This window comes from Sphingomonas faeni (genome assembly GCF_003053745.1).
Classification (GTDB): Bacteria; Pseudomonadota; Alphaproteobacteria; order Sphingomonadales; family Sphingomonadaceae; genus Sphingomonas; species Sphingomonas faeni.
Genome location: NZ_QAYE01000008.1, coordinates 1 through 57,671 on the forward strand (window position 1 = coordinate 1; position 57,671 = coordinate 57,671).

The following is a 57,671-nucleotide window of genomic DNA, read 5'->3' on the forward strand; positions in this document are numbered from 1 at the left end:
ACCGTAGCAACCAGACCGTAAGGCCGTTCGCTGCGGTGACACCCCTCTAGGGCCACCTCACCACACCGTCAAACGCTTTTTACAGTTTCAGGTCACTTTCTGGAAAATCGACCTCGAAGCGCTCAGCGACGCTTGGCGGCGTCGTTTGCGTTAGCGAACGTGCAGCCGGGCAAGCGCTATGCCGGCGAGGTTCTGAGCCCGACCGATATGACGTATGCGCAGTCGGTCGAAAGCTCCCGCAAGCTCCAGGAACCTGATGCGGTGCGCGTCCAGGGTTGCCGACCGGCACCGCGCCGTCCCGCTCGCTTGCGAGACGACCAGCGTGGAATCGCCGAGGAGCGTGATATCGCGGTCACCATTGCGTGCCGCGATCTCCAGCGCATCGATGGCCGCGAGCCATTCGGCGTCGCTGTTGGTCCCGTTGCCCTGATCGTGTCGGTAGTGAGCAACGCCCTTCCGGACGACCGCGCATTCGATCGGTCCGGGGTTTGGCCGACATCCGCCGTCGAAGAACAGCTTGATCGACTGCGCATAGGCCATCAGCCCTTCGCCTGCGGATCCGTCGTCACCTTGGCGGATCCGATATGTTTCCGGTGGGCCAGCGCTGCGCCGATCGCAATCATCCCCAGACCCGCAACCGGCGAACCGCGACGGATCGACCGCAGTCCGCCGAGCGCCAGCAACGACGCGGGTAGACCTGCATGCACGCCGCTGAGGCGCGCGACGGTCAACACCCCTACTCCGTCCAGCTCTGCACGCCGGGCGACGGGCCGTGGCTCGACTTCGGACGCGACCGTGTCCGCGACGGTCGCGCCCCGCGTCCCCATCGGCGTAGCCTCACCGGTCGTGGTGTCGCTCGTCGTCTGGTGCTCCAGTTCCGAATTCAACTCCGCGCCAAGCAGGAACACGTACGCCGACAGCCATAGCCACGTGAGCAGCACGATGACCGCGCTAAGCGACCCGTAGGTTGCGCCGTAATTGCCGAAGCGCGAGACATAGACGCCGAACCCTATCGTCGCCCCTAGCCAGACCAGCGTCGCAGCCAGCGATCCGGGCGTCAGCCAAGCCCATTTCGCCTTGTGACGATTGGGGCCGAAGCGGTACAGGCATGCCGCCGCCGTGACACCCAAAGAGGCAAGCACGCCGTAGCTGACGAGGCGGATCGCCAGCAGCAGGATGTCCGGCGCACCGGGGATCAGGCTGTCGAGAAGCGCGAATGCCGCCGTTGACAGTGCGGCAACCAAGGCCAGCAGTACGGCGCCACCGGTGATCGCGAAGGCAATCAGGTTGAGGGCGATGAACCCCCGCGTTTCCTTCTCCTCATAGGCGATGTTGAGCGCGGTGACGATCGACGATGCGCCCTTCGTCCCGCCGTACAGCGCGATGCCGAGCGCGATGACGAGGCCGAATCCCTTCTTGCCTTCGGACGTGTTGACGACCGTCGCGAGCTGGTCGCCGATCACGCGGGCGGCGTCGTCGGGAAGGACGTTGAACAAACCGCGGATATTCGCGACCACCGTCGCGGTGTCGGCGACCAGACCGTAGATCAGCACGACCGACGCCAGCAAAGGGACGATCGCGGCGAACCCGTAAAAGGCGGTACCGGCCGCGATCAGGCCGATATTGTCGTCATTCCCCTCGGTCCAGATGCGCTTCAGGACCGTCCACCATTCGCGCGCCGACATCGACCACGGGCTGGCGGCCTGATGCTCGGATCGTATTTCGTTCGTGCTCAGCGTCTTGCCCCTTAGTCCCGGTATATTCCGGCCCAACGCCGCGCAGACGCAAACGTGCCCTCAAAGTTGGCGCAACGCCTGCGACGGCCGCGCGCCGAGAATGGGCCATGCGCCGATCAACCCGATCGCCATCGTCAATCCGGCACCGCCCAGCAACGTCGCCAATACCGTCCCGTAATCCGGCCCCCATTCGAAACTGAAGAGCTGCGTCACGACATACCACGCGCCACCCAGCCCGAGCAGCAACGCGAGCGCCGACAGCACGATGCTGAGGAACGCGTATTCGAGCGCCTGCACCGCGAGCACCTGACCCCGTGTTGCGCCGAGCGTACGGAGGATCACGCCGTCATAGGTGCGTGCCTCTCGGGCCGCGGCGATCGCGCCGATCAGCACGGCGATCCCGGCAAGGATCGCCACCGAAGCGGCCGCAGTGATTGCGGTCGCCATCTGCGAGACGATATCGCGGACCTGGCCGAGCACGCCGCGAACCTCGATCACCGATACGGATGGGAAGCGTGGCAGCAACGCTCGCATGACGGGCGCTTCCTGCCCCGGTGCGAGCTCGATCGTCGCCGCGAGATTATGCGGTGCGTCCTCGATCGCATTGGGCGAGAACACCATCACGAAGTTGAAGCCGAGCGTATCCCAGCTGATCCGGCGGAACGATGCGATATGCGCGGTCCGCTCAACGCCTAGCAACGTGTAGGTCAGCGGATCGCCGATCTTGAGCGCGAGCACCTTGGCCAGTCGCTCGTCGATCGAGACGAGCGGCGGACCGCTATAGTCACGTGGCCACCACCGACCGGCGGTCAGTTCGCTCCCCTCGGGCAAGGCCGCGGCATAGGTGAGCCCGCGCTCGCCGCGCAACGCCCATGCGCCGTCGGGCAGCGTCTTGAGATCGGCGACGCGTGTCGTGCCGTAGCCAGTGATCGTGCCACGCATCGCGGGGACCGTGCGGATCACCGGCCGACTCGTCACGCCTTCGATCGTCCGCCGGAACTCCGCCTCGCGGTCGGGCGGAACGTCCAGCGCGAACAGCGCCGGCGCACGCTTGGGTACGGTCAATGCGATGTTCGCGTCGATGCTCGTGCGAATACCGGCGAGTAGCACGAACAGAGTCAGGCCGAGACCGAGCGCAACGACGAGCGTGCCGGTTCGCGCGCCCGGCCGGTGGAGTCCGGCGATGGCGAGGCGGAGCAACGGTTTGCGCGAGCGGGGAAGCGCTGCGGCGATCCGGCGGACGGCCCAGCCGAACGCTGCCAATACCAGCAACACCCCGGCTACTGCCGCAAGGAAGCCGGCGCTGAGACCGGGTTGGTCCGCAGTCGACAGCGCGAGTGCGACGATCGCGGCGCCGGCGCCAAGGACCCATGGCAACGTCCGGCGCAACGGCACGGACCGATTGCCGAAGACACCGCGCAGCAAGCCCGCCGCGGGAATGCTTCCCGCCTCGATCAGGGGTGGCGCGGTGAAAGCCAGCGCGATCAGCATGCCGTAGGCGGCGGCGAGCGCGAGCGGCGCGTATTGGAGGGAGAACTGCGGCGCGACGGGAAGCACATCGCCCGCGAGCCAGACGATCAGCGGCACCGTCGCCGCACCCGCGACCAGCCCGAGGCCAATCCCCATCGCCGCGACGACCGCAACTTCGAGGAGGTAGATCTTCGCGATCAGGCCGGATGTCGCGCCGAGAACCTTCAATGCCGCGATGCTGCTGCGCCGGGCGGCAAGATAGGAGGAGACACCGTTGCCGACGCCGATCCCGGCGATGACGAGCGCGGACAGCCCGACCAGCAACAGGAACTGGCCCATGCGATCGACGAAGCGTTCGGCACCGGGGGCGGCACGGTCGCGCGTCTTGGTTTCCCAACCGCCGGCCGGGAACGCCGCCTTGAACCGATCGACCGCGGTAGTGGGCGACGCGTTCGGCGACAGGCGAACGCGGTACTTGCTTTCGTACAGGCTGCCGGGCTGGACCAGGCCGGTCCGCGCTATACCCGCCATCGACACGATCGCGACGGGGCCGAGCGTGAAGCCTTCGCCGAGCCGATCGGGTTCGTTCGCGATCACGCCGGCGATGGTAAAGTCGGCGATCCCGAGCCGAACGCGCGCGCCGCGGCCGACCCCGAGCCTCTGCGCCAAGGCCGGGACGATCCAGATCGCCTTGGGATCGTCGACCTTCGCGGCCGATCCGCCCTGTACGGCCAGCGTGCCGTAGAGCGGATAGACCGCATCGACGCCTTTCAGCTGGACCGGTACGCTGTTGGTCCCGCGGATCGCGGTCGCCTGCATCCGGACGGTCTCGGACACCGTGCCGAGCCGCGCCATCGCGGCGCGCTCGTCTGGGGCTGCTGCGCGCTGCGACGTGCCGAACTCGACGTCGCCGCCGAGGATCGCGCCGCCGCGTGCCGCAAGCTCACCGTCGATCGACTGCGTCAGGCTGCCGATCGCGGCCAAGGCGCCGACGCCCAGGAACAGGCACGCGAGCAACAGCCGCAGCCCGCGAAAACGAAGATCGAGTTCGCGACGGGCAAGGCGCCACGCCAGCCGCCATTCGCTCACCGCAAGCGGTCCGCGGCGATGCGGCCATCGGCGAGTTCGACGATGCGATCGCAGCGGGCGGCGAGTACCGGATCGTGGGTGATGATGATCAGTGTGGCGCCGGTCGCGGCGCGGCGGTCGAAGAGGAGGTCCATGACCGAGGCCCCGGTCGCCGCGTCGAGGTTGCCGGTCGGTTCGTCGCCGAAGACGAGCGCGGGCCGCGGGCCAAGTGCGCGGGCGATCGCCACGCGCTGTTGCTCGCCGCCGGAAAGCTGCGTGGGGTAATGGCCAATCCGGTGCGACAGGCCGACTGCCGCGAGCTCCACTTCCGCGCGCTCAAACGCGTCGGGCATTCCGGCCAGCTCCATCGGTACCGCAACATTCTCGAGCGCGGTCATCGTCGGGAGCAGGTGGAAGGCCTGAAGGACGATCCCGATGCGTCCACGCCGCGCACGCGCAAGGGCGTCTTCGTCGAGCTTGCCGAAATCGAGGCCCGCCACCTGCACCCGGCCGCTGCTCGCACGCTCAAGTCCGGAGAGCACCGCCATCAGCGACGACTTTCCCGACCCCGATGGCCCGAGCAGCGCGACGCTGGTGCCCTGCGCGATGTCGAGATCGATGCCCTTGAGGATCGTCGTCGCGGCCGTCGAGGCGCCGAGTGTCAGCGTGACATCGCGCGCCGAGATCACCATATCGGCGGAAGCAGGTTCGAACATGGAGACCAATATCTTGGAGAAACAGATGCGACGCTGGCCTCTTTATGGGGGCGGACTGGCGCTTCTCCAAGCGGGGTTGCTGGCCGGCTGCGATCGGACACCCGAAGTTCCTGCCCCGCCGCCTGCGACGAACGTGGTCGCACCGGTTGTTGCGACCCCAGCCCCGCAGGGTCCCGAGCGCCTCATCCTCGCCTTCGGGGACAGCCTGTATGCCGGCTACGGCCTCGACCGCGGTCAAAGCCTGCCCGATGTCTTGCAGAACCGGTTGCGCAAGGACGGGATCAACGCAACGATCGTCAATGCCGGCGTCTCCGGCGATACCAGTGCAGCGGGACGGCAGCGGTTCGCGTTCGCGCTCGACAACATGAAGCGCAAACCCGACCTGATCCTTCTGGGGCTCGGCGGCAACGATGTTCTTCGCCAGATTTCACCGGCCGAGACGCGCGCCAACATGACGGCGATGATGGACGAGGCGAAGCGTCGCGGCATCCCGGTGATGCTGACCGGGATGATGGCGCCGCCCAATCTGGGTCCGGAGTATTCATCGCAATTCAATGGCATATGGACCGACTTGGCCAAGACCTATCAAGCGACGCTGTACCCGTTCATCCTGGATGGCGTCATCGGTAACGCCGCACTGATGCAGGCGGATCACGTTCATCCCAACCGGACCGGAGTCGACCGGATCACCGCCCGCGTTGCGCCACTGGTGGAAAGCGCGTTAGGACGGTCGCAATGACGGCACTACATCGTCGTCGATAGACTTACGGAGGATCGCGCGATCCACGACGCGCGGTACGATTAATTGGCGGCGGGACGGCAATAGCCGCGCGCAAGGAAAAGGGTAAAGCATGCAATTGAGCGGTTTGATCGCACGACTGGGGCGGCATCTCGATCTCACGGACGCCGAACGCGAGGCGATCCTGCACGCCGAACGCGGCGAGCGGCGCTTGCGTGCGGGTGACGTGCTGGTCGCGGAAGGTGGCGAAAGCCATGCGCTGTATGTCGTGCGACAGGGTTGGCTGCACTCGTCGACCAAGCTGGTCACCGGCGGGCGCCAGATCCTGCGCTTCCACTATGCGGGCGACCTGATCGGCACGTCGAGCATGGCGTGGTCGCAGGCGGCGGCGACGCTGACCGCGATCTCGGACTGCATCGTGATCGATTTGCCGAAGACCGAACTCGGGCTGCTCTTCCGCGCGCAACCCCGGATCGCCGGGCTGCTCTATGCGATCGCCGCGGCGGAGAACGTCGCGATGAGCGACCGGCTGACGACGATCGGACGGATGGGGGCGAGCGAACGGCTTTCCACGCTGTTGCTCGACATCATGGCGCGGCTGCGCGTGACGGCGGGCGGGATCGTCGATTCCTTCGACCTGCCGCTGACGCAGACCGATATCGGAGACGCACTCGGGCTGACCAAGGTGCATGTGAATCGGACCATCCGGGCGCTGGAAAAGGCGGGCGTGATCGAGCGGAACGGGCGGCGGGTCCGGATCGTCGACGAAGCGGCGCTGGTCGAGGCGACCGGGTTTACCGACCGCTACGGCGAGATCGAAACCGCGTGGTTGCCGCCCGCGGTTTGAGGGCTATCTGATCCTCCCCCGCCAGGGGCAGGTGGCTGGCTGTTGCCAGACGGAGGGGGAGGTAAGCGAAACGCCTGTTGCGCTTACCTCCCCCTCCGTCACCTTCGGCGACACCTCCCCCTGGCGGGGGAGGATTTTAGGGTCAGCTACGATCTACGACGAACAGCGTGACGCGGTCATACTTGATGTCGCCAGGGTTGAAGATCGCGTCGGGTACGAACGGACGATCGGTCACCGCGATATCCTTCAGCCCGGCGAGCTTGAACGTCCCGAGCTTGATCTCCTTGGGCGGCTGGCCATCGCGCTCGAGCGTCACCGCATCGACGAACACATCGTCATGCTTGGTGTACAGGATGTGCGGCGCAAGCGTGCAAACCATCCGGTTGTAGGTCGCGGTGATGCACTTGCGCAGCGCGATCGCCTGGAGGAGCAGCGCGTTCGCGTTGTTCGGCGCGGAGGTGTCTGGGGTCGAAGTCATGTTGTGCATCGCAGCATAAGTTTGAGGATCGGTGCCGTTAGGCCGAACGCGACCTTACCCACAAGGGTTAAGTTTTCGCAGCCGCCGCTTTGTCTGATCGTTTACCCGCCCGGCTGGTCGTCGGCAAAGACTTCGTCGGTATGCACGTCGAACCTCACCAACTGCGCCCGACCGAACGTCGTCGTCAGCGCGGTGTCGGTCGCATCGCGCCCTCGCGCCATCAGGATGCGGCCGATCCGCGGCCGGTTGTGGCGTGCGTCGAAGGTGTGCCACGTCCCGCCCAGATACACGTCGAACCATGCCGAGAAATCCATCGGCGCGTCGACCGGCGGGATGCCGATATCGCCGAGATACCCGGTGCAATAGCGCGCCGGGATGTTCATGCATCGGCACAGCGTGATCGCCAGGTGCGCAAAGTCGCGGCATACGCCCTGGCGCTCCTGATGCACGTCCCACGCGGTCTTCGTCGGGCGGGCATAGTGATAGCCGAACTCGACATGATCATGGACGAAGTCGACGATCGCCTGAACCCGTTGCCAGCCGGCCGGGACATGCCCGAACAGCGACCAAGCGGTCTCGGTCAGCCGGTCGGTCTCGCAATAGCGGCTGCCGAGCAGGTAGATCAGGACATCATCGGGCAGATCCTCAACTGCGTGCTGGACGGCGTCCCGCGTGATCGGATCGGGCTCGCCGCTGTCTTCGATCGTAAAGTCGCACGACAGCGTCAGGCCGCCCTTGGGCACGGTGACGCGCGTGCAGACGTTCCCGAACGCGTCGAGATAGTCGTAGGTCGGCACGTCGGGGGTCGCGACGATCCGGTGCGGCGTCACGAGATCCTTGTTGCGGGACGGGTGCAGGCTCAGCATCGCCATCATCGGCGTCGCGACCTCGGTCTCGAAAACTATGTCGTAGCCAGTCCGGATCAGCATGGAAGAGCCCCTTTTCACGCCTGTTTTAAAGTTTGTGCCAAGTGTTGCCCCGCCGTGTCGACATCATCGAGCGTGATGTCGACCGACACAGTCATGTCGAGAAAGCTGCCGGGAAAGCCGCTCCAGGTGCCGGAGATCGGCACGGCCTGGTAGATATCGCGCGCAACCGCGACACGGACGAGCCCGCGGTTGCCGACGATGCCATTGGTCGGATCGAACTCGACCCAGCCCGATCCCGGCAGGTACACGCGGACCCAGGCATGCGTGTTGCCGCCGCCGGTCCGCTGCTCGCGCGCGCTGGGGTTGTAGACATAGCCAGAGATGAACCGCGCCGCGAAGCCGAGCGCGCGGACCGCCTCGATCATCAGCACCGCGTAATCGCGACACGTCCCCTTGCGCGTCGCGAGCGTCTCGATCGGCGACTGCGTGCCCTTTTCCGGTCGCGGGACATAGGTGAACTCGCGCCGGATCGTCGCGGTCATGTCCGACAGCATCGCCAGCGTATCGGTCGGCCCGTCGGTCCGCACGAAGCGCCGTGCCCAGCTGTCGATCTGGCGCAGCGGATCGTGATGCTGGCGCTCGATCGAACGAAGCAGGTCGGGCATTTCTTCCGACGAATAGGTGAACGGATAGAGCCGCGCATAGCGTTCGATATCGACGTTCTGGAGCTGGGCCGGCGTATGGAGCAGTTGCACGCGACTATCGAAGACAAGCTCCTTGGCACGCTTGTCGAACGTCGCGATCGCGACCGAATTGCCGAATACATCCTGCAGCCAGCGAACGTCGCACGGCTCGGGACTGATCGTCAGTTGCGCATCGATTAGATGCTGGTCGAAGCTCTCGCGCGGGCGGACCATGATCCGATGCTCGCCAAACGCTACCGGATGGCGGTAGGAGTATCGGGTTACATGAGAGAGAGTTAGAGATGGCATCGAGGATCCGTGTCGCATGAAGACCGCTATCAGCCAATCGCTGCTTGGGACCGAAGATGCCGCACCGGTCACATTGGTCAACCCCGAAGGTGCGTCATCGTTCCTGCTGATCGGCGATCATGCGGGGAAAGCCGTGCCGGCCGCATTGGGCTCGCTGGGGTTGAGCGATGCCGAACTGTCGCGGCACATCGGTTGGGACATTGGCATCGCCGAGCTTGGCCAGATGTTGGCCGAGCGGCTCGACGCGGTCTTCCTCCGCCAGACCTATTCGAGGCTGGTGATCGACTGCAACCGGAGCGCACAGCAGCCCGATGCGATCGCCGCCGTCAGCGACGGGACCATGGTGCCCGGCAACCAGGCGCTGTCGGACGCCGACGTCGCGGCGCGGTTCGCCGAGATCCACGAGCCTTATCAGGCGGCGATCGCGGCCGAACTTGCGCGCCGCGATGCGCTGGGGATCACGACGACATTCGTCGCGCTGCACAGCTTCACGCCGTCGATGCGCGGCGTCGACCGGCTCTGGCAGATCGGCATCCTGCATGACGGCGGCGATACCGGATTTGCGCACGCTCTGCTCGACGTCCTGCGCGAGGAGGCCGACCTGACCGTCGGGGACAACGAACCTTACCGCATGGACCAGATCGACTACACCATTCCGCGCCATGCCTACCCTGCCCGCCGCTATGCTGAAATCGAGATCCGGCAGGATTTGCTTGGCTCGACGCAAGGGTGCGCGGCGTGGGCGGATCGGCTGGCATGGCTGCTGCCGGTGGCCGCGGCACGCACCCGGGGAGCTTGAACAGCGCCCGAACCGGGATCGGTTTTCAGATTGGCGCGTTAGGCCGCAGGCCTTGGATTATGAGGTCGCGTCCTCCGACCCCTGAGATACGATGCAGCGACCGACGGCCCCGACTACCGATACCCCTATTTCGTCGCATGCGAGCGAGGACCGATACCGCGCCTTGGTCGACGCGATCGACGCCGGTTTCTGCATCATAGACATGCTGTACGATGGCGAACGTCCCGTCGACTACCGCTTCGTCGAGGTCAATTCGCGGTTTGAAAGCCAGACCGGGCTGGTCGATCCGGTCGGCCGCACCGCGAGCGAACTCGTCCCCGACCTCGAAGCCTATTGGTTCGAGACCTATGGCCGCGTGGCGACCACCGGCGAGCCCGCCCGCTTCGATCACGGATCGGAATCGATGGGGCGATGGTTCGACGTCCACGCCTTCCGCGTTAGCGATCCCGAAGCCCGACAGGTCGCGGTGCTCTTCACCGACGTCTCCGAACGCCGCAACATCCTCACCGCGGCGCAAGCCAGCGAGGAACGGCTCGGTCAGGCACTTGCCGCCGGCAACGGCATCGGCACCTGGGACTGGGATGTGCCGAACGACCGCATAACGGCCGATGCGCGGTTCTCGACGTTGTACGGCGTTTCCCCCGAGCTTGGACGCGCCGGTGCGCCGATCGAGCGTTTCTTCGGCAGTATCCACACGGACGACGTGCCGGCGACGCAGGCCGCGATCGACGCGGCATTGCGAACCGGCGGCGACTTCGAAGCGGAATACCGCCTAGTCCAGCCTGACGGTGCGATCCGGTGGGTCACTGCGCAAGGTCGTTGCCGGCTCGCCCCAGATGGCACGCCGCTCCGCTTCCCCGGCATCAGCTTCGACATCACCGAGCGCAAGCAGGCCGAACTGCGACAGCGTGCGCTACTGGAGTTGAGCGACGCGGTACGCGACCTGACCGATCCCGACGAGATCGCCTATGCCGCCTCCGGGATCCTGGGCCGCGCCTTGCAGGTCAGCCGAGTAGGCTATGGCATCATCGACAAGGTGAACGAGACGATCACGGTCGAGCGCGACTGGAACGCCGACGGCGTCACGACGCTCGCCGGCACGCTGCACTTTCGAGCGTACGGGACGTATATCGAGGACCTCAAGGCCGGGCGAACGGTGGCGATCGCCGATGTCGACAAGGACGACCGTACGCGCGACACCGCCGATGTCTTGAAGGCGATCGACGCGTGGTCGTTCGTCAACATGCCGCTGGTCGAGCAAGATGACTTCGTCGCGTTGCTCTACGCCAACCACGGCGTCGCGCGGGTGTGGAGCGACGGCGACCTGATGCTCATGCGCGAAGTCGCCGAGCGAGTCCGTGCCGCTACCGAACGGTTGCGCGCGGAAACCGCGCGGCGTGAAAGCGAGGAACAGTTCCGGGTCTTCGCCGAAGCCGTGCCGAACCAAATCTGGGCGGCTAGGCCCGACGGGCACCTCTATTGGTTCAACCGCCAGGTCTATGACTATAACGGACTTGAACCCGGTGCCCTCGATGGTATCGGCACCTGGAGAGACCGCGTCCACCCCGACGATTACCCAGCTGCTTCAGAAGCTTGGCGGCATTCCCTCGCAACCGGTGAGCGGTACAGCGTCGAGTATAGGGCGCGGAGCAAGGATGGCGACTATCGCTGGTTCCTGGTCCGTGCAGATGCGGTCCGCGCACCCGACGGCACGATCCTTCGCTGGGTCGGGACCAACACCGACATCGACGACAGCCGCCGTCAGACGGCCGAACTCGCGCGCTGGAACGAGACGCTGGAGGACCAAGTCGCGACCCGGACGCGTGAACTCATGGTCGCCGAGGAAGCGCTACGGCAGAGCCAGAAGATGGAAGCCGTCGGCCAGCTTACCGGCGGGATCGCGCATGATTTCAACAATTTGCTGACCGGTATTACCGGCAGCTTGGAACTACTTGGAATCCGGATCGCGCAAGGCCGACTGAACGACGTCGAGCGCTATTCGCTGGCTGCGCAGGGTGCCGCGAAACGTGCGGCGGCGCTGACACACCGGTTACTCGCCTTCTCGCGGAGACAGACGCTCGATCCCAAGCCGACGGACGTCAATCGACTGGTCGGGGGGATCGAGGACATGGTCCGGCGCACGGTCGGTCCCGAAGTCGAGGTCGAGGTCGTCGCCTCGGTCGGGTTGTGGGCGACCTTGGTCGATCCCCACCAGTTGGAAAACGCGCTGCTCAACCTGTGCATCAACGCGCGCGATGCGATGCCGGGTGGCGGGCGACTGACGATCGAGACCGCCAATCGCTGGATCGACGCGAGGACGGCGCGCGAACGCGAACTCGATGCCGGACAATATGTGTCGCTATGTGTGTCCGATACCGGCACGGGCATGACCCCGGAGGTGATCGCCAAGGCGTTCGATCCATTCTTCACCACCAAGCCGCTCGGGCTCGGCACCGGGCTCGGCCTGTCGATGATCTACGGCTTTGCGCGCCAGTCCGGCGGGCATGTCCGGATCTATTCCGAGGTGGGTGAAGGCACCAACGTCTGCATCTACCTCCCCCGGCATTTTGGTGAAGCCGAGGATACCGAGACCGTCGCCGAACACACCGAAGCGCCGCGGGCGAACGCCGGCGAGACTGTGCTGGTAGTCGATGACGAACCAACCGTCCGGATGCTGGTGATGGAGGTACTCGAGGAGCTCGGCTACGCGGCGGTCGAAGCGGCGGACGGCGCATCCGGGCTGAAACTGCTGCAATCCGACATTCGCATCGACCTGCTGGTCACCGACGTCGGCCTTCCCGGCGGGATGAATGGCCGGCAGATGGCGGACGCGGCGCGCGTCGGTCGCCCCGATCTGAAAATCCTCTTCATCACCGGCTATGCGGAGAACGCGGTCGTCGGCAACGGCCATCTCGATCCCGGCATGCACGTCATGACCAAGCCGTTCGCGATGGAAGCCTTGGCCACGCGCATCAAGGATTTGATTGCCGCGGGATAATGGGGCGGGGTGTAGAGTCGGATCCTCCCCCACCCCGTCATCCTGACGAAAGTCAGGATCCAGAGCGACGGACGCCGCCAATCGTGGCGCTGGATCCTGACTTTCGTCATGATGACTGCGGATGTTTTGATCCCCTGGAAAACATCAAACCATGTTGCATCGCGGTAACAGTCGCGGCGCTATTCACATTCATGGCAATATTGTCACTTGATATGATGTATCATCAAATCTACCCGCAATGTCGTACAGGGACGACACAAGGGAATTTCATGAAGACGATGCTGTTCGGCGCCACCGCCCTGGCTGCGCTCCTCTCCTCGCAGGCGCATGCGCAAACCGTCGCCACGGACGCCGCGACCCCAGCTGCTACCCCGGCTCCCGCGTCGGTCGGATCGACCAACCAGCGCGACATCATCGTCACCGCGCCGATCCAGACCAGCGAGCGCGACGTTCTTCAAGGCACGACCGTCCTGACCGGCCAGGAACTCACGCGCCAGTTGCGGCCGTCGATCGGCGAGACTCTCGCGCGCCAGCCTGGTGTGTCGGCATCGTCGTTCGGCCCGAGCGCATCGCGTCCTATCCTCCGCGGCTTTCAGGGCGACCGTATCCGCGTGCTGACTGACGGAATCGGCTCGATCGACGTCTCGAACACCTCGGTCGACCACGCCGTCATCATCGACCCGCTGCTCGCCGAGCGCATCGAGATCCTTCGCGGTCCAAGCGCCCTGTTGTACGGCACGTCGGCAGTCGGCGGGGTGGTCAACGTCATCGACACGCGCATCCCGCGGTCGGTGCCCGAGAACGGCTACCGCGTGAACGGGATCGCCAATTATGGCTCGGCCGCCAACGAGCGCTCCGGCGGCATGGCCGGCGACGTCGCAGTCGGCCAGCACCTCGTGCTCCACGCGGACGGCTCGTATCTGAAGTCCGGCGACCTGCGCACCGGCGGCTACATCCTGTCGCGCGACGCGCGCGCGCAGGCGCAGGCCACCGCCGCCCTCCCCGTCGATCCCAACGAAGCCGACCCGATCGATTATGCCGCTTCCGCTCGCCTGAAGGGCAAGCTGCCCAACACGCAGGCGGAAACCTGGACCGCTGGCGCCGGCGCGTCGATCATCACCGACAACGGCAATCTCGGCATCTCGTACAGCCATTACGACAGCCTCTACGGCGTGCCGATCCGCTACGCCACGCAGCCCGGCCAGGAGCAGGAAGCACCGCGCCTCGACGTCGTCCAGAACCGCGTCGACCTACGCGGCGAGATCGATACCGGCGGCGACTTCATCAGCAAGATCCGCGTCCGCGCCGGCCAAGCCAGCTATCGGCATTTCGAGCTCGAAGAGGACAACTCGGTCGGCACAGCCTTCTACAACAAGGGGCTCGAAGGTCGCCTCGAAGTCGTCCAGGCGAACCGCGGCGGCTGGCAGGGCGCATCGGGCGTGCAGTTCTACAACCGCATCTTCAACGTGGTCGGCGACGAAGCCTTCCTGCCGAAGAACGAGACCAACCAGACCGGCCTCTTCACGCTCCAGCAGTACGAGTCCGGCAAGTTCCACGCCGAGGGCGGCGTCCGCTACGAGATCACCGATCTCGCCGCGCGCACGCCCGAGGACGACTTTCGCTTCTTCCGTGGCAGCCAGAGCTATCATTCGGTCTCGGGTTCGCTCGGCGCCTCCTACGCGCTGACCGACAGCATCCGCATCGGCCTGAACGGCTCGCGCACTGAGCGCGCGCCGTCTGCGGAGGAACTGTTCGCCAACGGCGCGCATGCCGGCACGCAGGCCTACGAACTCGGCAATCCGAACTTCCGGTTGGAGAAGTCGTGGGGTTTGGAGGGCACGCTGCACGCACATGGCGACGGCTTCAGCTTCGACGCCTCGGCCTATTACAACTGGTTCTCGAACTACATCTCGGAGAATCAGGTCGCGTCAACGGTATGCCAGGCGGCGGCCGATCCCTCGGGCCGCACCGTCGACCTGCCCTGCTTCCAGTATCAGCAGGCCGATGCGCGCTATTACGGGTTCGAGGCGGATGCGTCGGTGAAGGTCGCGCAGATCGGCGGCTATGCGGTCAACGCCGACGTGCTGGGCGATTACGTCCACGCCAACATCGTCGACCAAGGCCCCGTCCCGCGCATTCCGCCGATGCGCGTGCTCGGCGGGATCGAGGCGCAGGGCGACCGGATCAACGGCCGGGTCGAGGTCGAGCACGTGTTCGACCAGAACCGCATCGCCGCGTTCGAGACGAAGACCAATGAATACACGATGGTCAACGCCTCGATCGGCCTCAGCCCGTTCGGCAAGGATTCGAAGACTACGTTGCTGCTGAGCGCGAACAACCTGTTCGACGTGAACGCGCGCCGCGCGACGAGTTTCCTGAAGGACTTCGCGCCGCTCGCGGGCCGAGACTTCCGCGCGACGCTGCGCTTCGGGCTGTAACCCCTACCGGTCGTTCCCGCATCGAAGCGGGAACGACCGGGAACGGATCACTTCCCGATCAGGACGTCGCTGGCCTTGATCAGGACGGTCACGGTATCGCCGGTCGCGAGTGCGAGGTCGGCGATCGCTTCTTCAGTGATGTTGGCGGTGACGACGTTGCCGCCGCCGATGTCGACCTTGATCGAACCGTTGACCGCGCCCGGCGTGATCGAGACGATGGTGCCGGAAATCTGATTGCGTGCGCTGATCTTCATCGTTCTGTTCCTTGTGAAACCGTTTCCCCGCAGCGTATTGGTCACGCCGCCAGCGCTGGATCCGATGCCACGAGATCGACCCACACACCATCCTCGCCGAGCAGGTCGAGGATCCGCTCGCCAGACGATAACGCGGTATCGCCCCACCAGTCGGCCGCCGTCATCCCGTCGAGATACCGCTCGGCACACCGCAATGCGATGGTGCAGCGAAGCGTCACCCCCTCATGCTCCCGCTGGAACGCCATGACATGGTCTTCCCTCTCCCCGGTGACGGCGATCGGCGCATAGTCACCGTTCGAAAACAACGCCGGGTGTGTCCGCCGCAAGTCCAGCAGATGCTTGATCGACCGCATCTTGGGCGCATCGCCGGCCCTCAGCGTATCGCGCAGGACGGCATAATCGACCGGCCGCCGGTTATCCGGATCGACCAAGCTCAGATCGGCGATCTCGGTACCCTGATACAGATCCGGCACGCCCGGCACGGTATAGCGCAATGCAACCTGCGCGAGGCTGTTCTGCTTTGCGGCGGGCGCGATCCGATCGACGAATGCCGTCATGTCCTGGAGGAAGTCCGCGGACCGCTCCGAATCGAGAAACGCGCGCGCCAGATCGTGACAGCGGTTTTCGTACGCCTCGTCCGGCGCTTCCCAAGACGAGCGGAGTTTTGCTTCGCGCAACGCCTTTTCCTGCCAAGCGACAATCCGCTCGGCATAGTCCGAAAGGCCCTCGGCATTCGCCGCAGTGAGGTCCGCCGGCCATGCGCCGACTAAGGTCTGGAGCAGCATATAGGTGTCGGCGGGATCGACGCCTTCCGCATAAAAGGCAGCGAGTTCGAGCCAATGCTCGACCCGCGCCCGCCAGAAATCGGGCATTGCGCTCAGCACCGCGAGACGCGCGCGAACGTCCTCGCCGCGCTTGTGGTCGTGCGTGGCGGTCGCGATCATGGCGGACGGCCATTCGCGGGCACGTTCGATCATCGCGGCATGGAAGGTGCCGATATCGAGCGATATCCGCGCGGCGTCGAACCCGACATCGTTGCGCGAAAGCAGGCGGCCATAGCGATAGAAGGCGGTATCCTCGACCGCCTTGGCCGCGATCGGTGCGGAGAGTTGCTGGAATTGCCGCACGGCATCAGCGGTAAGTGCGGCGTCGCCGGGGCCTTCGCCTGCCAGCCAGGATAGGATCAGGTCTACTACCGCGCCTTCGCCGGGGGGGACGAACTCGGCAACCCGCTGACGGACCGCCTCGCGTATTTCAGCGTCTGCGAGGGGCGCCGCTTCGCCCGTTCCATATGTTCGATACACCGGAAACACCCAAAGCAGCCGCTCGATCGCGCGGTGGAGCATGCCCCTCGTCAGCCCGTCGCACTCGGGTGTCGAGCGGGCCAGCGCCACGAACGCCTCGACGCAGCGGCGGTGCTGCGCATCGAACTGCCACGCGAGCAGTTCCTGTCGCGCGCGCAGTTCCTCGGGGGCGAAGTCGGCGGAGCGTCCGCTTATGTCGGCCCAGAATTTGGCGAGCGGTTCTGCCCCGGCGGGTGCGTGAAGCAAGGCGGTGACCTGCTCCATAAAGTCGTACCCGCTGGTGCCGTCGACGCCCCAGTCGGTGCTGAGCGGTTCACCGTCGGCGAGGATCTTCTCGATGACGAGATACGCCGGGCCGGGCGGTGCGTCGGCGGGGCGCTCGATCGCGTCGAGCCTTGCGCGCAAGGTGCGGCAATAGCGGGCGGGGTCGGTCAGGCCATCGACATGATCGACGCGGACGCCGTCGATAAGGCCCTCGGCGTAGAGGCGAAAATAGAGCGCGTGCGTAGCCTCGAACACGACCGGATCTTCGGCACGAAGGCCGGCAAGGTCGTTGATCGTAAAGAACCGTCGCCAGTTGAGTTCGTCGTTCGCTACGCGCCACGAGGCGAGGCGGTAATGCTGGCGGCCGATTAGCGCAGCGATGTCGTCGGTCGCAGCGGTGGCCTGGTCCTCGTCACGAAGGGGCAGGCGATGTTCGCCGTATGCTTCGAGGATGTAGCGGCCGTCGTTCTGCTCGACCTTCAATGCGCCGTTGGCCAGTGTCTCGGCGAGCGGATCGCCGAGGATCGGGAGAACGAGCTTCTCGCGCCAGTCGATGTCGAAGTAGCGGGCAAATTCGCTGTCTTTACCATGTGTTAGAACGTCATTCCACCACGCGTTCTCACCGCCGGCGACGCCTATGTGGTTGGGAACGATGTCGATGATGACGCCCATGTTGCGGGCGCGGAGGGCTGCGACGAGGCTCCGGAAGGCGTCCTCACCGCCGAGTTCGGGGTTGATGCGGGTCGGGTCGACGACATCGTAGCCGTGCGTGGACCCGCTGCGCGCGGTGGTGATTGGGGAGGCGTAGACGTGGCTGATCCCGAGGTCGTCAAGATAGGGCACCAGCGCTTCGGCATCGGCGAAGGTGAAGTCCTTGTGGAACTGGAAGCGGTAGGTCGCGCGAGGCGTGGTGGCGGGATTCATGCGGGTCTCGTGACGTTAAGCGTATCGATGCGCGCGGCGACTTCGGGGCGGGCGAGCAGCGCCTCGGTCGTGTCGGGCATGCGGCGGCGCCAATTGGGGTGTTCGTCGATCGTGCCCGGGAGGTTGGGCTGCTCGACCAGCCCGGCGAGGTCTTCGATCGGGATGATGGCGAGCGCGCAAGGCGTGCCGGCGACGTGCGCGATCGCTGCGTTGACGACCGGGTCGGTGTCTTCGGGGGTTGGCTGTTCGGTGCCGGTGTCGAATGCAGACCAGAGCGCGACGCGGTCCTCGGCGCGAGCGGCGAGGTCCGTGGGTTTGTCGGCGGCGTCGGACTTGCGTCCGAGGTCCCATGTCCAGTCGATATCGCGGCCGCTCCACCATCCTGCGATCGTCGCAAGATCGTGCGTACCGGTCATCGCTACTGCATCGGGCGACCATTTGGCGGGAGGGACGAAGCCGTCACCATCGCGCTCGAACCAGAGCACGCGCATCCCGAGCATGGCGCGCGCGTCCATCGCCTCACGGAAGCCGTCGGGGACGGTACCGAGATCTTCGCCGATGACGATTGCCTTGGCACGCTGCGATTCCATCGCGACGATCCGCATGAGGTCATCGAACGGCATGTCGAGGTAGGCGCCCACCGCGGCAGACGTGCCTTCGGGAACCACCCAGAGGCGGCGGAGACCGAACGCGTGGTCGATGCGGATGCCACCGGCATGCGCGAGCGCTGAGCGGATCGTCGCGATGAAGGGGGCGAAGGCGGTATCGCGCAGCGCTTGCGGATCGAAGCCGGTGATGCCCCAGCTTTGCCCGTCGGGACCGAGCGGATCGGGTGGCGCGCCGATCGACAGGCCGGTCAGCAGGTCGCTGCGCCGGCTCCAGCCGTGGCTGCCGCCGGGGTCCATGCCGACAGCGAGATCGGCGATGAGGCCGATCGCCATGCCGGAGTCCTTGGCGGCCGTCTGCGCGGCGTCGAGATCGCGCCGTGCTAACCATTGGAGGAAGATGTAGAACGTAACGTCGTTCGCATGCTGCGCGACGAGGCGACGGACGGCGGGGCTGGCGGGATCGTGATACTCGGCGGGCCATTGCTGCCAGCCGCGTGCGCGGGTGGTCGCGAAGAAGTGCGCGTGGAGCGCGTCGAACTCGGCATGGCGTTCGAGGTCGTCACCACCTTGTCGCCTGAATGCTGTCAGCACTTCTCCAATCCGTGGAAGCACTTGATCGAAGCTCTTGCGCAGTCGTGCGAGCTTTTCGGGGATCGCGGCGTGCCAGTCGATCAGTTCGGGGAGGTCGCGGCCGTCGGACTGTGCACCGAATGCGGCGGGATCGCCGTACAGGCCATTGAGGAATTGGCGGCTCGAGGGTGCGTAGGGGCTGTATCGGGCGGGGTCGGCGGGAAACAGCGCGTGCGTCGGGCTGATCGCGAGGGCATCGGCGCCGCGTTGGCCGAAGGCTCGGGCGGCATCGGCCAGCGAAACGAAGTCGCCGAACGCCTTCGGTGCGTCGGTGCGGAGGCTCGGGATCTGAACGGCGGGCGCCCAGAGTTTGCGGCCCGGTAGCGCATCGGCGATCGTGTAGCAGCGGCGTGGCGCAACGAGAATGTTAACGGCTTTGCCATTGATTTGAAGCTTATGGTAGCCGCTCTTGCTTATCGGACTCAACTCGCCGTTATCGACTGTGATGGAGCGCGTCGTACCATCCTCGAACGTAAGTTCGGCGTTGCCTGATACCTCCGATGTCAGCCGAATGGGGTCTCCCACATCGACGGACAAGAAACGGACACCCTGCGCGTTTCGCGCTTCGATCGTGGCAAGGCTCTCGGCGATCTGCTGTTCGCTCCCGGACGGATGGCCGAGACGATCCAAGATCGCCCGTAGCGCATCGTCGGCGACGGTCTGGCGACGCCCCGCTGCGTCCTGCCATTCGGGTTGCAGGCCGGCCGCGACAGCGAGTGTTCGGAGGCCGCTCATCGATCTAGCCAGACTGCCACGCTGGCAGCCTCCCCGGGTCCGCCATCGGAGAAGATCGGCGAAGCCTCTAGTGGAGGAAAATCAACGACATCGTCGCCGAGGTTGAGCGCGATTGTCAGGATTACGCCGTCACCCATCCGCCAGCGCGCAACGACCGCCCCCTCGCCGATCGCCTCGGCACCGATCGCAGTCGTATCGCGCAGGCGGGGGATGATCTGCTCGTGGCGGATCTTGAGCAGGGTGCGGTACAGGTCCTGCCACTCGGCCGCATCGCTGCCGGGCCGTGCTCGCGATTGGAGAAAGGTTTCGTGCGCGTTGGGGTCGGGGATTGCCTCGCGTGCTTCGGGGTCGGCGAAGGCGGCGAACTTGGCGAATTCCTTGCGCCGGCCTTCGCGCACCGCGTCCGCTAGCTCGTCGTGGAAATCGGTGAAGAACAGGAAAGGGCTTTCGCTGCCGTGATCGTCGCCGATGAAGAGCAGCGGGATCTGCGGGCCGAGCAAGAGCAATGCAGTCGCCGCGCGAAGCTTCCGGCGGTCGGCGAGCAGCGTCAGGCGTTCGCCCATCGCGCGGTTGCCGATCTGGTCGTGGTTCTGAAGGAACGCGACGAACGCGGTCGGTGACAAATGCGCGCTGGGTTTGCCGCGGGGTTTGCCGTCATGGTTGGGGGAGCCTTCCCCCTGATAGATGAAGCCTTCGCCGAGGCAGCGCGCGAGACGCTCGGCGGGGCGGTCGGCGAAGTCGGCGTAATAGGCGCTGGTCTCGCCGGTGAGCAGGACGTGGAGGACGTTGTGGAAGTCGTCGTTCCACTGCGCGTCGAACGCCGCGGGGCGGAGACGGTCGGCGTCATTGCCCTCGTTCTCGAGGACGAGGTGGACATGGCGGCCGGCGGTCTTTGCGCGCAGTTCGGCGGCCATCGCGTCGAGGAAGTCGTCGTTCTCGATCGCGTGGACCGCATCGAAGCGGAGGCCGTCGAACTTGTACTCGTTCAGCCACATCAGCGCGTTATCGACGAAATAGCGGTGGACCGGCGCCTGATCGACCGCGACTGCGCCGCCCCATGGGGTATCGACTTCGGGGTGGAAGAAGCCCTTCGCATAGGCGCCGAGGTAGTTTCCGTCGGGGCCGAAGTGATTGTAGACCACGTCGAGGAACACGGCCAAGCCGAGTTCGTGGGCGCGGTCGACCAGCGCTTTCAGATCGTCGGGCGAGCCGTAGCTCTCGGCGGGGGCGTAGGGGAGCACGCCGTCATAGCCCCAGTTGCGGGTGCCGCCGAACGCGTTGACGGGCATCAGTTCGATCGCGGTGATGCCGAGTTCGGCGATCGCCGGGAGGTGGTCGGCGACGCCCGCGAAGCCGCCCAGCGTGCCGACATGGACTTCCTGGATGACCATCTCTTCCCATGGTCGGCCGCGCCAGTCCGGGGTACGCCACACGTAGGCGTCGGGATCGACGACGACGCTCCAACCATGGACGCCGCCGAACTGCGCCTGCGACGCCGGATCGGGAACCGCGAGATCGTCCGTCAGACGGAACCGGTAGAGGGTCCCCGCCCCTACCGGCGCCTTGGCGCTGAACCAGCCTTCCGGTTCAGGGATCATGGGGACCGACGGGCCATCGGCGATCTCGACCGTCACTGCGTCGCGGTCGGGTGCCCAGAGGCGGAACGTCGTTTCGTCCGCGGTGAGCGTCGGTCTCCAGCTACTCACGCTGCGATCGTCCAGGAGAGCAGTGCCGCACCCTGTGGAGGAAGCTCGTAGCTATCCTTAATCGGTGTGGTGCCCTGCTCCGGCTTGCTGCTGTCGATCAGCACGGTGCGCTCGACCTCTGCCGGGGGCGGCATATGGAAGGTCAGCGGGCCCTCCGACGCGTTGAGCAGCAACGAGATGACCTGCACTTCGCCCGACTCCTGCTCGCACGCGCGGCGCATAACCAGCGCGCGGCCGTTGGTGTTCTCCCAATCTTCAGAGGTCAGTTGCAGGCCACGCTCGTCCCACCATTCGATGTCCTTGAGACCTTCTGCGGGCGTGTCCTCGCCGTAGAGGAAGTTGCCGGCGCGGAGCATCGGGTAGTCGCGGCGGAGGGCGATCAGGCGCGCGGTGAAGTCGATCAGCGCGTCGCCCTCGGAGGACTTCGCCTTGTTCCAGTCGAGCCAGCTGATCTCGTTGTCCTGGCAGTACGCGTTGTTATTGCCGTTCTGCGTGCGGCCGAACTCGTCGCCCGCGACCAGCATCGGCGTCCCGAGCGACGCGAACAGGGTGGTCAGCATCGACCGCATCACGCGCGACCGGGTTTCGAGGATTGCGGGGTCTTCCGTCGGGCCTTCCACGCCCCAGTTGCGGGAGCAATTGTTCGAGTGGCCGTCATTGTTGTCTTCACCGTTCGCTTCGTTGTGGCGTTCCTCGTAGGCAACGGTGTCGGCGAGCGTGTAGCCGTCATGCGCGCCGAGCAGGTTGACGCTCGCCCAGAGGCGGCGCGCGCGGCGATCGAACAGGTCGGCGGAGCCGGTCAGGCGCGCGGCGAGATCGGCGCGCTGTGCGTGGTCGCCGCGCCAGAATTTCCGCACCGTGTCGCGGTATTTGTCGTTCCACTCGGCGAAACCAGGGGGGAAGTTGCCGAGCTGATACCCGCCGGGGCCGATGTCCCACGGTTCGGTGATCAGCTTCAGCCTGCCGAGTACAGGGTCCTGGCGGAGCACGTCGAAGAAACCTGCGCCCGGATCGAAGCCGGTGTCCGTCCGGCCCAGCGTCAGGCCAAGATCGAAGCGGAAGCCGTCGATGCCGAAGCTGGTCGCCCAGTAGCGGAGCGAATCCGCGACCATCTGGATCACGCGGGCCTTGGTAAGGTTCAGCGTGTTGCCGGTGCCGGTGTCGTTGATCGAATAGCGGGGGTCGTCCTTCACCAAGCGGTAATAGCTGGCGTTATCGAGCCCGCGCCAGGACAGCGTCGGGCCCTGCTCCGAGCCTTCGCAGGTGTGGTTGTAGACGACGTCGAGGATCACCTCGATCCCCGCCGCGTGGAGGCGGCGGATCGAGCGGCGGAGTTCGTCGTGGCTGTCGGTCGCGAAGAACGAGCGCTCGGGCGTGAAGAAATTGAGGGTGTTGTAGCCCCAGTAATTGCGCAGGCCCTTTTCCTGGAGAAAGCGGTCCTGGATGTAGGTGTGGATCGGCAGTAGCTCAATCGCGGTGACGCCGAGGCGCTTGAGGTGATCGATGACCTTGGGGTTGCCGAGCGCCGCGAAGGTGCCGCGTTCGGAGGGCTGGACCTCCTCGAACAGCTTGGTCAGGCCCTTCGTGTGCGCCTCGTAGATCACCGTCTCGGACCACGGCGTGTTCGGGCGCACGTCGCGCGACCAGTCGAAATGGCTGTCGGTCACGACGCCCTTGGGCATCGTCAGCGCGCTGTCGCGCTTGTCGAAGCTCAGGTCCGCGCGCGGCGACTTAACCTGATAACCGTACATCGCGTCGGTCCAGCGGAGTTCGCCGATCATCTGCTTGGCGTACGGATCGAGCAGCAGCTTGTTCGGGTTGAAGCGGTGGCCTTCCTCGGGCGCGTACCGGCCATGCGCGCGATAGCCGTAGACGAGGCCCGGCTGCGCGTCGGGGAGGTAGCCGTGCCAAACTTCGTCGGTCCACTCAGGCAGCGGATAGCGCTTCAGCTCGCGGCGGCCGGTCTCGTCATAGACGCAGAGCTCGATCTTCTCGGCATTGGCGGAATAGACCGCAAAGTTGACGCCGAGCCCGTCGAAGGTCGCGCCGAGGGGATAGGCCGAGCCGGCGTCGAGCGTGTCGGGCAGTAGATGCAATGCGAGGACCCTTTTCGTGTCGCCGGACCAACTTTATCGCGGTGCAGCATTCCTTGCCGTGAAACCCGCCCGCCCGTTCCTATGTTCCGCAGGCAGCAGCGAGTTTTCGCCGCACCTTCTCACAGATCAAGGGACATGCGCATGCCTTCCATCCGATCGATCGCCGCATGAGCGGGCCGAAACTGTTCGAACCGCTTCAGGTCGGCAACCTGACGCTCGCCAACCGGATCGTGATCGCGCCGATGTGCCAGTATTCGGCGACCAACGGCTGCATGAACGACTGGCACCAAATCCATCTGGGGCAGCTCGCGCTGTCGGGCGCGGCGCTGCTGACAATCGAGGCAAGCGCGGTGCTGCCCGATGGGCGGATCACGCATGGCGACGTCGGGCTGTACGACGACGCGACCGAGGCGGCGATGGCGGGGGTGATCGAGAGCGTGCGGCGCTGGTCGGACATGCCGATCGCGATCCAGTTGTCGCACGCCGGGCGGAAAGCGTCGTGCGAGGTGCCTTGGAAGGGCGGACTTCAGATCGCACCGGGCGAGCCGAACGGATGGCAGACCGAGGGGCCTTCGACGGTGCCGTTCCTGCCGGAGGAAAATGCTCCGGTTGCGCTGGACGCCGAGGGACTGGCGCGCGTCCGCGATGCATTTGTTGCAGCGACCGTGCGCGCGGCGCGGCTCGGGATCGACGCGGTGCAGTTGCATGCGGCGCATGGGTATCTGCTGCACGAGTTCCTGTCGCCGCTGTCGAACCGGCGCGAGGACGAATATGGCGGCAGTCTCGAGAACCGGATGCGGTTCCCGCTCGAAGTGTATGATGCGGTTCGGGCTGCGTTCCCGGCGGAGCGCGCGGTGACGATGCGCGTGTCCGGGACCGACTGGGCCGAGGGCGGTTGGGATTCGGATCAGACCGTGGCGTTTGCGAAGGCTCTGGAGGCGCGCGGTTGCAGTGCGATCCACGTGTCGAGCGGTGGGATCACACCCGCGCAACAGATCCCGGTCGGGCCGAGCTATCAGGTGCCGCTCGCGCGGGCAGTGAAGCAGGCGGTGTCGATCCCGGTCGTCGCGGTCGGGCTGATCACCGATTTCGAGCAGGCCGAGGCGATCGTCGGGACAGGCGATGCGGACATGATCGCGCTGGCTCGGACGATCTTGTACGATCCGCGCTGGCCCTGGCATGCGGCGGCGCATCTTGGGGGTAAGGTCAAGGCGCCGAACCAGTATCTGCGGTCGCAGCCTCGGCAGTTTAAGGATTTGTTCGAGGGGTAGGTCACAAAAGGCCTACCGCGCCACTTCTGGTTCCCCCGCGGAGGCGGGGTCCAGGGTTACGGGCGATATCGTTTGAGATCCTGGCCCCCCGCCTCCGCGGGGGAACAGGTTTGGTCTTCGTATTTAACCGGCGACGGTCATCACCGAGCCAGAATCCACGCGGATATCCGCGCCGTTGATGAAGCTCGCACGTTCCGAGCACAGGAACACGATCGCCGACGCGACCTCTTCCGACGTCCCGCGACGCTTCAAGGTCATCCCCGGCCGCTCTTCCTCGAGAAACGTCTCGATCGCCTCGTCGAAGCTCGTGCCCTTCTCATCGGCGCGCTTCTGCATCATCTTGTCGGTCATCGGCGTCGCGATGAACGCGGGCGAGACGGTGTTCACCAGCACGTTGTCGCAGCCGTAAGCCTTGGACAGCCCCTTCGACAGGCTGGAGATCCCCGCCTTCGACGCGCAATAGGCGAGCTCGTCGACATAGGGCTGCACCGCATCCTCCGAGCTCATCAGCACGATGCGACCCCATTTCGCGGCGCGCATCGCCGGGATCGCCTCGCGGCAGACGCGCACGGCGCCCATCAGGTTGATGTCGAGCGTCGACTGCCAGCCGGCATCGTCGACGTCGACGAAATCGCCGGTCGCGCCCGTCACGCCCGCGCAGTTGACCAGGATGTCGGGCTCGCCGAGCTGTTCGCGGACCTTGGCGAACAGGGCCTTCACGTCGTCGAGCTTGGTCAGGTCCGCCTCGACCGCGATCACTTCGCCGTGCGCCTTAAGGTCTTCGACACTCGCGTCGAGATCGCCGCCGGGTTGGTCGGTGATTGCGACGCGGACGCCTTCCTGGAGCAGCATCCGGGCGGTTTCCTTGCCCATGCCGCTGTCCGCGCCGGTGATGAGTGCGATCTTGCCGGTGATATCGAGGTTCATGCTGTCGTCCTTACGTCAGTGAAAAAGGTCATGCCCATTCGCGCGGACCATCGCTGTCGAGCGCACGGTCGAGGTAGAAGGCCGCGCTGATCAGCGCCAAGTGGCTGAAGCCTTGCGGGAAATTGCCGAGGAAGCTGCCGTCCTGCGCGATCTCCTCGGCGAACAGGCCGAGATGGTTGCCATGCGCGAGCAGCTTCTCGAAGTTCAGCCGCGCCTCATCGAGGCGCCCTGCCCGCGCGAGGCATTCGACGTACCAGAACGAGCAGGCGACGAACGTCCCCTCCTGCCCCGGCAAGCCGTCGTCGATCCGGTAACGATAGACCTGCCCGTCGTCGGACAGGTCCTCGCCGATCGCCTCCAGCGTCGCGAGCCATTTGGGATCGGTCGCGCCGACGAAGCGGACCAGCGGCATCATCAGCAGCGCGCCGTCGACCGCCAGATCCTCGGGCGCATCGCCGATCGCGCGGACGAAGCGGCCGAGATCGTCGTTCCAGAAGTTCGCCCAGATATCGTCGTGGATCGCCGTCCGCGTTTCCGACCAGCGGACCAGCGGCGCGGGGAGCGAACGCTTCTGCGCCAGCCGCACCGCGCGGTCGACCGCGACCCAGCTCATCAGGCGCGAGTGGAGATAATGCTTGTTCGGCCCACGAACCTCCCAGATACCAGAGTCCGGCGTGTCCCACGTCTCGCAGACCTGATCGACGATCCGCCCGATCGCGACCCAGGAGTCATGCGCGATCGGCTCGCCGTATTTGCTGCCGAGATAGGTCGCGTCGAGCAGTGCGCCGTAGATGTCGTGCTGCGTCTGGTCCTTCGCCTCGTTGCCGACGACGATCGGGGTTGCGCCTTCGAACCCGGCAAGGTCGAGCTTGCGTTCGTCGGCGATCTCGCCGCCGTCGAGCGCGTACATGACGCCAAGATGGCCCTTCGAACAGGCCTGCGCGCGGTCCATCGCCCAGTGGAGGAAGCCGACCGCTTCGCCTTGGTAGCCGAGCCGGAGCAGCGCGTAGACGGTGAACGAGGAGTCGCGGATCCACGTCGCGCGATAATCCCAATTGCGGACGCCGCCATGCGCTTCGGGCAGGCCAAAGGTGGCGGCGGCGGCGATCGAGCCGTGCTTGCGCGAGGTGAGCAGCTTCAATGCCATCGCCGAGCGCTCGACCGTCTCGCGCCAACGGCCGCGGTAGCGCGACTTGCGGCTCCACGCGCGCCAATGGGCGATGTCCTTCTCGACGATAGCGTCGAGCGCGTCGGTATCGAGCGAGACGTCGTCGGGGTTGCTGAGGATCAGCGAGACGGTGTCGCCTTCGCCTAGGTGGATCTCGGCGGTCAGGTCGCAGCCGTCCGCGACCAGCGTCGCCGCGCCGTGCACCGCCAGCGCAAGGCCACTCTCGTGATCGAACATCCCGCGCGACACGTCCGCATCCGACGTCGTGACGGAGGCCGTGCGGCCCATTACGCCATAGTCGAACCGCGGGGCGCAACGGACACGGACCGTCGCCGATCCGCGCGTGCAGGTCAGCCGGCGGACCAGCCGCGACGGCGCGTCATCCTTGTCGTTGCCGACCGGCATGAGGTCGACCAGATCGACGCTCGCCGCGTTCGCCATCCAGCGGGTCAGCAGGATGTTGGTCTCGGGCAGGTACATCTGGACGATGTTTGCGTCGGGCAGATCGGGCTCGACCGAAAAATGACCGCCTTTGTCGCCGTCGAGCAGCCGCGCGAAGACCGACGCGCTGTCGAGGCAAGGCCAGCAGAGATAATCGATCGTGCCGGCCGTATCGACCAGCGCGATCGTCTCCAGATTACCGATCGCGCCGTGGTCCGCGATCGATATGGCGTGCTTATCCCCAAGGTCAGCCATTATCGCGGAAGCCGGGATACAGGCTCATGCCGCCGTCGATCGTCAGCGTCGATCCGACGATATAGTCCGCCGCGTCCGACACCAGGAACAGCGCCGCGCGCGCGACGTCCTCGGGGTCGCCGATCCGGCCGTAGGGGATCAGTTCGAGCAGCTTGTCCTGGTCGGCGGTCGCGTCTTCGTTGATCTCGGTCGCGATCGCGCCGGGGGCGATGCCGTTCACGCGGATGCGGTCGCCGGCGATCTCCTGCGCGAGCGTCCGCATCAGCATCCCGCTGCCGCCCTTCGATGCGGCGTAATTGGCATGGCCCGCCCAAGGGATGACCTCGTGCACCGAACTCATGAACAGGATCTTGCCGATCGACCGGCTAACACCGCGGTCGCCCTGCTTGCGGAACCGGCGGACGGCCTCGCGCGAGACGAGGAACTGGCCGGTCAGGTTGACGTCGATGACGCGCTTCCAGTCCTCCAGCGTCAGATCGGCATAGGCTGCGGCCTTCTGCATGCCCGCGTTGGCGAAGACGATGTCGACGCCGCCGAAACGCTCGACCGTCTCGTCGAACAGCTTCAGCACCGCTGCCTCGTCCGAGGTATCCGCTTCGCACGCGAACGCCTCGCCGCCCGCCTGCTCGATCGCCTCGACCACTTCGCGCGCCTTGTCCGCGCTGCTGTTGTAGTTGACCGCAACCTTGGCGCCGGCCTTGGCGAAGGCGATCGCGGAGGCGCGGCCGAGTCCGGAGCTCGCGCCGGTAACGATCGCGGCCTGGCCTGTCAGGTCGATGTGCATGGCTGGTCTTTCGCTGGGGATTGTCGCGGCTTAACGCGCGCCCTCCGGCATTTCTCCCTGCTCACGCCCTCCCCCCGCAATCTTGCTGATCTGCGTTAAGTCGCCGTTTCCGGTGCAACTCTTAGCCCGCCCCGCGCGCTGTGGGTCCTGAGAAGCTACGAGGACGGCACATGACCAAGACCATCGCCAAGGATACCGGCACGCCACCGCAGGGCGCCAAATTCGAAACGCAGATCGGCGAAGGCGGCGAACTTCACCAGGTCGCCAGCGGCGACGGCGACGTGCTGACGACGCAGCAGGGCATCCCGGTGTTCGACGACCAGAATTCGCTCAAGGTCGGCGACCGCGGGCCGACTCTGCTCGAGGATTTCCACTTCCGCGAGAAGATTTTCCACTTCGATCATGAGCGTATCCCCGAGCGCGTCGTCCACGCGCGCGGCTATGGCGCGCACGGGACGTTCACGCTGACCGAGAGCCTGGAAGAGTTCACCAGCGCCGGCATCCTGACCGAAGTCGGCGAGCAGACGCCGATGTTCCTGCGTTTCTCGACGGTCGCGGGCAACAAGGGCTCGGCCGATCTGGCGCGCGACGTGCGCGGCTTCGCGGTGAAGTTCTACACCAAGGAAGGCAATTGGGACGTCGTCGGGAACAACATCCCGGTGTTCTTCATCCAGGACGCGATCAAGTTCCCCGACCTGATCCATGCTGCCAAGCAGGAGCCCGACCGTGGCTTTCCGCAGGCGCAGACCGCGCATGACAATTTCTGGGACTTCATCAGCCTGACCCCGGAATCGATGCACATGGTCATGTGGATCATGTCCGACCGCACCATCCCGCGCGGCTTCCGCTTCGTCGAGGGTTTCGGCGTACACACGTTCCGCCTCGTCAATGCCGAGGGCAAGGGCACCTACGTCAAGTTCCACTTCAAGCCGAAGCTGGGCCTCCAGTCGGTCGCGTGGAACGAGGCGGTCAAGATCAATGGTGCCGATCCCGACTTCCATCGTCGCGACCTATGGGACTCGATCGACCAGGGCAATTTCCCCGAGTGGGACATGGGCGTCCAGTTGTTCGACGACGAGTTCGCTGACAGTTTTGAGTTCGACGTGCTCGACGCGACCAAGGTCATTCCCGAGGAGCAGATCCCGGTCCGCATCATCGGCAGCTTTAAGCTCGATCGCCTGGTCGACAATTTCTTCGCCGAGACCGAGCAGGTCGCGTTCTGCACGCAAAACGTCGTGCCGGGGATCGGCTTCACCAACGATCCGCTGCTGCAGGGGCGCAACTTCTCGTATCTCGATACGCAGCTGAAGCGCCTCGGCAGCCCGAACTTCACGCATATCCCGATCAATGCGCCGAAGATCCCGGTGAACAATTACCAGCAGGACGGCCACATGGCGATGCATGCCCGCAAGGGTCGTGCGAACTATGAGCCGAACAGCTGGGCGGGTACGCCGCGCGAGAGCCCGTCGAAGGGCTACAAGCACTTCCCGTCGCAGGAGACGGGACGCAAGGCGCAGGTGCGATCGGCGACGTTCGCCGACCACTACAGCCAGGCGCGCCAGTTCTTCATCAGCCAGACCGCAATCGAGCAGAAGCACATCGGCGATGCGCTGACGTTCGAGCTGTCGAAGGTCGAGCGGGTCGATATCCGCGAACTGATGGTCGGGCATCTGCTCAACATCGACGAGAAGCTCGCGAAGACGGTTGCGACCGGTCTCGGGCTTAAGGCGATGCCGCCAAAGGCCAAGGCTGCGGTCGAGACGCGTACCGACCTGCCGGCTTCGGATGCCCTCAGCATCCTGAAGAACACCAGCGGCAGCTTCGAAGGTCGCAAGCTCGGCATCCTCGTCACCGACGGTGCTCCGGCAGCGATCGTGCAGGACCTGGTCGACGGGATCGTCGCGGCGAAGGCCATGTACGAGATCATCGCACCGAAGGTTGCGGGTGCGACGCTCGACGACGGGACGCTCGCGGAAGGCAAGCAGAAGATTGATGGCGCGCCATCGGTGCTCTACGACGCCGTGGCGATCGTCGTGTCGGCGGACGGGGCGAAGAAGCTCGGCAAGGACAAGACCGCCAAGGACTTCGTCAGCGACGCGTTCGGGCATGCCAAGTTCATCGGCTTCAATGCCAACGCGAAGCCGTTCCTAGAGAAGGCCGGCATCGAGGACGAGGACATGGACGACGGCGTGATCGCGCTGAGCGGCAAGGGCGACGTCGACGCGTTCCTCAAGACGCTTGGCAAGCTCCGCATCTGGGATCGCGAACTGAACGTCGACCTCGACGCTCCCGCGTTCGAAGATCCCGAGGCGGCTTGATCGCTTCGTTCAAACTTGGATCGTCGCCACCGTACGCTCAGCGTGCGGTGGCGATCGCCATTCCGGTCAAGAACGAAGACCAGTATCTGCTTGGCTGCCTCGACGCGCTGGATCGTGCCGCGGGGCGGTATGGCGGCAAGGTCGTCATCGTCGCGATGGCGAACGACTGTACCGATGGCACAATCGATATCCTGACGAACTGGCGGCCGACGCATGCGACGCTTGCATGGTCCGCCGTTTCGCTTTTACCGGGTGCGCGCCACGCCGGTTGGGCACGCCGCCTTGCGCTTGACGCTGGTGCTGCGCTGCTCACGCAACATACCGATCTCCTGATGTCCACCGATGCGGACACGAACGTCTCCGCGGACTGGATCGTGCGGATCGTCGCGCATATCGATGCGGGTAACGACGCCGTGGCCGGTCGCGCGCTGACGCTTCGGTCCGACCGTGCGAGCCTTGGCGCGGCGGCACGGCGGCGGCTCGATCAGCTCGGGCGCTATTATACCGCGCTGGATTATCTCCGCACGCGCGCCGAGACCGAAGCGCATGATCCCTGGCCACGCCATTTCTACGAGGGCGGCGCGAGTATCGCGGTGACGCACGCCATGTACCGCCGGATCGGTGGCGCCCCTACCCCACCCGTTGCGGAGGACCGCGCGCTGTTCGATCGGATCCGGGCGCATGGCGGGCAGGTCCGGCACCCGCTCGACGTCCGCGTCTTCACGTCTTGCAGAATTTCAGGCCGCGCGCCGGGCGGCATGGCGGACGCGGTCGCGCGGTGGATCGACCAGCCGGTCGACGCGCCGCTGCACGAGACGTATGCGGTGACGGCGGCGCTAAATCCGGCCGCCGCGAGCCCGGGCGATCAGCTCAGCTTCGCGACATTGCCCGATGCGATCCGCGAGGCGCAGACGCTGATCCGCCTAACGCGCGTCTTCCAGTCGCCAGAGGTCGAGACGATACGCTTCGTGCCGATCGCTGCGAACGACCGTGACACGATCACCGAGCGCGGCGTGCAGTTCGGCGACGGCATCGTCCCCGCTTTTGGGATAGTCGGTCTCGCCGATCCAGTGGACCAGCATCACATACCCGCCTGACGCCGCCGCCGAGCGGACATACGCGGCCAGCCGGACGATGTCGGCGCTGTCCCAGTAATACACCACTTCCGACAGCAGGATCAGGTCGAACGTCCCTGCCGGAGCGTCTTCGGGAAGTCGGCGCTGCTCGATGCGAACATGGGGTTGGTCCGCGCACCGTTGGCGCGCAGCCGCGACCGCGGTTTTGGAGACGTCGAGCGCGAGCAATGCATCGCATCGAGCCCCGAGCCGTGCGGTCAGGACACCGTTCGCGCAACCGACCTCCAACGCGCTCTCGAACCGGTCCTTCGGCAACGCGGTCAATGTCTCGTCATACTTCGCGGCCTCGTACGGGCTGGTCTCGAACTCCCACGGGTCGCCCTTGTCCTTGTAGAGCGCCTCGAAATATTCGGGCTCGATCGAGTGTTCACGGCGCATCGCGGGTCTCCAGCAACAGGGTGCTCGGCCGATCCATCAGCCGCATCATCGCGTCGGGCAGCCGGAAGTTCTCGCGCGCACCGACGATCCGCCCGCCGCGCTGGCTCCGGTGGCACGTCATCGCGCGACGCTGTCTGGGACGACCGGATGCGGTGGCGATCGAGACGATGCGCGCACCGCGCAAGCGCTCGGTCAGGTCGGGGACGGTCCAGCCCCAGACAAGATACTGCCAGAGACGGCAATGCGCGCGCCGTGCCACTGCCTCGGCGAGTGCGGCTGCGGCCTCGTGATCGCAATGCGGTTCGCCGGACCAAGTCACGGCGATCTGGCGGACGCCGCGAGCATTGCACCACGCGGCCAATCGATCGACGCTGCGCACGAACAGCGGATCGCCCTTTGATGCCGGCGACGCGTCGGGCCAATCTAGATAGAGCGCGTCCTGCTCGCCACCCAGGGCCTTCAACGCCGCCTGCGCTTCGCCGCGCCGCAGCCCCGCGATCCGTTTTTCACTCCAGCCCGGCGCATTGGGATGCGATCCAGAGCCATTGGTCAGGAACGCGGTATGAACACGTCCGCCGGCCGCCGTCACCGAGGCGATGAACGCGCCGCATCCGAGCGTCTCGTCATCGGGATGCGGCGCTAGCACGAGCCAAGGCCCCTGCCCCGCCGCCGTCTCGGCCGATAGCCGCCGTGCGCGCCGCGTGAGATTGCTCCAGGCCTTGCCGCCCGGTGCTACCACCACCGATCGTCGCCCCAGCAGTCATCCTCCAGCCACGCCGCCGCCGCCCGGTCGCGCGCCTGATCGGGGACCGGCTGGCGCAGGTACAGCCCGAGATCGCGCGTGATCCGGTCGATCCGGCTGGCCGCGAAGAACGATGCGGTGCCCACCGAGCGCGCCGCCGCTTCCATCGTCTTCAAGCCCGCTTCCTCGACCACGCCGCGTGTCATCAACACCATCGGGATGGCGTCGCTCGCCTGCGCCTCGGCCAGATGCGCCGCCTGGCGCACCCACAAGCCTGCGCTCCGCGTTTCGGTCAGGCAGGCGGCAAACCGCGCGCGCTGGATCGGATCCGCCCCCTTGCCGGTTGCGACGAGGTGATCGCGCAGATGCCGGACGAGTGCCTCGACCGCGCCGAGCTGGACCGCCGTGAACCGCCACGCGCCCGCGCTGAAGCGTGGCTCGCGTTCATAGTCGTTCGGCGCACCGATCACGCCTTCGCGACCGATCTCCATACCCGTGAAGTCGAACCGCCCGCTGCACGTGCCGCGCATCCCGCGGACCTGCCAGCCGGAATTGTCGGTCCGCGCAGTCTCGCCCGCGATCGGGACCAGCACGAGTTGCTTGTCGCCATTCGCGTCGCGCGCGGTCACCAGGATGCGATCGAGATGCCCGGCCCCGGTCGCAAAGCTCTTCGCGCCGTCGAGCGTCCAGCGATCGTTGCCCGCCGCGTGGATCGCGAGCCCCGGCGCCGGTTCGGTATTCCAGACGCCGAAGACCTTGCCGGCCGCGAGATCCGCATCGAGCGCCTTGCGCTGCGCGTCGTTGCCGTAGGTCGCGACGAGCTGGACGGCGTTCACATGGCCTTCGAACACGCGCCCGAGGCTGAGGTCGGCGCCGCCGATCGCGCGGAGGACGTCGAGCAGCGCGTCGGTCTGCACGCCCGTGCCAAGCGTCTTGAATGCGGCCAGCGCGCCCGCGCCGTGGAGGTCGGCTATCCGCTCCGCCGGGAATGTCTCGTGCGAATTGTCCTGGTCCCATGCCGCGGCGAGGTGCCGGACGGTCTCCAGGACGGTCCAGCCGGTTGGATATGTGGTCAGTGGCCGAGTCCCCGTGAAACCGATGGCGGTACGCCAGCTTCATCACACAGAACGCGGGACGTAGCCCAGCGTTGCGTATCGCCGCCGTGGGAAGCGGAACTAATTTTCCGCGTACGACACCGCCGCCGAACCTTTGGTTAACGCTTGGCCGGCATACTCCGATCGAACGGAAAGGATCGGATTCGATGGCACGCGAACAGGACGTCTTCACGCTTGTCGGCAAGCATATGCAGATCGACCAGCCGTCGCTTCGCGGGCGTCGTTGCGATAGCGATATGCCGCCGATCGCGGACCTGATCCGTCGGATCGACCGCGCGCTCTTGGAACGCCGCGCGGCCTGAACGCCTAGTCGTCCGCGCCGGCTGTTCCGATCGCGGAGGCATACATCTGTGCCGCACGCTGCTCCCGCGGATCCTTGAACGCCCGCATCGGGTCGGGCGCATCGCCGGTCGCGCGCAATACGGCCCAAAGCGCGAACTTCCGGCCAGCATTCCGCTCGGTGCCGAACGCGATCGACACGCGCTCGCGACCTGCCTCCAGAGCCTCCGGGCTGAGCGTATCGATGTCGGTCGTGCCGAAGAAGTGGTGCGAGATCGCGTCTAGGTCCATCCGCGCGCCATGCCGATGTCGGCACGCAAACGCAAACTGCCCACCGCCGCGGCGCCGCTCCGAACCATATGGTTGCGATCCGACGAACCACCGCTTAAGTGCGCGTCGAGCCAGCATCCGGACGGGTGGCCGAGTGGTTTAAGGCAGCGGTCTTGAAAACCGCCGTAGGGGTAACTCTACCGTGGGTTCGAATCCCACCCCGTCCGCCAGTCCATACAACCCGAACGCACTCGGAGATCAGTTCGCCTTCCCCGGCGGAATGATCGGCATGGGGAGCGGCGCGACCGGAACACCTTCCTCGACAAGTGCCTTCGCCTCCGCGAGGCTCGCCTGACCGTGGATGGTCGCGTGTTTCTCGTCCCCGAGATGCATCGCGCGTGCGCGGTCGGCGAACGCGGTGCCGACCCATTCCGATGATTCCAGCGCCTTGGCCTGCCGCGTGGCTAGCATCTTCATCGCCGCCTTGACCGCTTCCGGGGTCGGCGCCGCCGGCTTGCTATTGCCCTTGGCCGGGATCGCAGGCGCCATCACCGCCTTGGTGATCGTGCCATCGTCGCAAACCGGACAGCGGACATGGCCCGTCGAGCGTTGCTCTTCATAGGCGCCGCTCGATCCGAACCACGCCTCGAACACATGGCCACCACCGCACTTCAGGTCGAAGACGATCAACCGATGGTCGATACAGGAGGTATCGTCCGGCGGTGCGCGAGGACCGGAATACGCGATCGCACCTCCTCAATCCGAGCGAGGTCGATCTCCGCGAACGCCAGCCCTGCGGTGTCGCCCATGTCGAGCAGCACATCGCCCCAGGGATTGATCACCAGAGAATGGCCGTAGGTTTCGCGCCCGTCCTCGTGGATACCGGTCTGCGCTGCCGCAACGACGAAGGCGCCCGCTTCGATCGCCCGCGCGCGTAGCAGGATTTCCCAATGCGCTGCGCCGGTCGGTCGCGTGAACGCAGCGGGAACCGACAGGATCGTCGCGCCAGCATCGCTCAACGCGCGGTAAAGGTCGGCGAACCGGAGGTCGTAGCAGATCGACGTTCCAAGCTTGCCAGCGGGCGTGTCGATGACGGTAGCGGTCTCGCCGGCGACATAGGCGGAAGATTCTCGCCAGCTTTCGCCGGACGGAAGATCGACGTCGAAGAGGTGGAGCTTGTCATAGCGTGCGCGAATTGCGCCGCTCGGGTCGATCACGAACCCACGATTGGCGAACTTGCCGTCCGGGCGTCGTACTGCCAGCGATCCAAGATGGACCCAGATGCCCGCCGCCATCGCTGCGTTGGGAACCGCCGCCAGCACTGGGTCTTCATCCTCGGCGACGATCGAGCCGGCCGCGCGGGACCGATCGCGGTCGATCAGACCCGACATTTCGGGGGTGAACAGCATCGCCGCGCCGGCCTCTGCGGCCTCCCTGATCGCTTCGACCAGCGTCGCGGCGTTGACGGCGGGATCGATCCCGCTCGTCATCTGGAGGACGCCGATCTTCGCCATCAGGCGAGCAGTGCGTCGAGGCCGCCCTTCGCGTCGAGTGCGGCCAGATCGTCCGATCCGCCGATATGCTTTCCATCGATGAAGACCTGCGGCATGGTCATGCGACCGCCCGACCGCTCGACCATCTCGGCCTTTTTCGGGCCCCCCATCGTAACGTCGAACTGTTCGGGCTCGACCCCCTTCGATGCGAGGAGCTTCAGCGCGCGCGTGCAATACGGACAGAACGCCTTGGTGTAGATTTCGACTTTAGCCATGAGGCGGGAAATGTGGTCTCGGTTTGCCGTTGTCAATCGTCAGACGCCGGCAAGACCCGCGCCCAGCACAGGATCACGACCGATCGCGCGCCCGCCTTAAGCAGCGCGCGGGTACACGCGTCGGCGGTCGCGCCACTGGTGTAGATGTCGTCCACCAGCGCGATCGCCCTGCCCCGCACGCGGCCCGGCGCCGTAACCGCGAACGCGCCCGACACCGCCTTTGCCCGCTGTCGTCCGCCGAGCCCGCGCAACAGGATCGTTCGCCTGGGCCGCGTCAGAACGGTGCGATCGTGCCCTACCCCGGACAGCTTCGCGATGGCGTCGGCGATCAGCGCCGCCTGGTTGAAGCCGCGCGACCATAATCGCCAGCGGTGCAGCGGCACCGGCACCAGCAAGTCGACCTCGTCCGGCAGCAGGCGCCGCATCTGTCGGGCCATGGTCTCCGCAAAGGCGATACGACCGCCATATTTCAGGCGCAGCGCCAGCGTCCGTGCGATCGGACCGTAAGCGACGGCAGCACGGACTCCGGCATGACGCGGCGGACCGGCGAGGCATGCCGCACACCGTGCGTCGTCACCGCGGTCGAACGCGAAGGGTATGTTGCAGCCAACGCACCAAGGCGGCCCCAGGAACCGCAATCCGGTCCAGCAGATCGCACAGAACCGGTGATCCTCGGCAACCGGCGTACCGCAACCGGCGCATCGCGGCGGCAAGGCGATCCCGGCGATGAAGCGGAACGGGGCGAGTATTGTCATCCAGCCCCCCATGAGTGCCAGCCCTTGTCGGACGCGGGCGACCACGGCACAAGCGGAGACGTGTCCGATATCGTTTCAGCAAACTCCGCCCCCGAGATCTTCGACCGCGCCGCGCGCCGTGTCCGCCGGGACCGCGCCGCGCCGGGCTATGCCGAGCATGATTTCCTGCGCGCGACGATGCTCGACGGGATCGCCGAGCGGCTGGATGCGGTGACGCGCGACTTTACCGACATCCTCGATCTCGGTTGTTTCGACGGCGCCTTCACCCCACCGCCGGGTGCGCGAGTGGCGCGCTGCGATGCGGGGTTCGCGTTTGCCGCCAAGCCAGGCGGCGTGCAGGCAGACGAGGATCGTCTCCCCTTCGCCGATGCCTCGTTCGATCTTGTGGTGAGCGCTGGCGTACTCGATCAGGTCAACGACCTGCCGGGCGCGCTGTCCTTGATCCGCCGCGTGCTCCGCCCCGACGGCCTGTTTCTCGGCGCGTTCGTCGGTGCGGGGAGTTTGCCGGCACTGCGCAGCGCACTGAGGTCCGCGGAAAGCGAGCGGCCCGCCGCGCGTCTCCATCCGCAGATCGACGTACGATCCGCCGGCGACCTGCTGATGCGTGCAGGGTTCGCCTTGCCCGTCGCCGATGTCGAAACGCTCGACGTCGGATACCGCGATCTCGGGAGGCTGTTCGGTGATCTGCGCGGGATGGCGGCAAGCAACATACTCGCGCAGCGGCAGCCGCTCGCGTCCGCCACCGTTGGACGGGCCGCCGCAGCCTTCGCTGGCGCGTCGGACGATCGTGGCCGAACCCACGAGACATTCCAGATCGTGTTCCTGACCGGCTGGTCGCCGGACCCTTCGCAGCCCAAGCCAGCGAAACGCGGCAGCGCGACTGCATCGCTCGGTGCAGCGCTAGGACGCCACGATCAAAGCGGCGCCTAGCCGATCACACCGTCGCCTTCGGCCCCGCGTGCCAGGATCACACCCATCGCGTCGAACAGCGAATCCATCGCGACCGGCTTGAAAATAACATCGTCTGCACCCGCCGTCAGACAGCGCTCCCGCAGATCGGGCGCGATATCCGCGGTAACGACGATGATCGGCACCTTGGCCTTGGCGTCCTGCCGGGCACGAATATGTTCGATCGCGGTGATACCATCCATGCCCGGCATCCGCAGATCGACGAGGATCATCGCGAACTCCTGTTCATCAAGGATTTCGAGACCGCGTTCCGCACTTTCCGCCTCGACCATCGATACGCCAGCAACGTCGAGCATATCCTTGACGACACGACGGTTCATCCGGTCGTCCTCGATGAACAAAACGTTCACCGTAACCCCCACTTAACATAGATCAAAGGAGGATATATCTTGGCCATATGCAGGCCTCTACGCCTCATGCAGCATGCGATACAAGGTCGGGATTCGCTCCGTTCGTCGATACCGATTCATCGAACATCATCGCAATCAGCGCACTCCCGCTCACCGGCTTCGCAACGACCCGCGTGATCCCCGTACGCAGCAATTCTTCACGCTCCTTCTCTGCAGCGACAGGCCATAGCAACGTCGTCTCGGTTCCCGAAATATACGCCGCTTCGGCAATCCGCGACAGTCCGCCCAGCGCGTCGTCGCTTGCGCGCACCGTCGCATCGTCGATCAGCACGCGCGCGACGTCCCGATCGGCAAGACGCATGACCGCTTCGTCGACCGAAGCTGCGAAGGCGATCGGGCCGCCGTAAGGCGCGAGCAAGGTCTTGAACATGCTGCGCGTGATCGGGTTGCGATCGACGATCAGCGTGCCCGGTCGCGTCTCCGTTTCGACGATCTCGACCGCCTCCGTGTCGGCACGGATCAGCGGCAGGACGAGCGTGAAGGTCGCCCCCTGCCCTACGATGCTGCTGACGGACACGTCACCGCCCATGGCACGCGCCAGATTGCGACAGATCGACAGTCCCAAGCCAGTACCACCGAACTGTCGTGTCGTCCCGGCATCGGCTTGACGGAACGATTCGAAGATTTCCTCGATTTTGTCGGCGGGAATACCGATGCCGGAATCGGTGACGGTGACGCGCAGTCGGTCGTCGTCGCCGACCTGGATGCTCAGCGCGACATGGCCCGCTTTGGTGAACTTCAGCGCGTTCGACAGGAGATTGAAGACGATCTGTCGAACCCGTGCGGCGTCGCCCATGATCATCGCAGGGCAACCGCCGACATCGACGGTAAAGGAAAGGCCTTTCGCGCGCGCCTGCTCTTCCCACATCCGCGCCGCGTCCGTCACCGTTGCGCAGACGTCGAACGGAGCCGCCTCGATCGTCAGGTTGCCGGTTTCCATCTTGGCGACGTCCAGGATGTCGTTGACGAGCGCCCGCATCGTGATCCCGGCGCCATGCACCACGCCAAGCCGGTCGCGCATGTCCGCCGGAAGCGTCGGGTCCGCCAGCATCACCTGAGTCATGCCCAGAATACCGTTCAGCGGCGTCCGGATCTCGTGACTGGTCGTGGCCAGGAACTCGGTCTTGGCAGCCAGAGCCTTGCCCAATGCGCTGTTCGTCGTCGCAAGGTCGTCGTTGGCCGCGCGTACCTGATCCCGGCTGCGACGGATCGTAACCAGTCCGATCGCCAGCAGAACGATGACGACCGCGACCGCAGCCCCCGTCGCGATGAAGATATTCCGCTGGGTCCGCGCCTGCGTGCGCTCGAACGCGATACTGCGCTGCAATTCGCTGGCCTTGAGTTGGCTGATCCTCAACTCCTGATTGGCGAAGTCGAACCGCGCCGCCATCAGCGCGGTCTTCGTGTCGGTGGCGAGCTTGGTGCCAGCGTCGTCAAGGCGCTTGAGGGCTTGCAGATGGACCAGCGCCGAAGTGGTGTCGCCCGTTGCCGTGAAGACATTGTACGCGGTCTGATGAAAATCGCGGTACGAAATGCCCGTGGTTTTCGGATCGATCCCGACCAGCGCGCTTTCGATCAATCGATTAGCGCGTGGCAGGTCACCATGTTGCAACGCCGCCTGCGCTGCCGTTGCCGTCAGGCGCCCTGCGAGACTTGGGTCACTGGGATCGGCCATCGCCCGCCCGTTCGCGATAGCCCGGTCCGCCAGCGTCAGGTTGCCAAGTTCGAGCTGTACGCGCGCGATGTTCATATAAATCAGCTCGAGCAGGTTCCTGCTGTTAAGCTGCTTCGCGAGATCGAGCGCGTTCTTGAACTGCTCCGCGGCCTTCTTGTATTGTTTGTCCTCCGCGAACACCAAGGCACGGTTGTTGTAAACCGAGACGGCGATATTGACGTCCCCCCGATAGATATCGAGCGCCTGCTGATAATAGCGATCGGACGTCTCGGGGTCCTTGGCCTGCGTGTAGAGCAACGCGATAAAGACCAGCGCCCGCGACTGCCCCCGGGCATCGCCAAGCTTTCGGTAGATACCGAATGCCAGTTGATAGTCGATCAGTGCATTGCCGACATGGCCCTGATAGCTGTCGAGCCAACCCATCGATATGAGCAGGTCGGCATGAAGCTTCGACTTTGGCTGATACCGTTTCACCGCCGCAAGTGCCCCCCGGATAAGCACATCCGCCTTGTCGGGGGTATTGATCCGGAGATAAGCCTCGCCTTGCAGCCATTGCGCGGTGGCGATCGCGATGCCGCGAGCTTTCTCGTCGGCGATTTGTGCACCAAGGCGTTCGGCGACGATCGCTTTGGGCAACGCCTTGGCCGGATCGACCAGCATCGTCGCATTGGCATCCGCGACCGTCGTCTCGTATCGGTCGGCAGCAACGTCCTCTGCCTGGACGATCGCCGGTTGCGCTGACACGGCTGGACCGATGAACGTCAGGGCTACGGCGGCGGCCGCTACGATCCAGCGCTGCGCCATTGCGATCAAGCGCGCTTCCAGACGGTCGCGAGCCGATTGAACGGCGCGCGCATATCGGCTGCCAAAGCCTGATACTTTCCATCATCGAGAAAGTGGATCAGCGCATCGAGGTTGATCGGTCGGCTAATGAGGAAGCCCTGGATCATGTCGCAGCCCATCACCGACAACAGGGCCATCGCCGCCTGGGTCTCGACACCCTCTGCGACCACCTCCATCTCGAGCGCGTGCGCGAGGTCGATCGTCGAGCGGACGATCAGCGGGTCGCGATTCGAACTCGTGAGTTGCGTCACGAAAAGCTTGTCGATCTTCAGTTCGCGTGCCGGCAACTGCTTAAGATACGCTAGCGACGACAAGCCGGCGCCGTAATCGTCGATCGCGATGACGATCCCGATATCCGCGAATATCTTGAGGTTCGCGATCGCGCTTTCCGGGTCACGGATGACTGACGTCTCCGTGATCTCAAACCCGAGTTGCGCTCCGCTCGCCTGCACCAACTCGCAGGCGCGACGAACGAAGCGCTTGTCGGCGAGCAATGCCCCCGCGATGTTGATGAAAATCCGGAGGTCGTGACCACTGGCAGCCAGCGCCTTCTGATCGGCAATCGAACGGCGGATCGTCCACAACGTAAGTGCGACGATATCCCGCGACTCCTCGGCCAGAGGAATGAAGTCGTTGGGCAGCACGAGCCCGCGTGTCGGGTGGTTCCAGCGGACCAGCGCCTCGACGCTCGTGACCTCCTGGCGACGGAGATGAACCTTTGGTTGGTATTGGAGGAACAGTTCCTCCTTTTCGATCGCACGCGTCAGGTCCAGCGATAGCTCGGCACGATCCATTGCCGCCGGGTTGCCGGTCACGTCCCGCGCGATCGTGATTCGTTCGGCCCGGGCTTCGCGCAACGCGTGCTCGGCCTCTTCTATGAGCAGGACCTCGTCGCGGTGCGCCGAGGCGGCGGCAGCGCCCAACTGGATATGGATCACATACGACTCACCGTCGATGTCGAACGGGTCCTCGAACGCAATTTCCAGCGCGGCGATTGCAACGTCCAAGGCTAGCCGTGCCTCGCTCTCGAAGACGATTTCCGCCGTGTCGCGTCCCGCGACCATGACCCTGGCGTCGGGCAGCGTATCGGCGATCCTCGCCGCGACATCGACTATCACGGTGTCCGCCCTCGATCGTCCGAGATGACGTCGCAACACCGCAAAATTCGCAACCTCGGCGATTACGAGAAACCGCCAAGACCCTTGTGAGGCCTGGAAAATCGCATCCCGCGTGCGCTTTATCGACAGGTCGGCGTCCAACAGCCGAATGCCCCCCAAATGCGGGCTGCCTTCGACCTGACCGTGCGGAATGTGGCTCATCCCAATCCGAATAGCTCGGACGCATAAATATACCCTTAAGCACCTAGCACGCCCGGACGCCAAGAAGATGGTTAACAAATTACAAATGTTATTGTTTAACGCTTCATTAACCGATATTCGGGACCGGCACCTTCTCGGTGCCAATTAGGGAGCAAAACATGCTGAAGCTCATTATCGCGCTCGTTTACGGCGAAGGCATTCGCCCCTGGTGAATGCCGGTCGGCTCGAACATTGCGGAGGCGTCGAATAAGGACGCGCCTCGGTGTTCGGGCCGACACTTTAAAGTGGCTGCTGTCTGGACCGAGGCACTTCGACGCAACTGCCCGCCAGCTACGCGCTGATTTTGGTTTATAGTCTTCCCATCGGCGAAGCGTGAACCTGCTTAGGCAAACCCCGCGCCGATCCTGGATGCCCCGACTGCTAGTCGGGACTAAAAACGGTACCCTCAGGCGGTAACGTTCTCGCGCCGCACCGGAGCCCGCACCGGGTTCGAGAACCGCATCGCATCATCGATTGAACCGAACTTGAGCGCGAGCACGTCCAGGGCGTAATTCTGGTTCAGCTTCCACGGCTTGCGCTCTCCCTGCGTCGGTAAAGCCGCAGCGGCGCGCTGCACGTACCCCGATGTGAAATCGAGGAACGACTCGCTCTTCATGGTCGGATCGTCGTTGAACGGCGTTGCCTGCCGCAGGCCGCGCTTCTTCATCGTGTTCAACAGACGACACATGTAGATCGCCGTCAGGTCCGCTTTCAGCGTCCACGACGCGTTGGTGTAGCCGAAGGTCGACGACAGGTTCGGTACGCCGTCGAACATCATGCCCTTGTACTGAAGGCGGCCGGCAAGCTCGACCGGCTTGCCGTCGAGACTAAACGCGACGCCGCTCATCAGTTGCAGTTCGAGCCCCGTCGCCGTGACGATCACGTCGGCGGGCAGGTCCTTGCCCGAATCGAGGTGGATGCCGTCGGGCGTGATCCGCGCGATCGTGTCGGTGACGATCGAGGCGGTACCGGCGTTGATCGCTGTGAACAGGTCGCCGTCCGGCACCAGGCAGACGCGCTGGTCCCACGGGTTGTAGCGCGGCGTGAAATGCGTCGCGACGTCATAGTCGGGGCCGAGCTGATCGCGGACCATGCCGATCATCCGCTCCTTCACGACCGCGGGCTTCTTGCGGGCCATCCGGTAGAAGAACATCCCCATCAACACGTTCTTCCACCGCGTGATGCCGTAGGCCGCCTTAGCCGGCAGTTTGCCGCGCAGCCAGTTCGCCACGCCGTCCTCGCCCGGCCTTGCGACGATATAGGTTGGCGAGCGCTGGAGCATCGTCACGTGGGCCGCGGTCTTCGCCATCGACGGGACGAGCGTCACGGCGGTCGCGCCGCTGCCGATCACGACGACGTTCTTGCCGCTATAGTCGAGGTCCTCGGGCCAGAATTGCGGGTGGACGATCTGCCCGGCAAAACTGTCCGCCCCCTCGAACTCGGGCGAATAGGCCTTGGCGTAATTGTAATAGCCCGCGCACATCGAGAGGAAGTTGCAGGTAAGCGTTACCGGGCCATCGGGGCCGGTGGCTTCGACGGTCCAGCGCGCGTCCTCGGTCGACCACGCCGCGGCCTTGACGTGATGGCCGTAGCGAATCTTCCGATCGATTCCGTACGCTTGCGCCGTCTCCTCGACATAAGCACGGATCGAGGGGCCGTCGGCGATCGACTTGGCCGCCGTCCAGGGGTGGAAGACGAATCCCAGCGTGTGCATGTCCGAATCGGAGCGGATGCCGGGATAGCGGAACAGGTCCCACGTCCCGCCCATCGACTGCCGACCCTCGAGGATCATGTAGCTGCGATCAGGGCAGCGCGTCTGGAGGTGGTAGCCGGTGCCGATCCCGGAAATGCCGGCGCCCACCACGATCACGTCGACATGTTCGGTCATGCTGCATCCTCGCGCCCCGGCGTTGCGCCGTAGGTTTCATAACCGAACCTATCCTGTTGTGATCTTTACTCAATAGTCCTTCGTATATTTCACGCTCGCGCTCTGTCCGCCGCTCGATCCCGCGGCCGACAACAGGCTCAGCGCCTTGGTCAGTGCGATCTCGAGCTGCGTCGAGGTGAAGCCCTTCGCGTCGGTCACGATCTCGACATAAATGTTCTTCGTGATGTACTTGCCCGCAGCAAGGCTCGTGCCACGCCCGGTCGCCTGGTCGGCGCCGAGCACGCGCAACCGGTCGAAACCGGTCGCCGAGCGCAGCTTGCCGAGCGGGTTCAGACCGCCGCCGCCCGACCCACGCAGCGAGTTCAGCGCGGACGCCAGCTGGATCGCCTCGGTCGCCGACAGATTGGCCGGGCTCGACCCGAACAACAGGCGGCTGAGCACTTCGTCCTGCGGCAGGACCGGCGTCGACGTGAACGCGATCTGCGGCTTCTGGCCGGTCCCGGTGACGTTGATGACGACGGTGATGTCGCTGGTGGTCGTGGTCGCCTGGATATTGATATCCGGGTCGGTCAGCGCGCCGCCACGGAAGCGGATCTGCCCCTTGTTCACCTCGAACCGCTTGCCCGAGAAGGAATAGGTGCCGCGGACCACGTCCATGCCGCCGGTAACGATCGGCGCGGCGGACGTGCCGCCGATGTGCATGTCCATCTCCCACTCGGATTCGAGGCCCATGCCCGAGACGAACAGCTGGTTCGGCGCGCGCACCCGGAGGTCGAGCTTGAACTTGCCGATCGCAGGCACGTCCGAACGATCGGTCGAGACCGGCGTGCGAATGTCGCTCTTGCGACGTACGCCGGTCAGTTCGGGAACCTCGGCCTGGCCCTGACGGATGATCTGGTAGCGTGCCTCGGGGATCTGGAGATCGCCCTGGATCAGGCCACCATTGCGCCCGTTGGTGAGGTGAACCGTGCCCGTTGTGGTCGCGCTGATCGCGTCGCTTTTGGCGAGCTGCGCATTGTTCAGCGTCGCGCGGAGATCGATCGGGAAGCCGCTGTCCGCCGCGAACCCGATCGTGCCCTGTGCCTGCACGGTACCGTCGCCGGCCTTCGCGCTCAACTGCGTCAGTTGCAGGTCGGTGTTCGAGAACCGCCCGGCGATCCGCATCTGCGACAGACGCGTACCATAGGTCTCGTTGTCGTAGGTCAGGTTGTCGGCACGGACGACACCGTTGAGCTGGGGTGCGGACAGGCGCCCGGAGAAGTCGGCAGCGACCGCGATCGGCCCCGACAGTTGCTGGTTCGGGATCGCGGCAAAGCTGAACAGCACCGCGGATGGGCCGTTATAGCGGATCCCGCCCGATAGCGGCGCGGCCATCAGGCGCGTGCTCCACGAACCGTTGCCGGCTGGCAGCGGTCGCAGGTTCGCGACCATGCGGCCGATCACCGACGTCCCGCGACGCACCAGCGCACGACCGGTCGCACCCTCGCCGCCGAGCGTTCCGGCGAACACGATGTCAACGGGATCGGAGACGGCAGCGAGCCCCGAGCGGGTGAAGTTGGTGACCGTCACGCGTGCGTCGGCGGTCGGCAGTGCGGCAGAATTCGCCTGCGAGAAGTCGAGGCTGCCGGTCGCCTTGCCGCCGATACCGAGGTTCGGGACCAGGGCGGAGAGCGTCGACAAGTCGAGGCGGTCGAGTCGGACCTGTGCGTTCGTGCCGCGGCCGTAGCTGCCTGCCAAGCGCGCCGAGCCTCCGCCTGCGCCACCGAAGTCGATCCGGGTCGGCGACAGGCGATACTCGCCCTTCACCGCTTGGATGCGCGCCGGGTTGACGGTGCGGAAGTCAATGCCGTTGGCCTGGCCCTGTGCAGCGACGAGGTAATTGTTGGGGCTGAGCTTGGCGTTGACCGCGAGGCGGAACGGGACGCCGTTCGAACCAGTCAGCAGCGCCTGCGCTGTGCCGTTGCCGCCGACATAGTTCACCTTTGCGCGTGCCGCCGAGAGGACGATCGCGCCGTAGCGCATGTCCGCGACCTGTGCGTCGGCGACGATCTGTGGCGTCGGCGTCAGCACCGCGGTGGCGTTGACGATCGCGCGGCCGATGGTGAAGTCGACCATGCCGGGGATCTTGGCGCCGTTGGCGCGCGCTGCGACGTCGGCGCGCTGGTAGCCGCCCTGGTTGGCGAGGCGGACGTTGCCCGACAGGCCCTGCCCGGCGAACTGGAGTGCGCCCGCGAACGGGCCGGCCGCGGTCTGGACGATGCGGCCGCTGCCGACGATCCCGGCGAACACCACGCGGCGCACGTCGACCGCGAGTTGCGCGCCCGGCTTTACCAGCACGTCGGCGGTGAACGGCCCGTAATTGGTGCCGCCGCTCGCGGTGACGGCATAGGCGCCGCCACGGCCGACGATACGCGCGTTGAGATTGACGAGGCCAACGCCAACGCCCGGCCGCGGTGCACGCAGGACGACGACGGGAGCCGTCGCGCTGCCCGTGACGCGGGCGGACAATGGGCCGTAGGCGGTCGAATACGCATCGGCATTCACCAGCACCGCGCCAGTGGCCGGATCGAACCGGCCCTCGCCGCGCGTGACTCGGAACTGTGGCGCGTTCATCCGGAGATTGCGGAAGGTGACGATGCCCTCGGGGCTGTAGCCGATGTCCGAACGGACGATCGCGTTGCCGCCGAGGAAGCTGCGCGCGCCTTCGTTGAAGATCTGCGAGGTCTGCGCGACGACGCGGCCGGTGATCCCGAAGCCGCCCTTCGGCCCCGGTACCAGCTTGGCGTCGGTCGTCAGGTTGACGATGCCGATCCCGTCGACGCGGTAGTTGTTAATCCGCCCCTTGAGCGCGCCGGTGTAGCGCCCGGTCGCCATGTTCGCGACGACCACCGCGGTCGCATCGATCTTGTCCGAGCGGATCTTGAGGTTGTCGGACAGGACGTTGACGCCCGAGATCGCGAAGTCGCCGTCGATCGCGACGTTAGTCGCGAGACCGCCGACCGCCGCGTTCAGGCCCGTCACGCGACGTGCGCGCGCCTTGACTGGCACCAGGATGCGGTCGGAGTTCACGCGCGCGAGACCCTCGGCGTAGAGGTTCTCGACGCCCATGTCGCCGAACGCGATCGTGGCGGCGCGGACCTTGTAGTCGACCGTCGGCGTCGCGAATGCACCGTCGAGGACGACGCGTGCCGTGACATCACGACCGCGCAGGTTCGGCAGGATTGCGCCCGGCGTCAGCAGCTTCGCGTTCACCGCGAAATTGCCGAAGCGGCTGTTCGCGAGATCGATCAGGCCACCGGCGTCGACCGCGAGCGCGTCCGACTTCAGCGTCATCCGCGTGTCGGCCTTGCGGTCGTTGAGCGTGGTATCGATCGCCACGTCGAGCTGTGGCGACGTCAGGCGCTCGACCGGACCTTCGAGATACAGGCCGGGACGCGTCGAACCACGTACTTCGATGTGGCCGTTCTTCGCGGTAAGCCCGAGGTTGGCGAGTTGCCCGCCGCCAAGCGTCGCGACCGCGCGACCCTGCCACGAGGCCCAGCTGCCGCGACCATCGACGGTCGCGGTCAACGGCGCCTTGAACGACCCCATCGTCGAGACGACGCCGCCGACCGGTGCAGTCAGCTTCAAATTGACGTCGAGCTTGTTCTGTTCGGGCACCGCGTCGAGCTTGAGCACGAGGCGGTCGCCACCGGCGATGCCCGGGCCGGTCAGCGCGGTCGCGTTGGTGGTCAGCTGCGCGCGCTTGTCGGCGATGTGGACCGCACCGTCGATCTTGACGATGTGCGTCTGGCCGGTGACCGGCTTGGCGATCAGGAAGCGATCGATCACCAAGCGGTTCACGTCGATGTCGAGATCGGGAAGTAGCGGCGCGTTGGGATCGGTCGGCGTCGCTTTGAGCACCGGGCGGCGCTGCAGCGTGACCAGCGGCGTGGTCAGCGAGCGTACATCGACATGGTTCTTGGCGAACGCGAACGGGCGCCAGTCGACGGCGAGCTTCGGGCTGGTCAGGAACACACCCTTGGGATCGGACACGCGCACGTCGCTGAGCGTCATCGCGCCGTAGATCGAGCCGTCGATCCGGCCGACCTTGATGTTGAGGCCGGACGCAGTGGTGTAGCCGCCGATCTGGTCGGCCACGAGACGCCGACCCGGATCGGTGTTGATCCCGAACAGCACGATCAGGACGAGCGCGACCAGACCGACGACCAGGATCGCGAGCCATTTCAGGGTGCGCTGCCACAATGGGCGCCGCTCTACGATAACGGTCTGCTCGACCTCAGGAACGCCGTTTTCGGCCATCAGAATGCCTGCCCGATCGAGATGTAGAGGGCGATCTTGCCGTCGCCCTCGCGTGGGTTCAGCGGCGTCGCGACATCGAAACGCATCGGGCCGAAGCTGGTATAGAATCGCCCGCCGATACCCGCGCCGTAGCGCAGGGACGACAGGTTCGGCGTGCTGCTCTCATAGCTGTTGCCGGCGTCGATGAACGGCACGATGCCGAAATCGCCGAACCGGTAGCGGGCCTCGAGCGCGAATTCGTTGAGCGAGCGCCCGCCGACCGGATCGCCGTTGGGATCGAACGGCCCGAGCCGCTGATACCCGTAGCCGCGCACCGATCCGCCGCCGCCGCCATAATAGCGCCGCGATGGCGCAAGGTCGTCGCGCGAGACGCCCTGGATCGAACCGGCCTTGGCGCGCCCGGCGATGACGATGCTGCTGGAGACGGGGTAGTAGAACGTCCCCTCGATCATCGTGCGGACGTACGGCTTGACCGACCCCTGCACCGAGGTCTCGGGGCTGAGGTTCAGCGTCAGACGGTAGCCCTTGGTCGGGTTGAGCAGGCTGTCGGAACGATCGAACCGCACCTGGCCCGGCAGCGCGACGATGCCGTAGGTGCGTCGGACGTTCTCGCCGCGCCCGAAATCGTAAACGCTCTCGTTCGTCCCGACGAGCTCGCCACCATAATAATAGGTCAGCGGCTTCTGCCAGATCGGCGTCGAATCGTAGCTCCAGCGAACGCCAACGCTGGTCGTGAACGCGTCATAAGCGTCGTAATTCGAATGGTTCGCGCCCGCGGTCAGGCTGAACGTGCGATCGCGGCGGCCTGCGTTGGCGCGGCGGAACGTGCCGGATACACCCTGCTCCTGCGTACCGGCGATCACCGATCCGATCAGCGCGCCCTCGTACGGGAACAGGTTGCGGTGCTGCCACGTGCCTTCCGCGCGGAAGCCCTGCCCGGTCGAGAACCCGACATTGCCGCCGAGCGAGCGCGGCTTGCCCTCGCTCTGGCGGACCAGCAGGTCGACCTGCTCGGTGCCGTCGGGATTGATCGTCCCGGTACGGACCGGCTCGACCGACACCGTCGAGAACAGCGACGTCGCGACCAGCGCATCGCGCAGATCGTCGGTCATCCGGTTGTCGTAGAGTTCGCCCGACTTGAAGCGCGGGAACAGGTTCAGATGCTCCAGGTTGAAGACCGGATCGCCCTCGGTGCGAAGCTGCCCGAACGACGACCGCGGACCGGTATCGACGGGCAGCGTGTACGCGCCGGTCGGGGTCTGGTCGTCGAGCAGGATGTCGCGCTCGCCGACCTTGACGAACGGATAGCCCTGCTGCGGCAGCGTCAGGCTGACATTCGCCTCCGAACCCTGGATGCGCGCGGCCTCGATCGGATCGCCGACCTTGAGCGGCAATTGCGTGCGGACGAGGTCGGGGGGCGTCGTCGCGTCCGCCTTCACGGTGATCGACGACAGCGAATAGAGCCGGCCGGGTTGCGCGCTGACGGTCGCCTTCAGCCGCGCGGGCTTGGACTTGTCGGCGTCGGGGATCGTCTCGATCGTGGAGATCGCGGTCGCATCGTAATAGCCGAGCGACTTCAACAGCCGCACCGCGAGCGCCTCGTCCTCGCGCGCACGCGCTGCGACCTGCGTAGCGTTCGCCGCCTTGCCCTTGCCCTCGGCGAGCGCGGACAGCGCCTTGTATTCGCCTTCGAGCCCGTCGCCCGCCTTGTCGAGACCCTTGGTCGCGGTCTCGTAGCGGATCTCCGGCGCGTCCTTGTCCTTGATGTCCGCCGCGGTCTGGAGCGGGGTCGTGTCGAAGCTCGACAGCGGCGTCAGCGGCTGCGCGAGTTGCGGATCGCTCGGGCCGGTCGGCGGCAGGACGTCGCCCGCCAGCGTGGTCGCGGGGGCCGTTGCCGTGGCTGGCGTCGCAGGTGTCTGAGTAGATGGAGCAGGCAGCGGCGCCATCGCTTCCAATGGCGCATTCAGGTCACCGCTCAACGGCGGCAGGGCGCTGTCGAACTCGGCATCCGGCACGATAGGCGCGTCGGAACGCGGGTCGTTCGACTGCGGCTGATCGCTTGGCTTGGGCGCATCGGGGCCCTTGGCCGGGGCGGTGCCCGGCTTCACCAACTGCGCGGAACCGACGCCCGCGAATCCCGTTGTCGACGCTACCAACGCCAGAGCGAGCCAATGATGCCGGCTGTTAGAAGCTGTCACACGATCCCCTTTACAGGCAGCGATCGTGCTCGATTCACCCCCATCTTCGTCCACGTAACGCACATAGGACGGCTTGGTTTCACAAAAATTAACCTCAGACACAGCCGATTAGGCCACCGACCGGCATGACGACAGTATCCCGTCCGGGGCGGTCGATCCGTAGCGTCGCGGACGTCACGGTCGCGCCCGCCGAGATGTCGGCGCGCACCGCGACGGCCATGTCGAGCGTCGCGGTCACGTCGCCGCCGCGATATTGCGTGACGCCGCCAAAGCCGAAGCCGATCGCGGGCGACTGGGTCGTCATCGCATAGTCATTGGTCTTGCCGTCGATCGCGAGACGGATCTGCGCGGGGTCGGCGGTCGCCATCGCGACGAGTTGGCGGCCGGCATCCATGCTCCAGAGATACGCGGCGCACCCCTTGGCGGGGAGCTTCTGCTGGCCGATCGCACCGAGGGGACCCGGACCTGAATTGGCAGCTGGCGCAAGCGTCGCGGCTTGCAGCGCGAGCATAAGAGCGAGCGATATCATGGCGTCACGCCTATCATGAACAGCCACGCGGGATAAGCCGCGATCGCCAGCAACGCGCCGAATGGAAGCGCCGTGTCCGCCGCCATGCTCCTCCCCTTGAGGTGCGCGGCCAGCACGACGCCGAGTCCGATCATGCTCGCGATCAGCAGGACGGCGGGCAACATCTGCCACCCGAGCCACAGCCCGATCGCACCGAACAGCTTGGGATCGCCACCGCCCATGCCGTCGCGGCCGCGTATGCGTCGATAGCCGAACGCGACCAGCCACAGCGTGCCGAACCCGGCGAGCCCGCCGATCAGTCGCTCCTGAAGCGGCGGGTCGATACCGAGCACGGCGCCGACGAGCCCGGTCGCGGCGAGAAGCATCGTCAGCCGATCGGGCAGCCAGAACGCGACGAGGTCTAGGCTTGCCAACGCCAGCAACAGCCATCCGAAAACCGCGCCTGCTATGCCGACCGTCCCCGGTACGACGATCCCCGCTGCCAAGCCGATCGCCAACCCCGCCAACTCGATCCGCCAATGCACCGGACTGATCGCGACGGCGCACCCTTTGCACCGGCCGCGCAGGACGAGCGCGCTCAGCAGCGGTACCAGCTCGACCGCGCGGAGAGTCCGCCCGCAGCCATCGCACGCCGATCGCCCCTGCATCACCGATCGCCCGTAGGGCCAGCGCGTCACCAACGCCGCGACGAAGCTGCCGATGATTGCGCCGAGCACCCCCAGCAACACCGCCCAGAACGCAGCCTCAGACACCCGTTTTCCGCACGAGGTAGCGATACACGCCGAGGAGGTTGATCCCGAACAACACGATGTTCTGCGTGCCCAGCGCCCAGTCTCCGGTCAAGGCCGCACCGCTCAGCCACGCAATCGACGAGCCGACGAACAGCACGAACCCCCACCCCGTCACGCGTCGCCCGAAGTCGAGCGACACCATGAAGGCGGCGATCACGCCTGACGCGGCGGCACACCATTTGAGCGTCGTGATGAGTGTTTCCATGCCGACGGGTCTAGGCGCATCCCGCCCTGCTTTGTATTGCCGCATATCAACCCCAGATACGGGGGCAGAAGAATATATGGAGAGTGAAGTGGCCGCCGATCCAGATCCCATCGTCATCCTGTCCTACGCGCGCACGCCGATGGGATCGTTCCAGGGCGCGCTTGCCGGCGCTACCGCGACGCAGCTTGGCGCCGACGCGGTGCGTGGTGCGGTCGCGCGATCGGGCGTATCAGCGGCCGAGATCGAGCGGATCTACATGGGTTGCGTGCTGCCTGCCGGGCTCGGCCAGGCGCCGGCGCGACAGGCTGCGATCAATGCAGGGCTTGGTGATCATGTCGAGGCGACGACGGTCAACAAGATGTGCGGTTCGGGAATGCAGGCGGCGATCCTTGCCGCGGACGCACTGGCGGCCGGCTCGGTCGACCTGCTCGTTGCGGGCGGTATGGAGAGCATGACCAACGCGCCCTACCTCTCGAAGAGCCACCGTGGCGGTGCCCGGATCGGCCATGACCGGATGTACGACCATATGTATCTCGACGGGCTCGAGGATGCGTACGAACCCGGCAAACTGATGGGCAATTTCGCCGAGGATACCGCGCACGAATATCAGTTCACGCGGCAGCAGATGGACGATTACGCGATCGAGTCGCTGCACCGCGCGCAGGCCGCGCAAAAGTCCGGCGCGTTCGACCGCGAGATCGTCTCCCTTGATATCGCAGGTCGGAAAGGCACGACGACGGTCTCGCTCGACGAACAACCGGCCAAGGGCGATGTCGCCAAGATCCCGACGCTGAAGCCTGCCTTCTCGAAGGACGGCACGATCACCGCCGCCAACGCGTCGTCGATTTCCGACGGTGCTGCGGCACTGGTGATGACGCGTGCAAGTGTCGCCGAAAGGCTCGGGATCACGCCGATCGCGCGCGTTGTTGCCCATGCCGCACACGCGCATGCACCGGCGTTGTTCACGACCGCACCGGTGTTCGCGATGCGGAAGGCGATGGAGAAGGCCGGCTGGTCGGCGTCGGATATCGACCTGTTCGAGGTCAACGAAGCCTTCGCCGTCGTCGCGATGATCGCGATGCGCGACCTAGGCCTGCCGCACGACAAGGTTAACATCCACGGGGGCGCGTGCGCTCTCGGCCATCCGATCGGCGCTAGCGGCGCGCGGATCATGGCAACGCTGCTCTCGGCACTCGAAACAACCGGCCAGAAGCGCGGCCTTGCCTCGCTCTGCATCGGCGGCGGCGAAGCGACTGCGATGGCAGTGGAATTGATGCGCTAGTATTCTTTCCCCCCTCCCTGGAAGGGAGGGGCCGGGGGTGGGTCGTCGTCCGTATCACGCAACGCCACCAGCAAAGCGCCCCCTCAAACCTCAAGGCAGAGTCTCCCCAGCCTCAACACCCCAAAGCCCCCCAACGGCAACAAACCCCGCCTGCCCCTTAACATCCATCCGGCACCAGCCATTCCCGCACTGGCTCAGCCGACCGACCACGCCCGGCGCCGCGCGCCACAGCAGCCGGCTCCCCGCATTGGGCTTCTCCCGCAACTCCACCGGCCCACCGCCATGAACGATCGCAGTCCGCGTACCGCTCAGCAAATTCGCCTGCATCCAGCCTTCGGTCCCGTCGGGATCCGCGACCTTCCGCCACTCCTTGAAGATCGCGACGACCTTGATCGGCAGATCCTGGCGCTGATACAGCCAGCTCGCCGGATAGGTCCGCGCAGGACCGGTCCGCATCCGTGCGCGCGACGCCGAGATCGACGCATAATAGGGCAGCGTGCGCTTTGTTGCGTCGGCCGCAGCCACCGGGTCGGGCACCAGCGCGGTGGCAACGAAAACGGAGAGCGCGACGGCGAGAATGCGCATGGTCATGTCCTAACTGGCGAGCCACCGTCCTATCGCGACGCACCGCATTCCTCAACCGAAGTTGACGGCGCGACGTTGACGGGCACGAGCACCTTCGCCAAGCCCGGCGCATGACCGATACACGCCGCTGTCCGAACCCCAAGGTCGTCGTCACCCGCGAGCTGGCCGACACACTCATGGATCGGATGGAGGCGCTGTTCGACACGCAGAACAACCGTGCCGACACCAAGCTCGACCGCGAGCAACTCGCCGCGGCAATGGCCGATTGCGACGTCTTCGTACCGACCGTAACCGACGATATCGATGCCGCGCTGATCGCGGGCGCAGGCGACCGCCTGAAGCTGATCGCGAACTACGGTGCGGGCGTGAACCACATCGACCTGAAGGCGGCACGCGCACGCGGGATCATCGTCACCAATACGCCGGGGGTGCTCACCGAGGACACGGCCGACATGACGATGGCACTGATCCTGTCGGTGCCGCGGCGGCTGGCGGAGGGCGAGAAGCTGGTGCGGTCGCGCCAGTGGAACGGATGGAGCCCGGGCGGGATGCTCGGCCACCGGATCGGCGGCAAGGCGCTCGGGATCGTCGGGATGGGGCGGATCGGACAAGCGGTCGCACTCAGGGCGCGCGCGTTCGGGCTGACGATCCATTATCATAACCGCACCCGCCTGCCCGCGGTCCGCGAGGCGCAGCTGGCCGCCACCTTCCACGAATCGCTCGATGACATGCTCGGGGCAGCTGACATCGTCACGATCCACACGCCCCTGAATGCCGACAGCCGCGACCTGATCGACGCCCGCCGGATCGCGCTGATGCGGCCGCACGTGTACCTCATCAACGCCGCGCGTGGCGGGATCGTCGACGAGGGTGCGCTGGTCGATGCGCTGGAAGCGGGCAAGCTTGCCGGCGCAGGGCTCGACGTCTGGGCGCACGAGCCGGTGATCGATCCGCGGCTGCTCGCGCTGCCCAACGTCGTGATGCTGCCGCACATGGGCTCCGCGACGCTCGAAGGGCGGATGGCGTCGGGTGAGCGCGTCATCCAGAATATCCGGATGTGGGCGGATGGCCATCGTCCGCCGGATCAGGTGCTCGACGGCTGGGTCTGACCCCGCCGATACGATCTGCATCAATATTTCGGAACCGATGCCGCGATGCAGCATTTGTTGGATACCCCCGGAGAGACAGGAGTATCCGAGATGAAGAAGTTTGCCGTTTCCGCCCTGCTGGTCGCATCTGCCGTATCGATGAGCGCATGCTCGACGCTCAAGGGCGCGGGCATCGGTGCAGCCGGTGGCGCAGGCGTTGCCGCCGCGACCGGCGGTAGCGTCGAGAAGGGTGCGGCCGTTGGTGGCGCTGGTGGCGCCGTCGTCGGTACGGTTGCCGACTGATACGTTACCCCGCAACATGAACGATCCTCCCCCGCCAGGGGGGAGGTGGCACTGAAGGTGACGGAGGGGGAGGAAGGCGAAACATCCGTTCCGTGTCCTCCCCCTCAGTCTGCCAAAGGCCAGCCACCTCCCCCTGCCGGGGGAGGATCGCAGCGATTTTAAACCGCGCGCATCCAGTGGGTCCGCGCTACCGTTCCGGTCAGGACCTTCGACCCGAACGCCTTGATGATCTTCGCCGCATCGGCACTGTTCATCAGCACGACGCGTGTTCCGCCCGATGGCAGCGTCTCGATCGCACTGATGATCGCGCCATGCTTCTTGCACATGGCCACGACCTGAGGCTGTTCGACGCTGACATTGACCGCGCGCGAGATCGGCACGACCGTGTCCGTACCCGTCGTCACGATGCGGACTCTGAGATCACGAAGGCAGAATAGATCGTCATGCGGCATTCCCGGCTCGGAGCGGGAGCGCAAAGCATCTCTCAGTCACAGCCTGCCCGTACGAAGCGCCGCGATAACCAATCTATCCACGCTATCGCCCCGAACGGCAATGGCGCGGCACGCTTTCGCTATGCTCGCACCCGCAGCAAAGCGAGACCGAACCCGACGAAGATCGCCCCCGTCACGCGGTCGAACGCGCGCCGCAACGCCGGGCGCGTCAGATAGCGCGCGAGCGTCCGCCCACCGGCTGCATACACGCCGTACCAGAAGCTCTCGACCACCGCGAAGGTCACGACGAGTATCGCGAACTGCGGCGCCTGCGGTGACGCGCGGTCGACGAACTGCGGCAGGAAGGCGGCGGCGAACAGCAACAGCTTGGGATTGCTGATTCCGATCACGAACCCGCCGCGAAACAGCCGCCGCGCCGACACGGTCGGGGGGAGCACCACCGGAGTCGTATCGTCGCCGACGTCGATCGGAGACCCCGCCCCGCGCCATGCCTTGATCCCGAGGAATATCAGATACGCGACGCCGGCATAACGCAGCGCGTCGAACACCCGCGGCCACGCCGCCAGCAACGCGGACACGCCTGCTGCCGACGCCGCCAGCACGAGCACCAGTGCGGTTAGGCACCCCGCCATCGCCGCAACGCTCCGCCGTGCACCAAAAGCTATGCTGCGCGTCATGACGTGCAGCATGTTGGGTCCGGGCGTTCCGCACAACAGGAACACGGCGACCACGAACAGCCACCAGGCATGTAGCGTCATGGGGCATCCTATTCCTGTTAAGTCGCGACAGGAGATGCCGCAGCCAATCTGATTCCGGACCCGTTCGGGGCACCTCTTTTCGAAACAAGGGCGCGGCCGCGTTCGAACGAAGGTCCACCCTTCCTTGTTCTCCCGCGAAGGCGGGAGTCCAGACTGGGTCCCCGCCTTCGCGGGGAAACACGCTTCGGTTGGTTCCAACCGATAAGCGCAGATCTGTCCCAGGGCACGAGGTGTCGCACAACCGATGCTATCGAAGGTTCGACATCATCGACGCGCGGCCACCCTGGCCTCAATCCCCCGTCAGGATCCGGTCGACCAGCTGCCCGACACTCGGCACGAACCCGTTCGAATAGAACGGGTCCTTCTTGAAGTTATACGCCGCATGGCCTGCGAACATCAGATTCTGGTCGATGTCGCCGCCATGCGCGATGTCCTGCAACGTCTTCTGAATGCAGAAGCTGCGCGGGTCGGCGAGGCGTCCGGTCGAGTTGGTCTCGGTATCCGCCCAGCTCGAGAACGAGCATTGCGACAGGCAGCCCATGCAATCGGCCTGGTCCTTGCGGATCATGCCCTTCTCGGTCGGGCTGACGAACACCAGCGTGTTGTCCGGCGTCTTGAGCGCATCGGTATAGCCCTCGCCGAACCACTGCCGTGCACGCAGCAGGTCGTTGCGCGTGACCCAGAAGTTCTTGCCCTTCACGCCGACGTCGAGTTGAAACACATGGTCGCCAGCCTCCTGCGTCGAGAACGCGATCTG

48 protein-coding genes, 1 tRNA gene and 1 pseudogene (1 of these 50 running past the window's edge) are annotated in these 57,671 nt (G+C 65.6%); 14 read left to right on the plus strand and 36 right to left on the minus strand.

The window, feature by feature from the left end; genetic code table 11:
* Positions 1–150 precede the first annotated feature (150 nt).
* From C8J25_RS14455 to C8J25_RS14470, 4 genes are all read right to left on the minus strand, one after another.
* On the minus strand, positions 151–540 hold the full coding sequence (locus tag C8J25_RS14455; RefSeq protein ID WP_107955066.1) for a reverse transcriptase-like protein: 390 nt from the start codon (positions 538–540) through the stop codon (positions 151–153).
* The gene (locus C8J25_RS14460; RefSeq protein WP_107955068.1) at positions 540–1,685 is read right to left on the minus strand and encodes a YihY/virulence factor BrkB family protein; all 1,146 of its coding nucleotides are present in this window, start codon (positions 1,683–1,685) and stop codon (positions 540–542) included. Before C8J25_RS14460 ends, C8J25_RS14455 begins: the two co-directional genes overlap by 1 nt.
* Positions 1,686–1,796: 111 nt before the next feature.
* Positions 1,797–4,295: an ABC transporter permease gene (locus C8J25_RS14465; RefSeq protein WP_107955071.1), complete on the minus strand. Its 2,499-nt coding sequence runs from the start codon at positions 4,293–4,295 to the stop codon at positions 1,797–1,799.
* Complete coding sequence (locus C8J25_RS14470) at positions 4,292–4,990, minus strand: ABC transporter ATP-binding protein (protein ID WP_244187128.1); 699 nt, start codon at positions 4,988–4,990, stop codon at positions 4,292–4,294. Before C8J25_RS14470 ends, C8J25_RS14465 begins: the two co-directional genes overlap by 4 nt.
* Before the next feature lie 25 nt (positions 4,991–5,015).
* Between C8J25_RS14470 and C8J25_RS14475 the strand changes: the two genes are divergently transcribed.
* Together C8J25_RS14475 and C8J25_RS14480 are read left to right on the plus strand one after the other, a co-directional pair.
* Positions 5,016–5,729 (plus strand): arylesterase, encoded by a 714-nt coding sequence (locus C8J25_RS14475; RefSeq protein ID WP_107955341.1) that lies wholly within the window; start codon positions 5,016–5,018, stop codon positions 5,727–5,729.
* Positions 5,730–5,847: 118 nt separating this feature from the next.
* Positions 5,848–6,576 carry a Crp/Fnr family transcriptional regulator gene (locus C8J25_RS14480; protein ID WP_167397724.1) on the plus strand — a complete coding sequence of 243 codons (729 nt, stop codon included), beginning with the start codon at positions 5,848–5,850 and terminating at the stop codon, positions 6,574–6,576.
* A gap of 142 nt (positions 6,577–6,718) precedes the next feature.
* Here the strand turns inward: C8J25_RS14480 and C8J25_RS14485 are convergent, their stop codons facing one another.
* The 3 genes from C8J25_RS14485 to C8J25_RS14495 form a co-directional block, all read right to left on the minus strand.
* Positions 6,719–7,054, minus strand: a complete 336-nt coding sequence (locus C8J25_RS14485; protein WP_107955342.1) for a WYL domain-containing protein — start codon at positions 7,052–7,054, stop codon at positions 6,719–6,721.
* A gap of 101 nt (positions 7,055–7,155) precedes the next feature.
* Positions 7,156–7,983 carry a transglutaminase-like domain-containing protein gene (locus tag C8J25_RS14490; RefSeq protein WP_107955073.1) on the minus strand — a complete coding sequence of 276 codons (828 nt, stop codon included), beginning with the start codon at positions 7,981–7,983 and terminating at the stop codon, positions 7,156–7,158.
* Positions 7,984–7,997: 14 nt separating this feature from the next.
* Positions 7,998–8,933, minus strand: coding sequence for a transglutaminase family protein (locus C8J25_RS14495; RefSeq protein ID WP_341871539.1), 936 nt, complete (start codon positions 8,931–8,933; stop codon positions 7,998–8,000).
* On the opposite strand from C8J25_RS14495, the gene C8J25_RS14500 reads away from it, so the two are divergent.
* The 3 genes from C8J25_RS14500 (at position 8,932) to C8J25_RS14510 (ending at position 15,150) form a co-directional block, all read left to right on the plus strand.
* Positions 8,932–9,714, plus strand: coding sequence for an N-formylglutamate amidohydrolase (locus C8J25_RS14500; protein WP_107955075.1), 783 nt, complete (start codon positions 8,932–8,934; stop codon positions 9,712–9,714). The two genes, C8J25_RS14495 and C8J25_RS14500, sit on opposite strands and share 2 nt — an antisense overlap.
* A 91-nt stretch (positions 9,715–9,805) precedes the next feature.
* The gene (locus C8J25_RS14505; protein ID WP_107955076.1) at positions 9,806–12,712 is read left to right on the plus strand and encodes a PAS domain-containing protein; all 2,907 of its coding nucleotides are present in this window, start codon (positions 9,806–9,808) and stop codon (positions 12,710–12,712) included.
* A 269-nt stretch (positions 12,713–12,981) separates the two neighbouring features.
* Complete coding sequence (locus C8J25_RS14510; protein WP_107955078.1) at positions 12,982–15,150, plus strand: TonB-dependent receptor; 2,169 nt, start codon at positions 12,982–12,984, stop codon at positions 15,148–15,150.
* A gap of 47 nt (positions 15,151–15,197) precedes the next feature.
* Here C8J25_RS14510 and C8J25_RS14515 read toward each other — a convergent pair whose 3' ends face one another.
* The 5 genes from C8J25_RS14515 to glgX are packed head-to-tail and all read right to left on the minus strand — an operon-like array spanning position 15,198 to position 23,671.
* Complete coding sequence (locus tag C8J25_RS14515; RefSeq protein ID WP_056063255.1) at positions 15,198–15,404, minus strand: TOBE domain-containing protein; 207 nt, start codon at positions 15,402–15,404, stop codon at positions 15,198–15,200.
* Positions 15,405–15,445: 41 nt separating this feature from the next.
* A complete protein-coding gene (gene treY, locus C8J25_RS14520) occupies positions 15,446–17,896 on the minus strand; it encodes a malto-oligosyltrehalose synthase (RefSeq protein ID WP_107955081.1) in 2,451 nt (816 codons plus the stop codon).
* On the minus strand, positions 17,893–19,869 hold the full coding sequence (gene malQ, locus C8J25_RS14525; protein WP_107955083.1) for a 4-alpha-glucanotransferase: 1,977 nt from the start codon (positions 19,867–19,869) through the stop codon (positions 17,893–17,895). Before malQ ends, treY begins: the two co-directional genes overlap by 4 nt.
* Positions 19,866–21,575: a malto-oligosyltrehalose trehalohydrolase gene (gene treZ / locus C8J25_RS14530; protein ID WP_107955085.1), complete on the minus strand. Its 1,710-nt coding sequence runs from the start codon at positions 21,573–21,575 to the stop codon at positions 19,866–19,868. The genes malQ and treZ overlap by 4 nt, the downstream gene beginning before the upstream one ends.
* Complete coding sequence (gene glgX, locus C8J25_RS14535; RefSeq protein ID WP_107955087.1) at positions 21,572–23,671, minus strand: glycogen debranching protein GlgX; 2,100 nt, start codon at positions 23,669–23,671, stop codon at positions 21,572–21,574. Before glgX ends, treZ begins: the two co-directional genes overlap by 4 nt.
* Positions 23,672–23,838: 167 nt before the next feature.
* Here glgX and C8J25_RS14540 point away from each other — a divergent pair, with 167 nt between their 5' ends.
* A complete protein-coding gene (locus C8J25_RS14540) occupies positions 23,839–24,942 on the plus strand; it encodes an NADH:flavin oxidoreductase/NADH oxidase (RefSeq protein ID WP_107955089.1) in 1,104 nt (367 codons plus the stop codon).
* A gap of 123 nt (positions 24,943–25,065) precedes the next feature.
* Here the strand turns inward: C8J25_RS14540 and C8J25_RS14545 are convergent, their stop codons facing one another.
* From C8J25_RS14545 to C8J25_RS14555, 3 genes are read right to left on the minus strand one after another with little or no spacing between them, the layout of a single operon-like run.
* Positions 25,066–25,869, minus strand: a complete 804-nt coding sequence (locus C8J25_RS14545) for an SDR family NAD(P)-dependent oxidoreductase (protein WP_107955091.1) — start codon at positions 25,867–25,869, stop codon at positions 25,066–25,068.
* A gap of 28 nt (positions 25,870–25,897) precedes the next feature.
* Positions 25,898–27,733 (minus strand): glycoside hydrolase family 15 protein, encoded by a 1,836-nt coding sequence (locus C8J25_RS14550; RefSeq protein ID WP_107955092.1) that lies wholly within the window; start codon positions 27,731–27,733, stop codon positions 25,898–25,900.
* Positions 27,726–28,517 carry a glucose 1-dehydrogenase gene (locus C8J25_RS14555; protein ID WP_107955094.1) on the minus strand — a complete coding sequence of 264 codons (792 nt, stop codon included), beginning with the start codon at positions 28,515–28,517 and terminating at the stop codon, positions 27,726–27,728. Before C8J25_RS14555 ends, C8J25_RS14550 begins: the two co-directional genes overlap by 8 nt.
* 170 nt (positions 28,518–28,687) lie before the next feature.
* Here C8J25_RS14555 and C8J25_RS14560 point away from each other — a divergent pair, with 170 nt between their 5' ends.
* Complete coding sequence (locus C8J25_RS14560) at positions 28,688–30,835, plus strand: catalase (RefSeq protein WP_107955096.1); 2,148 nt, start codon at positions 28,688–28,690, stop codon at positions 30,833–30,835.
* A 47-nt stretch (positions 30,836–30,882) separates the two neighbouring features.
* A pseudogene (locus tag C8J25_RS21150) lies at positions 30,883–31,251 on the plus strand (glycosyltransferase); the annotation flags it as partial.
* A 507-nt stretch (positions 31,252–31,758) separates the two neighbouring features.
* Here the strand turns inward: C8J25_RS21150 and C8J25_RS14570 are convergent.
* Genes C8J25_RS14570 through C8J25_RS14580 form a run of 3 tightly spaced genes read right to left on the minus strand, consistent with a single transcriptional unit; the run spans position 31,759 to position 34,008 of the window.
* Positions 31,759–32,349, minus strand: coding sequence for a class I SAM-dependent DNA methyltransferase (locus tag C8J25_RS14570; RefSeq protein WP_107955100.1), 591 nt, complete (start codon positions 32,347–32,349; stop codon positions 31,759–31,761).
* A complete protein-coding gene (locus tag C8J25_RS14575; RefSeq protein ID WP_167397725.1) occupies positions 32,339–33,091 on the minus strand; it encodes a PIG-L deacetylase family protein in 753 nt (250 codons plus the stop codon). The genes C8J25_RS14570 and C8J25_RS14575 overlap by 11 nt, the downstream gene beginning before the upstream one ends.
* On the minus strand, positions 33,082–34,008 hold the full coding sequence (locus C8J25_RS14580) for an acyl-CoA dehydrogenase family protein (protein ID WP_244187130.1): 927 nt from the start codon (positions 34,006–34,008) through the stop codon (positions 33,082–33,084). Before C8J25_RS14580 ends, C8J25_RS14575 begins: the two co-directional genes overlap by 10 nt.
* Before the next feature lie 344 nt (positions 34,009–34,352).
* Between C8J25_RS14580 and C8J25_RS20780 the strand changes: the two genes are divergently transcribed.
* Positions 34,353–34,508: a hypothetical protein gene (locus C8J25_RS20780; protein ID WP_167397726.1), complete on the plus strand. Its 156-nt coding sequence runs from the start codon at positions 34,353–34,355 to the stop codon at positions 34,506–34,508.
* Between the two features lie 4 nt (positions 34,509–34,512).
* On the opposite strand, the gene C8J25_RS14585 is transcribed toward C8J25_RS20780, so the two are convergent.
* The gene (locus tag C8J25_RS14585; RefSeq protein WP_107955105.1) at positions 34,513–34,776 is read right to left on the minus strand and encodes a hypothetical protein; all 264 of its coding nucleotides are present in this window, start codon (positions 34,774–34,776) and stop codon (positions 34,513–34,515) included.
* Positions 34,777–34,895: 119 nt separating this feature from the next.
* Here C8J25_RS14585 and C8J25_RS14590 point away from each other — a divergent pair.
* A tRNA-Ser gene (locus C8J25_RS14590) sits at positions 34,896–34,985 on the plus strand.
* Between the two features lie 28 nt (positions 34,986–35,013).
* Here C8J25_RS14590 and C8J25_RS14595 read toward each other — a convergent pair.
* Genes C8J25_RS14595 through C8J25_RS14610 form a run of 4 tightly spaced genes read right to left on the minus strand, consistent with a single transcriptional unit; the run spans position 35,014 to position 37,278 of the window.
* Complete coding sequence (locus tag C8J25_RS14595) at positions 35,014–35,445, minus strand: DUF1178 family protein (RefSeq protein ID WP_107955107.1); 432 nt, start codon at positions 35,443–35,445, stop codon at positions 35,014–35,016.
* Entirely contained in the window at positions 35,442–36,269 is an 828-nt protein-coding gene (locus C8J25_RS14600; RefSeq protein ID WP_107955109.1) for a carbon-nitrogen hydrolase family protein, read from the minus strand. The genes C8J25_RS14595 and C8J25_RS14600 overlap by 4 nt, the downstream gene beginning before the upstream one ends.
* On the minus strand, positions 36,269–36,523 hold the full coding sequence (grxC, locus tag C8J25_RS14605; protein ID WP_056063132.1) for a glutaredoxin 3: 255 nt from the start codon (positions 36,521–36,523) through the stop codon (positions 36,269–36,271). Before grxC ends, C8J25_RS14600 begins: the two co-directional genes overlap by 1 nt.
* 32 nt (positions 36,524–36,555) lie before the next feature.
* Entirely contained in the window at positions 36,556–37,278 is a 723-nt protein-coding gene (locus C8J25_RS14610; protein ID WP_107955344.1) for a ComF family protein, read from the minus strand.
* A gap of 60 nt (positions 37,279–37,338) precedes the next feature.
* Between C8J25_RS14610 and C8J25_RS14615 the strand changes: the two genes are divergently transcribed.
* A complete protein-coding gene (locus tag C8J25_RS14615) occupies positions 37,339–38,208 on the plus strand; it encodes a class I SAM-dependent methyltransferase (protein WP_167397727.1) in 870 nt (289 codons plus the stop codon).
* On the opposite strand, the gene C8J25_RS14620 is transcribed toward C8J25_RS14615, so the two are convergent.
* The 9 genes from C8J25_RS14620 to C8J25_RS14660 form a co-directional block, all read right to left on the minus strand.
* Positions 38,205–38,597 (minus strand): response regulator, encoded by a 393-nt coding sequence (locus C8J25_RS14620; RefSeq protein WP_056063121.1) that lies wholly within the window; start codon positions 38,595–38,597, stop codon positions 38,205–38,207. The two genes, C8J25_RS14615 and C8J25_RS14620, sit on opposite strands and share 4 nt — an antisense overlap.
* A 64-nt stretch (positions 38,598–38,661) precedes the next feature.
* Positions 38,662–41,136: an ATP-binding response regulator gene (locus tag C8J25_RS14625; RefSeq protein ID WP_244187153.1), complete on the minus strand. Its 2,475-nt coding sequence runs from the start codon at positions 41,134–41,136 to the stop codon at positions 38,662–38,664.
* Positions 41,137–41,141: 5 nt separating this feature from the next.
* Positions 41,142–42,494, minus strand: coding sequence for an EAL domain-containing protein (locus C8J25_RS14630; protein WP_208622611.1), 1,353 nt, complete (start codon positions 42,492–42,494; stop codon positions 41,142–41,144).
* A gap of 445 nt (positions 42,495–42,939) precedes the next feature.
* Positions 42,940–44,421, minus strand: a complete 1,482-nt coding sequence (locus tag C8J25_RS14635) for a flavin-containing monooxygenase (protein WP_107955111.1) — start codon at positions 44,419–44,421, stop codon at positions 42,940–42,942.
* 69 nt (positions 44,422–44,490) lie between these two features.
* The gene (locus C8J25_RS14640; protein WP_107955113.1) at positions 44,491–48,723 is read right to left on the minus strand and encodes a translocation/assembly module TamB domain-containing protein; all 4,233 of its coding nucleotides are present in this window, start codon (positions 48,721–48,723) and stop codon (positions 44,491–44,493) included.
* Positions 48,723–50,921: an autotransporter assembly complex protein TamA gene (locus tag C8J25_RS14645; RefSeq protein WP_244187132.1), complete on the minus strand. Its 2,199-nt coding sequence runs from the start codon at positions 50,919–50,921 to the stop codon at positions 48,723–48,725. The genes C8J25_RS14640 and C8J25_RS14645 overlap by 1 nt, the downstream gene beginning before the upstream one ends.
* 94 nt (positions 50,922–51,015) lie before the next feature.
* Positions 51,016–51,450 (minus strand): hypothetical protein, encoded by a 435-nt coding sequence (locus tag C8J25_RS14650; RefSeq protein ID WP_107955116.1) that lies wholly within the window; start codon positions 51,448–51,450, stop codon positions 51,016–51,018.
* Entirely contained in the window at positions 51,447–52,202 is a 756-nt protein-coding gene (locus C8J25_RS14655; RefSeq protein WP_107955118.1) for a prepilin peptidase, read from the minus strand. Before C8J25_RS14655 ends, C8J25_RS14650 begins: the two co-directional genes overlap by 4 nt.
* Positions 52,195–52,446 (minus strand): hypothetical protein, encoded by a 252-nt coding sequence (locus C8J25_RS14660; RefSeq protein WP_055879041.1) that lies wholly within the window; start codon positions 52,444–52,446, stop codon positions 52,195–52,197. Before C8J25_RS14660 ends, C8J25_RS14655 begins: the two co-directional genes overlap by 8 nt.
* 88 nt (positions 52,447–52,534) lie before the next feature.
* Between C8J25_RS14660 and C8J25_RS14665 the strand changes: the two genes are divergently transcribed.
* A complete protein-coding gene (locus C8J25_RS14665) occupies positions 52,535–53,728 on the plus strand; it encodes an acetyl-CoA C-acyltransferase (protein ID WP_425275469.1) in 1,194 nt (397 codons plus the stop codon).
* Positions 53,729–53,818: 90 nt separating this feature from the next.
* Here the strand turns inward: C8J25_RS14665 and C8J25_RS14670 are convergent, their stop codons facing one another.
* Positions 53,819–54,319, minus strand: coding sequence for an SH3 domain-containing protein (locus C8J25_RS14670; RefSeq protein WP_425275470.1), 501 nt, complete (start codon positions 54,317–54,319; stop codon positions 53,819–53,821).
* A gap of 104 nt (positions 54,320–54,423) precedes the next feature.
* Between C8J25_RS14670 and C8J25_RS14675 the strand changes: the two genes are divergently transcribed.
* Both C8J25_RS14675 and C8J25_RS14680 read left to right on the plus strand, forming a co-directional pair.
* Positions 54,424–55,422, plus strand: coding sequence for a 2-hydroxyacid dehydrogenase (locus C8J25_RS14675; protein WP_107955121.1), 999 nt, complete (start codon positions 54,424–54,426; stop codon positions 55,420–55,422).
* 90 nt (positions 55,423–55,512) lie between these two features.
* Positions 55,513–55,704 carry a hypothetical protein gene (locus C8J25_RS14680; protein ID WP_093399163.1) on the plus strand — a complete coding sequence of 64 codons (192 nt, stop codon included), beginning with the start codon at positions 55,513–55,515 and terminating at the stop codon, positions 55,702–55,704.
* 158 nt (positions 55,705–55,862) lie between these two features.
* On the opposite strand, the gene C8J25_RS14685 is transcribed toward C8J25_RS14680, so the two are convergent.
* The 3 genes from C8J25_RS14685 to C8J25_RS14695 all read right to left on the minus strand — a co-directional run.
* Positions 55,863–56,108: a hypothetical protein gene (locus C8J25_RS14685; protein ID WP_132833271.1), complete on the minus strand. Its 246-nt coding sequence runs from the start codon at positions 56,106–56,108 to the stop codon at positions 55,863–55,865.
* Positions 56,109–56,275: 167 nt separating this feature from the next.
* Positions 56,276–56,914 (minus strand): LysE family translocator, encoded by a 639-nt coding sequence (locus C8J25_RS14690; RefSeq protein WP_107955125.1) that lies wholly within the window; start codon positions 56,912–56,914, stop codon positions 56,276–56,278.
* Between the two features lie 289 nt (positions 56,915–57,203).
* A protein-coding gene (locus C8J25_RS14695) for an NAD(P)H-dependent flavin oxidoreductase (RefSeq protein ID WP_056063082.1) crosses the window boundary here: on the minus strand, positions 57,204–57,671 show its 3' portion. The gene runs 936 nt beyond the window's last position; only the last 468 of its 1,404 coding nucleotides appear in the window; its start codon lies off the right edge, out of view; it ends in the stop codon at positions 57,204–57,206.

Bases quoted from the DNA above. Each gene is read 5' to 3' on its own strand.
- C8J25_RS14490 (WP_107955073.1), bottom strand. From the start codon at position 7,983: ATGCTGATCCGGACTGGCTACGACATAGTTTTCGAGACCGAGGTCGCG.
- C8J25_RS14515 (WP_056063255.1), bottom strand. From the start codon at position 15,404: ATGAAGATCAGCGCACGCAATCAGATTTCCGGCACCATCGTCTCGATC.
- C8J25_RS14550 (WP_107955092.1), bottom strand. From the start codon at position 27,733: ATGGCTGACCTTGGGGATAAGCACGCCATATCGATCGCGGACCACGGC.
- C8J25_RS20780 (WP_167397726.1), top strand. From the start codon at position 34,353: ATGGCACGCGAACAGGACGTCTTCACGCTTGTCGGCAAGCATATGCAG.
- C8J25_RS14510 (WP_107955078.1), top strand. From the start codon at position 12,982: ATGAAGACGATGCTGTTCGGCGCCACCGCCCTGGCTGCGCTCCTCTCC.
- C8J25_RS14470 (WP_244187128.1), bottom strand. From the start codon at position 4,990: ATGTTCGAACCTGCTTCCGCCGATATGGTGATCTCGGCGCGCGATGTC.
- malQ (WP_107955083.1), bottom strand. From the start codon at position 19,869: ATGAGCGGCCTCCGAACACTCGCTGTCGCGGCCGGCCTGCAACCCGAA.
- C8J25_RS14495 (WP_341871539.1), bottom strand. From the start codon at position 8,933: ATGCGACACGGATCCTCGATGCCATCTCTAACTCTCTCTCATGTAACC.
- C8J25_RS14680 (WP_093399163.1), top strand. From the start codon at position 55,513: ATGAAGAAGTTTGCCGTTTCCGCCCTGCTGGTCGCATCTGCCGTATCG.
- C8J25_RS14600 (WP_107955109.1), bottom strand. From the start codon at position 36,269: ATGGCGAAGATCGGCGTCCTCCAGATGACGAGCGGGATCGATCCCGCC.
- C8J25_RS14505 (WP_107955076.1), top strand. From the start codon at position 9,806: ATGCAGCGACCGACGGCCCCGACTACCGATACCCCTATTTCGTCGCAT.
- treY (WP_107955081.1), bottom strand. From the start codon at position 17,896: ATGAATCCCGCCACCACGCCTCGCGCGACCTACCGCTTCCAGTTCCAC.
- C8J25_RS14675 (WP_107955121.1), top strand. From the start codon at position 54,424: ATGACCGATACACGCCGCTGTCCGAACCCCAAGGTCGTCGTCACCCGC.
- grxC (WP_056063132.1), bottom strand. From the start codon at position 36,523: ATGGCTAAAGTCGAAATCTACACCAAGGCGTTCTGTCCGTATTGCACG.
- C8J25_RS14500 (WP_107955075.1), top strand. From the start codon at position 8,932: ATGAAGACCGCTATCAGCCAATCGCTGCTTGGGACCGAAGATGCCGCA.
- C8J25_RS14650 (WP_107955116.1), bottom strand. From the start codon at position 51,450: ATGATATCGCTCGCTCTTATGCTCGCGCTGCAAGCCGCGACGCTTGCG.
- C8J25_RS14560 (WP_107955096.1), top strand. From the start codon at position 28,688: ATGACCAAGACCATCGCCAAGGATACCGGCACGCCACCGCAGGGCGCC.
- C8J25_RS14625 (WP_244187153.1), bottom strand. From the start codon at position 41,136: ATGGCGCAGCGCTGGATCGTAGCGGCCGCCGCCGTAGCCCTGACGTTC.
- C8J25_RS14635 (WP_107955111.1), bottom strand. From the start codon at position 44,421: ATGACCGAACATGTCGACGTGATCGTGGTGGGCGCCGGCATTTCCGGG.
- C8J25_RS14610 (WP_107955344.1), bottom strand. From the start codon at position 37,278: ATGACAATACTCGCCCCGTTCCGCTTCATCGCCGGGATCGCCTTGCCG.
- C8J25_RS14460 (WP_107955068.1), bottom strand. From the start codon at position 1,685: ATGTCGGCGCGCGAATGGTGGACGGTCCTGAAGCGCATCTGGACCGAG.
- C8J25_RS14630 (WP_208622611.1), bottom strand. From the start codon at position 42,494: ATGAGCCACATTCCGCACGGTCAGGTCGAAGGCAGCCCGCATTTGGGG.
- C8J25_RS14555 (WP_107955094.1), bottom strand. From the start codon at position 28,517: ATGCACATCGACCTGACAGGCCAGGCCGCGATCGTTACCGGCGCGAGC.
- C8J25_RS14485 (WP_107955342.1), bottom strand. From the start codon at position 7,054: ATGACTTCGACCCCAGACACCTCCGCGCCGAACAACGCGAACGCGCTG.
- C8J25_RS14475 (WP_107955341.1), top strand. From the start codon at position 5,016: ATGCGACGCTGGCCTCTTTATGGGGGCGGACTGGCGCTTCTCCAAGCG.
- C8J25_RS14540 (WP_107955089.1), top strand. From the start codon at position 23,839: ATGAGCGGGCCGAAACTGTTCGAACCGCTTCAGGTCGGCAACCTGACG.
- C8J25_RS14640 (WP_107955113.1), bottom strand. From the start codon at position 48,723: ATGGCCGAAAACGGCGTTCCTGAGGTCGAGCAGACCGTTATCGTAGAG.
- C8J25_RS14585 (WP_107955105.1), bottom strand. From the start codon at position 34,776: ATGGACCTAGACGCGATCTCGCACCACTTCTTCGGCACGACCGACATC.
- C8J25_RS14660 (WP_055879041.1), bottom strand. From the start codon at position 52,446: ATGGAAACACTCATCACGACGCTCAAATGGTGTGCCGCCGCGTCAGGC.
- C8J25_RS14545 (WP_107955091.1), bottom strand. From the start codon at position 25,869: ATGAACCTCGATATCACCGGCAAGATCGCACTCATCACCGGCGCGGAC.
- C8J25_RS14570 (WP_107955100.1), bottom strand. From the start codon at position 32,349: ATGCGCCGTGAACACTCGATCGAGCCCGAATATTTCGAGGCGCTCTAC.
- C8J25_RS14690 (WP_107955125.1), bottom strand. From the start codon at position 56,914: ATGACGCTACATGCCTGGTGGCTGTTCGTGGTCGCCGTGTTCCTGTTG.
- C8J25_RS14670 (WP_425275470.1), bottom strand. From the start codon at position 54,319: ATGACCATGCGCATTCTCGCCGTCGCGCTCTCCGTTTTCGTTGCCACC.
- C8J25_RS14455 (WP_107955066.1), bottom strand. From the start codon at position 540: ATGGCCTATGCGCAGTCGATCAAGCTGTTCTTCGACGGCGGATGTCGG.